This window comes from Psychrobacillus antarcticus (assembly GCF_029533155.1).
Lineage (GTDB): Bacteria > Bacillota > Bacilli > Bacillales_A > Planococcaceae > Psychrobacillus > Psychrobacillus antarcticus.
Genome location: NZ_JAIZDB010000002.1, coordinates 173015 through 221284, shown reverse-complemented (window position 1 = coordinate 221284; position 48270 = coordinate 173015). Strand labels below are relative to the sequence as shown.

Genomic DNA, 48270 nt, shown 5'->3' with positions numbered 1-48270 from the left:
TGTAACCGTCAAGTGAAAACATACAGTTTTTGCTCGTTTGAAATGAACACTTTTGCTTAAAATACATGCTGCCTGTTTTTCATGCGATAGCTATCGCCCTCCATGTGAATAACCTCCACACGGTGTAATAAACGATCTAAAATGGCAGTCGTAATTCCTTCATCTCCCATTAACTCCGTCCATTGATCGGGGCTTTTATTTGATGTTAATATAATGGAACTTTGTTCATAAAGATGATTAATCAATTGAAAGAACAGATTTGCTTCCCGTTGATCCATTGCCATATACATCAAATCATCAATGATTACTAAATCAGATGCTTGAATTCTCTTAATTTGCACTTGTGACTTATGGGTAAACTCCTGCGATTTTAATAGATGTATTAATTCTCCCATTGTCACGAAATACACTTGAAAACCTCTTTGAATCGCCTCTATTCCTAGCCCTATGGCTAGAAATGTTTTACCAACACCAGGTGGCCCTAATAGAATCAAATTATATTGTTGTTCTAACCAACTAAACTCTTGTAATTGGGCTAATTGACGATCTGTTAAGGCTGTCTGTTCCTCTACTTTGAATTCCTGAAGTGTTTTATAGTAAGGAAATCGAGCCCATTTAATACGTCGCTCAATGCTTTTTGTTTCTCGTTTATTTAACTCAAACGATGTAATGGCTTCTAGAAATTCTAAATATGTCCAAGATGATTTTTCAGCTTCTCGAAGGAGCTGGGGAAGCTCCTCAGAAGTTTCTGCTAAACGTAATTGGCGAAAATGATCTTGTAATTCCTTCACCGTTTTATTCATTGGACATTCCCTCGCAAGATACTTGTATATGTACTAACAGAGCGTGGTGTTACTTGAATATTAGTTTTAGATGTAGGTATTTTTTTAACTCCCTTAATTGCTACAACTGATTCTTCACTCGACTTTTTCAAATAAATTACTATATCTCGGAAATCATTTGCACTGTAAAGTTTTTCACTGATGCATTTTTGAAGAGCCTGATCAATCCATACTGGATCGTTCTTAATGACTGTTTGAAGAATCGCTAATTGGTCTCGGCGATAACGAACGTATTTTAGGCAAATTTCATCTAGATACATAGAGATGGCCTCTTTTTCTTCGAAATAAGAAATGACGTTGCCTTTTAACTCTTCAATTCCTTGGGAACGATCACGAGAATGGCTACGATTTTTAATGAGCTTTCCTTTTTCAGAGCTAATTTGATGTTCCGCAATAACCGCATTATCTGGTCGCTTGCAGATGACAAGGGTATTTTGTTGTTCTCCTTGTATTTCCAAGTACACTTGATTATCTTTTTGCGATCCATAAGTTCCTACGGGAACTGAATAACGGTTGGACTTAAAGCGAATCGTATTGTCCTTATTTACATTCCTTGGTATAATTACTGTATGGTTACTTTCTAATGATAGTAATGGAGAGACCGGTTGTAAGTGTTGCTTTTCGACGAGAAACACTTCTACTGGTCTCTTTTTCGTTGTATTGTGTACATTCTTATTTCCAGTACGCTCTAACCACTGTAAAGCACTTATGTTCCAACTTTCAATGTCTTTAAAAACTCGACTGTCTGCGAAATTACCTTTTATGTATTTCACCACATTTTCAATCATTCCTTTAGATTCTGGATCCGCCTTACGACATAAATAAACTCGGAATTTGCGATCCTTCACATATGCTTGAAATTCAGACGTCAAGATTAAGTCGCCGGCATTTTCGCTAACCGTGAGTAAATGATCCTGGTCGTAAACAATTTCCTCCGAACATCCTCCATAAAAACGAAACGCATTTTCATGACATCTAATGGCATCCTTTGTTGTGAAGGGGCGGTCTTGCCACTCCATATATTTATACCGTGAATGAGTTAACACAAAAGCGATGAAATACAACTTCAATTCTTTTTTCTTGGTGGTTTTCTGCTTTGTCTGCCCCCAATCAACCTGTAGCTGTTTACCCATAGGCTGTTCTGGAACGGACTCATACTGTCTAGTGATGGCTTTTTTCTCTATCTGATATATTTCACGAATTTCTTTTACATAAGAGCGTACTGTGCTTTCGCCTATTTCTAAATCATGATGACGCTCTAATAACCAATCTTGAATTTGAGCTGCACTTAAATGTGGAAACTCTTCTAACCAAGCGACAATCCAATCCCGATAGGGATCTAGTTTCTTAGGTTTTCGAAGAGGGTTACCTAAATACTCCTGTGCCTCTTCAAAAGACATTCCCAAATATTTATAGACAGTACCTCTGTTTACTTTTAAATGTTTAGCAATTTGTGCAATCTTCATTTTACGTTTTAATAACTGATGAATTTCAACATATAACACTAACTTTTCCTCCAAGTCTCCTGCCTCCAGTAAACGAATAATACTAGTTTACTAGATGGGCTGTTAGAATGGCGAAAGTGTTCACGGCATCTCAGCGAAAACTGTCTATTTTAGTATAGCGGTTACAAACGCCCGGTCCCCTAGGATCTAAACCTGTTTCTACTGTTTTCGAAGGGCTTTGTACAGATTTATTGCTATATAATTACCATTTGATTTTTTAAAGATGCTATAGAAAAAGACTGTCGACAAGTACCTTCGACAGTCTGAGGGAGGGAATTTACTCTGCCCTTTAATTAGTTAAGTATTAATTAGCCCAATATTGCTGGGCAATACGTTGTCCTTGTTTAATTTTCGCCCACTGTTCATCTTCCGTTAATTCATTGCCGCCATCGCAGGACGCAAAACCGCATTGATGAGAAAGTAATAATCTATCCTTCTCAATAATTTTCGATGCCTCATCAAGCATTCTAACTACACGAGCCTCATCGTCAAGCGTATTGGTTTTAGAAGACAACAATCCAAGTACAATTTCCGTTTCAGGCTTATCTTTAAACACCGCGAGCGCATCGAGTGAGCCTGCACGTTCATCATCCCATTCAAGGAAAAAGCGATCGTATTTAAGCTGCTTCAAAAACAGATTAGCAATTTTGTCATATGAGCCACCGCCCATATTACGGGAATCATAGTTACCACGACAGTTATGAGTCCACATTTTCAAGCCTAAGCTATGACCAAAATCAATTATTTTATTGTTGATGTCAATAAATTCTGTAGCTAGACCCTGTACTTCCTCTTCATTGATACTCTCGCCAGTAAATGGAGAGTTCGGGTTATCATCTGCAAATAGCTCCCATAAGCAATCGTCGAATTGAAGGATTTTCCCTCCAACAGCAGCAAATTCCTCGACAAATTCTTTATACGCCTTAACAAGACCGTTTTTAAGCTCATGTATATCACTATAAACTGCATCTTTGCCACCAATGTTATCTGACCATGATAACTCACCAAAAATATGAGATGGAGAAGGTACGCACAGCTTTGTTTCACGGTCGCCAGCAAGGGTTTGAAGTTTTTTATATACATGAATAAAATGATGGTTTTTCCCACTCAATTCATCTGTAATGCGTAAACCAATATCTTTTCGAGTCTCATATTTTGAAGTTCCATCGGTATCTCTGAAAAAATATCCATGATCCGCTATATAGCGGCTAGCCCCTTGGAAGCCCCAAACAAAATCCAGATGCCACATGGATTTGGAGTATTCTCCATCAGTGAGAATGGACAAATCATTTTTAATTTCTTTGTCGACTACAGCCTGAATCGCATCAGATTCACACTGCTCATACCCCTGGAAATATTGGTAAAATGGATAACTGATATCGTCACGATGTTCAATCTGATGTTTATATTCCAATAAATCTGTCGGACGCAACAGGCTACCTACGATTTGAAATTTATTACTCATGAAAAATCCTCCTCATTTTTACAAATGTCTTTCTGTACTGTTTTAATTCTAGCATGGAGAAATACTATCTACATAATACTTAAAAAGAATAACTAGTTATAGCTAAAAGCTATAGCAAGTATCTAATCTTTAAGAGTGAGCTATATAAACAAAACCCAAACTTAGAAAAGTTCGGGTTTTATGCTTCTTTATAAAGTAACATTTAGACTCTAAACACTAATTTGTTCAGTATGAATAAACCCTTGCTAAAACGCTCCCAATCTCTCACTCTTCCCTTGTTCAGGTGAATGAGATCTTGTTACAAATCCGATTTTATTACATCAATATTTTTGTCCCTGCGTTAGAAACAAACATGAAAGTTCAAACTTCGCACCAATCAAAGCGCTCTCTAGTGCAAAGTTATAAGATTGCTCTTGCAGTTTTGATTCATAATCTGTTTGAGCTTTCCGGTTAGCCTCTTGCAATTTAGTGACTTCAGCTTGATCTACTTCCAAGGCTATAACGTTAAAAAGCGAGTAAGAGAACGACTTATCGTACTCTTACTCGCTATGAAATACCTTTGAGGACTTTTTCGGTGGTCAAGATTTTATTCAAAACACTTTCAAAATTACCTACAAAGAAATTTAGTTTATTGAGGTTTCATCTTGATTATTATTTGTAAAATCATTTACTTTTGAAGTATTAAATGCAATCAAGGTTACTTCAAGTTTTTCTTCTAGTTGATTAATTTCTAATAATTGTTCAGGTTCTAGTTGTGCATATTTTGATTCTCCCATGAAAAACACATCCTTTCACACATTATTTATGAGATAAGTATGTGAGTTTTTAGCCCATTTAAACAATAAATTAATGGTATTGAAAATAGAAATCGATTTTTCGTTCAATTGGGGCTAAATGTTGCTAATAACCTTTTGTTTATACAACGGATTTACGTAGTTATTTCCTATATATCCATTTCTACTTGTGAAAGATCCAGGTTCAAATACAATGCAGAAGCGTTTCAGAACCTGGTACCCTACACTAAAAACCTGATGAATTATCAAAATGCGTATCTTGTCCGTTTAATTGCACATTTATAGTGTCATATTCTGCATCGCCACGAGTAATTTTATATGCAAACTGTTTTAACTCATTATTTTCTTGACTTGTACTTTCTAACTTTATGTTTAATACGTTCTCTATCACTTCTAGCTCGGCTGTAACTGTTCCTGTAGATTGAAAAATAATATAGGCGTTCTTCTTTTCACTATCATTAATTATTTGATGTGTGTAATCAGAGTTAATGCTCTCTTGTACTTTATTAGGGACACTTTGAATTTCCCTAATACTCAATTCTGTTGAATTACATGCTGCTAATATCATTGTGACAAGTATCATTAAATATAATAGTTTTTTCAATTGAATTTTCTCCCTTCTTTTTTGTGATCATACATTATTCCAATAGCATCGTTAGGTACCTATTGACTAACAGTAATGCAATTGAGGCTCATTAGATACACTATACAGATTATTTCTTTGTAAAGCGCAAAAAATTTTCCCATATTAATCATTAACGATAAAAAGATTTTAATAATCAATAAAAATTTATTGTTTCTCGGTAAATAACATGTTAATATCTAATAAGTAATACACTTAATAGAAAGTTAGTTTTTTTTCTTATGTAAATGTGAAGGCAAAAGCGATTCGATTATCAACTTTAGATGGGATTTGTAAGGCTTTAGAAAGTCAGACTGGGGATGTTTTAGAACACAAAAGTGATGAAGTCATTTTAAAAAATTTGATAATTATTAGAGGAGGTATAAACGTGAATAGCAACAATTTTATTATTAAAAATATTTCTAACCCTCAAGAGCTGGAGAGAATGTTTAGAAATGACCCCAAAACCTTTAAAAAGTCATTCTCCGACGCATGGGAACAAAATCCTGATTCGCAGGTCCTTGCTGTTTGGTATGAAAGATTGAATTTCAAGGAGACGGCACATATAGAAAAAGCTTCCCTGCTTCAGAAAGGTTTCTTATTCATGGGCATATTAGCCATTCTGGCCGGGATAAGCACCAGGATCATTTTCCACTTTGTCGAACAACAAGCAATTTCCCCAATTAACCTTGCTTTTGGTATAATTCCCTTCATTGCTGCCTATTTTGTTTACAATAATACTCCGAAAAAAAGTATTATTTATTCCCTTGTAGCGTTGTTCCTAATTTCCGGTATTTATCTTAATATGCTGCCATTAAATTATAAAGACAGCATTATCCTTGCTTATTTACACCTTCCCATATTCTTATGGGTATTGGTAGGGCTTGCATTTACAGGAAATGAATATTCAAAAGGCCTTAAAAGATTAGCCTATATTAAATTTAACTTGGAGTATTGTATTCTCTACGGCAGCATGGCAGTTAGCGGAATGGTACTAGCGGCATTAACTATGCAGTTATTTAGCTTTGTTGGTCTGGATATAGAAGAATTTTATTTTAGTAATGTCGTTTTATTTGGTGCTGCCGCTCTCGCTATTGTGACTGCATACCTGGTATCAATGAACCTTAAAATTGCTAAGAATATTACACCATATATAGCTAAAATTTTTAGTCCTCTTGTTCTGGTCACATTGTTGGTCTATCTTATAACGGTTATATGGGTCGGAAAAAATCCATTCTTGGACAGAAATTTCCTGATAGCCTTCAACGGAATACTCCTTGGTGTATTGGTCGTTACCATATTTTCAATTACTGAAAGCGACTCAGACGAGAAAAAGAACATTTCAGATTATATAAATTTCGTCTTAATTGTTCTTGCGCTTATCATTGACAGTGTGGCTTTGTCGGCCATAGGGTTCAGACTTTCTTCTTATGGGATTACGCCTAATAGACTTGCTGTTTTAGGAGTAAACATACTCATCTGGGGAAATCTTATTTGGATTATGGTCTCCTATTTGCGTTTTCTACAAAACAAGACCGGACCTTCACCCATCCAAGATGCGGTTACTAAGTATTTGCCAGTCTACGGACTTTGGGCGGCTTTCGTTATATTTACTTTTCCTTTCATTTTTAATTAGAAAGGCTTTATTAATGTTACGGATGCTGATTTTCCTTATAAACGCCAAAAATAATCAAGGTTCTATTCATAACTTGTTCATTTTCGGCTTTTTATTTTTCTAAATAATTACATTCTTCCTAGTAGAACAAGATCTTACAATCATAAAGTTTTTTAAAAGCCTAATTGTACAATCTCTTATGTTCTTAATCGTAAAAAGGTAGAGATTTAGTTAAATATTTAATACAAGTGTCTTGTAAAACATCCTCTGCATCTTGCTCATTGCATAGAATAACAAAACATATTCTAAATAGCATATTGCCATATGCATCAATAATTCGCTCTATATCTAGTTCAGTCGACGAACTAATTGTTGCAACATCTATCAACTCCTTTAACTTATAACACACTTAAAGATACCATTTGGTGACTTTCTATATAGAATAATTTCAAGAAAATACTTTATACGTGGGTTATTTTTAAATACTGGGTGTAACTGTGCAACAAAAAAACGTGAATGTTTTGCTCTTCACGTTTTTTCTGTGTTGGGATTTGGTACCCCCTCTAGTTAGCTGTGTTCAGATATTCACTTATTCGCTGTTCTGGGGAATTTTAATGGTTACCGTCGTTCCACTTCCGACAATTGAATCGATAGTTATACCGTACCCTTCACCATAATAGAGCTTGATACGCTCATCAACATTTTTAATACCAACTCCGCCAAGTTTAGCGACATTATTTGTATTATTCACATCTAGATGATAAAAGCCTTCTCCGTTGTCTTTTACGATTAGAAGAATATCCCGATCGCTTTCTTCTGCCCGAATCTCAATATGACCTTGACGTGCCATACCACGTATACCATGATACAAAGCATTTTCAACGATGGGTTGTACTAAAATTTTAGGCATTTGCATCTGTACTAACGCTTCATCACAGATAATATCATAGGTCAACTGATCGCCATAGCGTTCTTTTTGGATAAATAGGTACTGGCGCACATGATCTAGTTCATTCTCTACAGTCGTGAGTTCCTTGCCACCACTAAGTGACAACCGGAAAAACTGTGCGAGTGCCTTCGTGATTTCAATGACCTTCTCACTATTATTAAACTCTGCCATCCATACAATTGTATCAAGCGTGTTGTATAAAAAGTGTGGATTGATTTGGCTATGTAGTACATTGATTTCGGAAGTTCTTAGATGCTTCTCTTTCTCCGTTATTTCCTGCATAAGCTTTTCAATTTTTCGAATCATGAGATTGAAATGTCTTGCTAAACTTTGTGCTTCATAACAACCTTTGTCGTCTATCGGTACTTCTGATAAGCCATACTCGATATCTTGCATTACTTTTTCTAATTTTTGAAAAGGTGCAGTAATTTTCCCTGCAAATAATCCTACACTTATAGCCGCAATGATTTGAAGGACAATCCCTACCAATAAAAAGATTTCGAGAAGTTGTTTTTTAATAGCGAGCAGACCGTCTTGAGAAGACACACCGACGAGGAGCCAATCGGCATTTTTGAGTGAATAGGTATGAGTCAGTGTATTTTGTTTCTTGTCATAACTCTCTTTATTTGCAACAATATTTCGAAGTGTGTTTTGTTTAACAACGTCTCTAAAATAAACAGGATCCTTATGGTAAACGACCTCTGATTTGTCATTGATAATAAAAGAAAAACCGGATTTACCTAATTCCAAATTCGTGAGGTAGTCATCAATTACCTTATATTCAATATCAATAAGCAACACACCAATATTTTCACCTTGCGTGTTCTTCATTTCGCGACTGATGGAAATTACCCAACTGTCTTTGTCCATAGAAAAATTCTGCATTCTTGCAGAAGTGAGTACAGGCTTGCTTCCACTATGAATTGCAGAGGTATACCATTGTTCCTTCATCATATCGCTGGACATGCTCATATTTAAGTTACGTTCATTCGAAAGAATTTGTCCATCCTTACTAACAATAATAATCGACTTGATGAAGGCGTCTGAAGCAATGGTTGTCTCAATAATTTTATATAGGTCTTCCTTCTCTAAGGGATCACGCTCTTCGGTAGATAAATAGCTAACGAGTTGTGGATTTTCAGAAAGTAAGCTTGATACAGCTTTTAAACGATCAATATAAAGGTCAATATACATCCCACTTTTATCGACAGCCATTTCTGTTGTAGTGACCGCTTCTCTTAATACAATAGAGGAAATACTAGAATAGAGGATAAACCCCATCGCTAAGAGGGTGAGTGCACTTGTTATTAAATAATGGAAGGCAATTTGAACTCTAAGTTTTTTCATCATTTTAGATGTAAATAGCTTCATTCTTTCGCCTTTTCTTTGAATTGATTTGGAGATGAATTGAATTTCCGCTTGAAGGTTGCACTGAAATAGTTAGGATCGTCAAAACCTACTGCTCGAGCAATTTCATATACTTTCATCTCTGTACTGAGCAACAAAATTTTAGCGCGATCTAGTCGAATCCTAAGCATATGATCTTGGAATGTAGTGCCATAAAGCGTCTTAAATAGTGTGCTTAGGTAGGAAGTACTTAAAGACATTTGTTTCGCTAAATAGGCTAAAGAGAACTCAGCATTTGAAATGTTCTGAGCTATTTCATGTTGAATTTTAGTTTTATAGCCCGTATCTTCAGAAGTATTCGAGTTACTAATGATGTCTTTTACAAGCCGAGAAATCTCTGAGCTACTTTGATCATTTTTAAGCTTTTCTATGAGTTTTTTTAATGTATCTTGAATGTCTTTTCTTGATACGGGCTTTAGTACATAGTCATCAATACCATTCTTTAAAGCCGTTACCGCATAGTCAAAGTAATCATAACCGGTTACGAGTGCTATTTTCACATCCGGTTTAATGGATTTTGCAGCAATAGCAAAATCCATTCCATTCATTTTGGGCATATTAATATCAGCTAAAACAAGATCAGGTAGATGGGCTTTAAAGCTTTCAAGCGCCATTTCACCATTAAAAGCTTCGTAAACTTCCGAAATCGAAAGTGCATCAAAATCTACAAAGGAGCGAATACCTTTAATAATGATAGGTTCATCATCAACTACTAATAATTTATACATTGGGTTCTCCTTTCAAAAAGGAAATCGTAAGCAATTAATTTATACTGTTTTTAAGATAGCCGTAACCAGTTGCTTCCATTTCTGCTTGTGGGATGAAGTCTATCGCAGCGCTATTAATACAATAGCGTAATCCCCCTTTGTCTTTAGGGCCATCTTCAAAAACATGACCTAAATGGCTATTTCCTGAGCGACTTCTTACTTCTATTCTAATCATATTATAGCTCTTGTCCTCAAGTTCGACTACTACATCAGGGTCAATTGGTTTAGTAAAACTTGGCCATCCACACCCCGAATCATATTTGTCGGATGAAGAAAAAAGAGGTTCTCCAGTAGCGATGTCAACATAAATTCCAGGTTCATAATTGTCCCAAAAATCATTTGAAAAGGCCATTTCTGTTCCATTCCCTTGGGTCACCTTGTACTGAATATCAGTCAACTTTTCTTTAAGTTCGGTATCGCTCGGTTTTGGGTATAACGCAGGATCAGTAAGGCTAGGTATTTCCTGATCTTCCAGCGAGTCAAATTCTATATGACAATAACCGTCTGGATTTTTCTCGAGATAATCTTGGTGATATTCCTCTGCAAGTGTGTAGGACGTTAATGGCTCCACTTCTGTCACAATGGGGTCATTATATTTTTGTTGCTCTTTTGCTACTACTTGATCAATTATATCTTTGTCAGTGGTTTTTTTATAATATACACCCGTCCGGTATTGTTCCCCTCGATCATTCCCTTGTCTATTTAAGACAGTCGGGTCAATCACTTTAAAATAGTGCGTTAACAGTTTTTCCAAGTCAACTCTCTCTGGGTCGTAAAGTACATGAACTGTTTCTGCGTATCCTGTGTCTCCTTTAATGACCTTTTCATAAGTAGGATTTTCCGTATTTCCATTTGCGTAGCCAGAAGTGACATCAGCTACACCATACACCCGCGCCATAAAAGCTTCAACTCCCCAAAAGCACCCACCTGCAAGCCAAATTTCCTCTAATTTATCATCATCATACGTTACATTTACATTTGGATTTGCAGGATATTTGGAAGTCGCTTCAGCTGATTTAAGTGTAGTATCTGCACCGCTTTTTAATGTAGCGTTCGATGTTGCACAACCCGTAAGTAGAATCATTAACCCTATTAATCCGACGATCCATTTAAATTTCATTGTTTCTCAAGCTCCCTTCGTTAGTGGCTTTAATTTAATTGTGTTCTGATCTGTTCATTGCTTAAATGTCCAGCTTGCGTTTTGATCAGTTCTCCATCTGCATTTATGAAGGCAGAAGTAGGATATCCCCTTACCTGGTATTGTTTGGCTATCGAGCCATCCTCATCTAAAAGAACAGGTATAGAAGAGACATCTTCAACGCCTTTGAACCATTTAATAAAGTCATCACTTTTCTTTTCATTGTTATAACCAGGTGAAACTATTGTTAGCACAACAAAATCCTTTTCTTCAACAGCTAATGTATTTATTTCTTCCAGGCCTGATAAACAGATTGAACACCAAGATGCCCAGAACTTAATATATACTTTTTTACCTGCATAATCAGAGAGACTATGAGTATTTCCATCTACATCCATTAAGTCAAACGTTGGTGCTTGATTTTCATTGTTTTTATTCTTAGTCGTTAGATCCTTTTCGCTGGAGCATGCTGTTACTAAAAAGACTAGAGCGAGAAGAATAGAAATTTTTTTCATCACAATTAAACTCCCCTTTACTGTGGAATTAAAGATACGAATAGATTTAAGTTGTTCGTCATCAGAAAAATCCCCATGATGACAATAATTACACCGCCAATAAAGCGTATTGTAATCATATGCTTGTTAATTTTCTTTACTTGTTTTAGTAAAATATCCGAGAAAATAGAAAGTATTAAAAAAGGGATCAATAAACCCAGTGCATAGAATGACATGAGAATAGCACCATAAATTGCTTGACCTCCACTTGCGGATAATCCTAATACTGCGCCAAGGATTGGTCCGATACAAGGGGTCCATCCAAAACTGAATGTAAAGCCTAGTAAATAGGTTCCTATCAAATCTCGCTTGCCACTTCTTTTTAGTTCAACCTTCTTTTCGCGGTTTAATAGAGTAAGGTTAAATAACCCCATTTGGTGTAATCCAAGTATCACCACGATTGCCCCGCAAAAGCCGATAAACCAATCTGTATTAATGAAAGATCCAAGAGTCCCTGCACCAAATCCTAAGATGACAAAGCTTGTAGATAGTCCTAAAACAAAAATGATTGTCTTAAAAATCAACCGCGGATTTACTTGCCATTTGCTCATTTTTTTTAAAGGTTGCTGGTTTTGTTTGCCATTTTCATCCGTTGAAAGGATGGATATATAGACAGGCAGTAGGGGAAGGATGCATGGTGAAAAAAAGGAAAGCATCCCAGCGACGAAAACTGTGCTGATTAAAATTTGTTCGGTAATCATAGAAGTAGAGCACCGCCTTTCGTCTTTATAGGATAATTGTAGAGGAAACGATGGAGGAATTACATAGATTTAGGTTCTATAAATCTTAGATATGATTCGTTCTATTTGCTAAACAAGTATTAAAAAAAGCCAATAAGAAAAGCCCCCCTTAAGGCAGCAGCTTCTTCAATTTTACTTTGCACAATGCAATTGCTCGTTGATTTGTTTAAAAACACCTAACTGTATGAATGGAAAAGGGATTAAGTCATTCTAGTGTTTTTTCTTAACTAAATCGATTAAATAGTAAACAAGAACGATCAAAAATGACAGTAGTATGATAATAATTGTACTAAAAGTAAAAATCCAAGTTTCGAGGTGGTCTCCTCCATCAAACATACCAATTAATAGAAAAAATAAAATAACACAAGCTAGTAATGTTAAGAAAAATTTACTAATATATTTGGACATATATACACCTCCACCATGAAAATTTCCTTGTCTTACACCCCACTTAAGAAAGAAAATGCTCTATTCATTTCGTTTGTATTATCGTAGTTGTGTTCATCGACTTCAAATGTATCTTCAGTGGAAGTTGATGAACGAACAGACTGTAAAAAATCGCCACCTTCTCGAACCGCTTAAAGGGTTTCCAATCATTTATTTACAAAACTAAACCCTTTAAGCTCATTGATGTTATACAATGCACCTTCGATATTGAAGCTTTCTATAAAACGATTTACTGAAAATGGATCAATATTTTGTTCTGTTTTCCCTGATACAATTAAGTCACTTAAAATCTGTCCAACGACACTGCTAAATTTAAATCCATGTCCTGAGAACCCTGATGCAATCGCAACGTTTGAATATTTAGGATGCAAATCGATAATAAAATCTTCATCAGGAGTAAGTGTATACATACATGTTTTCCCATATTTCAATTGTCTTTGAAAAGGCATATAGTTATTCACGAATTGCTTTAAGTCTGCTTCATCTTCCTCTATTTCTCCAAACCCAAGTATAGATTCTTCTGGATTTACTTTTTCCCCTCCGTCATGTCGGCCTACTTTCAATCCAGCACCATTGATGCTTGGAAAACCATAATAATGGCCTGCTTGTGTTTCAAATGAGAAACCCGGAAAAATTTTATGATTATATAAATTTTCGTTCGTATCAAACCAAGCAAATGTTTTTCTTACCGGTTCAAGAGGAAGGTTCAAATCTAGCATAGAAAGAAGATTCCCTGACCATGCCCCTGCTGAAACAACTAACGCATCAGAGTAGAAAGTCTGTTCCTCGGTCTTTATTGTTACTCTTTTGTTATGTACTATTATTTCTTTCACTTTACTGTTTGTTAAGATGGAAGCTCCGTTCAGCTCTGCAAGTTCCCGATATGCCTCTATACATTCCTCACATTTTAATATGCCAGATGTAGATTCAAAGCATCCAATGTAGTCGTTAGGTAATGTGATGCCAGACCAACGCTTTTTAATTTCACTTGCATCCATAATCTTAAGAGGCAATGAGTATTTCGTTGAACTTGATATTATGTTCTCGATAAAACCCGATTTTTCTTCACCAACGTTGAGAAACCCTGTTTGGTAGAACAATTGCCTTCCGGTAGCTTTTTCTAGATCATTCCATAATTCTTGAGCTTTAAGAACTAATGGAACATATTTTTCCCCTTCTCCATAAGCATGTCTAATAATCCTAGTATCCCCGTGGTGACTCCCCTTGTTATGTGGTGGGTTAAAGGAGTCTAATAATAAAACTTTTTTTCCACTCTTTGATAAGAAGTATCCTGCTGCCATTCCCATTGAACCTGCTCCAACTACGACTACATCATAATGCATTTTAGTTGACCCCCTTATATAAATACCTCTGCTGAAGTATTATTTTTTTCTCTAATACCCCAACACTGCTACGAAACGAGGTTTTTAGGAGCAAAGTACATGTATGCCAAAAACTATCCGATTAGCTATTGACTGTTAGAGTGCTTTGAATTTAGTTAGCTTGAAATAGTAGAACCGTAAGGGAAACTGTTTTATTATTAAACCCAAACCAAATTTCCTAGCATCTCTTTACTATATATGAAAATCGTAATGAATAAGATGAATATTAATAAATAATTCATAATTAACAGTAATTAAACTTTTTTTGAATAGAGAAATTCCCTTGTAAAGAATAAGAATACGAGACTAATCAATCCTCGCAAATTTTATTTTCTTTTTTAAAAGAAATGGATGTTGATTGTAGGTCAGCCATTCTGTTATATAGCACTTGAACGTTTTGATTTATAAATTTTTTTAGAGTAAGTAGTTCCCTTTTCTCAAATCCATAGTGCTCTTTTTCATCCTTACATTTCATTACTTTTATAATTGTAAATCTAAACTCTTCTGGTAAAGATGATAGGCCCCAGTTAGCAGCTTCTTGCTTGGATGAAATAACCCCTTCTTTAAGGTACCAATACACTCTTATTAAATTTATTACACAATAAACGGTATCCTCTTCAATATTCTCCAAACAATCCTGGTAATCACCCATAATAGATGCTATAAAATGCGATTGTGGAACATAAGGAAATACTTCAGCTATTGGAGGTCCTTCTAATCTAAGCCCTCGATGATTTATTATAGTAATATGTGCTGCTAAATCTGCATCATTTCGTACATCTCCATTTAAATAGTGATAGGAATTTTTTGACAAGTCTTCTTGATACCTTCCTCTCCAAATTTCACTAAAATGAAAATCGAAAAGGCCAGGATGTGTCCAATTATTCAATGGTTCCATATTCATAAAACTTATTTCTATGGGGAAAGGCTCATTGGAGCGTCTTAATAATAACTCAGCTAGCTTTCTTTTAGTTCCAACAGTCATTGTTTTATTCGTTATAACCAAAACATCTATATCACTACTTTTAGAGTTAAATCCCCCCATAGCCAAAGAACCATGTATATAAAATCCAACAAAATCTTCATTTAAAATTTCTTTCATTTTGTATAAGAGACTAATAACAAAATCCTTTATTTCCATGGAATATGCTCCCCAACTGTTAACCATATATAGAAATCCTCCATTATATTTCGGATTTTTAGTGAATTGTAAAAGAAGCTCTACTCCACCCTAGAAGTAAAGCACCACATAATCATTTTTAGTACTAAATATTGTTGATAATCTAGTAGCCGATTTAGTCGAAGAAGAAAGACCTCCATCCATTATAAAATAATGTTTTAATAACCTTTCTTTGCTAGCTTTATATAATCTTGTATATCTTTTAAGAATTTCTTAATTGACCCTTGCCAAAAATTTGGTTTGGCTAAATCTATATCAAAATGTTTTTTTACTAATTGATCAAGTGGAATAACTCCAGTTTCACTTAAAAACTCTTGGAATCTTTCAGCGAATAGTTCATCTTTTTTTGCAATTTCGATGATCCCTATACTAAACAAGAATCCAAAAACGTAGGGATAGTTATAAAAGGGAGTATCAGCTTGATAAAAATGATCATATTTAATCCATACAAAAGGTTCATATTCACTTAAACTATTTCCGTAAGCCTGTTCTTGGCATTTCAAGGATAGTTGTTCCATTTGAACAGGATCTACATCTCCATTCTTCCTAAGCTCGTAAAATTTCTCTTCAAATAAAAAAGCACCTCTGATGTTCATTAGGTAATTTAAACAACGCTGAATGTTTGATTCGAGATATATTTTCTTAGCTGCTAAATCATTTGTACTTTGAGCTATGTAATCTAGGTAAACTGTTTCAAAGAAAATCGAGGCTGTTTCCGCCATAGTCAATTCAAATGAGTCATCCGTAAAACAAAGTGAAGGAGCATCCTTCATCTGTTGGTAATGCCAAGCATGCCCTAATTCGTGAGCAAGTCTTCTGGCACTGTCAATCGTATTATCAAAACTTAAAGAAATTCGCGACTCCCCTTCATCCAAAAAAGGAGCACAAAATCCTCCTGGTTGTTTTGTATTACGGGGTTCGGCATCTACCCAACCATTTCTAATGCACTTGTTTATGAATTCAATCATATTACTATCTATGTTTTCAAGAGACTTAGTGAGACCTTTTACAGCTTCTGAGAAGTGAAATGGAGGATATTCTTCAACAGTAGAAGACATTAATTCATACCAAGATAGTTTTTCCTTCCCTAATTCTTCTGATTTAATACGTAAGTAACTTGAAATTTCAGTTATATTAGCATCTAACACTCCCCAAATAGCATTTAATATTTGTTTCGAAATACCATTTAATTTTAAAGATTCATCAAGTACACTTACATTTTTTTTACCATCTTTTAGCCTGATACCTACCATCTGATTGTAAATGGAGGCAAAACTATTAGCTTCTTTTTCTAATGATCGATTTAGTTCTTCAAATACTCTCCTTCTTTTATTATGATCGGGATCATTAAATGATAAATAATTGGCTTCTGAATACGAAATTTCCTTATCCTCGCTCTCGTAAACATTTTTTACTTTTAAATCTCTCTTCATTTGCCTATAAGTAGCTGCCAATGAATGTAAAGACTCATTTAATCTATTTTTTTCTACTCGACTCCCTTTTTCCTTATTTTTTTTAATTTCATTCAGAAGGTTTATTTGCGTAATATCTTTAGACCAGTTAGTAAATTGCTCTTCACTCATGTTGTTTAAGTTCACTTGTGCGATAGACAGTATCACTCGAATTTTAGATTTTAAAGCCGAAATATTTCCAATTAAAGGAGATAAGATATTTTGATCTACATCTTCTGTAGTTAGGCAATAGTATAGTGATTCTGCTGATTCAATCTGTTTTATTACCTTTGAAAGAGTAATTAATTCATTTTCGGAAATCTTAAATTTTGTTATATCTGTTTGAATTTTTGTTAATTGCTCGTTTATAATCATCAACTTATCCTTGAAGCTTTCTAAGTCAAGACCACCCTGAAGGTTATCCAATTTCCAACGCACTGTATTAATCTGTTCCATTTCCTTCACCCCTTTTCTATTAAGATATCTGTTCCCTCATAAAATAACAATATTTTACTTTCAAGAGTGAAAAGAAATACTCTATAGTACTTTGCAGGGTAGCAATTCAAAAATGTCACTACTTTTGGCTATTTTATAACGTTTAATCACTAAACCTCCCGTAATAAAAAAAGCCGCCCTTACAGGCAGCCATTGGTTAATATATCCTTTTCGTGATTCTTCTCTAGTCGATGAATAATTACTATTTCCCTGAACTTTGCGACAGCCAAATCATATTTGGGTCCTTAGTAAAATTAGCAACATTGTACAAAAATAACACTTCCGAAATCTTCTGATCATGTAAATACGTCAGTACATCCTCATGGTAATAGCGAAGATCAACTATATGGATTTCCTCAAAGTGATTTGCTAAAAAAGGAACGAAAGCATGCGCAAAAGAATCTTTAATTACCGCTATCTTACGGTCATTCTTAACTCCTGTTTTAATCGTGACAAGTGTATGATTCCCATCCAGGAATAATGAATACTTATCTTTCTTATCGAGATAGTCCCATTCATACAGAGAGTCTGACTGCCTGCCATCTTCATATGTCACCGTTTGAGTAGCCTCAAATTTTGGTAAATAAACTTCAATTTTGTCCGCCTCAACGTCCATTGTATTTGCCTTGGCGTGAAGTGTACCGTAAAATTGGGCAGATACCGTTTTAATGAGAAAATCTTCCTCCGCATACGGTTTGATGCCCATCGCTTTGGATGCTTCTTTATAAGCTAAATAGGCACCACGCATCGTCCAGTGGTGATCCGTTTTAAAGTAAATATGCTCATCACTATGTGATTTTAGTGCATCGTGTACATCAATTACTTCTGCGAAGGAAGCTAATTTTTCTTTTGCGGTTTCATAAGCATCTGCTTCGCTTGCAGTTTGTGCAAAAAGCGGCAATTTCTCCTCGTATATAGCAACAGAAGTTGGAGCTAACAATACATACGAATGAATCCCTTTCGCAATGGTCGCAAAATTTTTCACATAGTCTATGTTTTTAACAAACTGATCGCCAGGTTTATCAAACGACTCAATAAGAAATCCATCTTTGCCCAAAAATACACCGTTGTTTTCTTTTTTTAATGAAGCTCTTTCCGCCATCGCCTTTAGTTTCACCCAGCTATCCTTCCAAACAAACTGATCAGCAAGATATGTATCAAAACGCGTCGTGAACTTACCAGATATAAAGTTATCCACTGTCCATTCAGGCATTTGTGCTAATGGACGGTTTTCTCTCTCTGAAAAAGAACGGTCTCTCGATACTATATTGAAAAACCCAATTCCAAAAATAAACAGAAGGAATACACCTATAAATATTTTTTTATGTATCTTCAATGCGTTACCCCCTAGAATCGAAAATAAAGAAATGGGTTGTATGAATCATCCACTAAATAAGCAGTAGATAATACAAGAATAACTAAATAAAATATAGGTAGCACAATATCGTCAATTATTGGATGCCAACGAGTTAGTCTAGACCTTAACAATTTCCAAATTGGAATCATTCCCAAAAAAGCCGAGAGGAACAAAATTGCATTGGTATATATGTCGTACATGAATCGCTCATTTATCAGTGCTTGTCCTGAAAAACCAAACATCATTTTCAAATAGACCAGGCTCTTGGAAATGTCTTCAAAAACAAAAAATGTCCAACTTATCATGACAATGACGAACGTATAGATATGTTGAAAAATTGGATGCACTTTTTCAAGAAGCATCAGCAGTCCCGCTTTTTCAATCGAAATTACTACACCAAAGTACAGACCCCAAACTACGAAATTCCAAGAGGCACCATGCCATAGCCCCGTCAGACCCCAAACGATGAGTAAGTTTAGATAGAGCCTGTATTTCCCTCTTCTACTGCCACCGAGCGGAATATATACATAGTCTCGGAACCAGGCACCAAGTGTCATATGCCATCTCCGCCAGAACTCCGTTATACTACGCGAAACAAACGGATAATGGAAGTTTTGTGGAAAACTGAAGCCAAACATTTTCCCCAAACCAATCGCCATATCGGAATAACCACTAAAGTCGAAATAGAGCTGTAATCCAAACGCCGCTATCCCCATCCAAGCTGACAGTACTGATAATTCGGCAGGACTTTGTTGCTGTATTTCACTCCATAGAAATCCAATATTATTTGCAAGTAATACCTTCTTTCCAAGACCAATTAAAAATAATCTAACACCATCTGAAAACTGATCGAGTGTGACACATCTATTTTTCAACTCGTGTTCAATAATTTCGTAGCGGACAATAGGCCCAGCAATAAGCTGTGGAAATAAACAGATATATAGCGCAAGCGTAAACGGATTTTGTTGTGCCTTCACTTTTCCACGGTACACATCAATGGCATACGACATTGTTTGAAATGTGTAAAAAGATAAGCCAATAGGTAATGGAAGATCAAGTGTATTTACCTGCGTACCCAATAGGTAATTTATATTTTCAATAAGAAAATCTGCATATTTGAAAAAAGATAATATTCCTAGATTGATAACGATCGACGACAAGAGACCAAGCTTTGCCTTGATCGGCGACGTCAAACGATACTTTTGAATTATCAACCCATGAAGATAATCTACTATAGCCGAAAAAATCATTAAGAAAATATAAATAGGTTCTCCCCAGGCATAAAAAAAAAGACTCACAACAAGAAGAATGCCATTTTTCATCTTTCTTGAACCACAAAAATAAAGGAGCAAAGTAGCTGGTAAAAAGAAAAACAGAAATAATAAGCTACTGAATACCACACAACCACTCCTTACTTTCTGCTATATTATGTATAAAGGCTCTTAGCGCCTTTAAATTTATTTTACTTCTTCATCAAAGATTTTCTCAACTGCATCTACATTGTCATATGTCACATATAAAATATAATTCCCTTTGGTTTTTAACACATTTTTCTTCACTTTTTCATATTGCTCAGGTAGATAACGTTCCCATGTTTGAATCTGTGCATCTAACTCTTTTTGTAACGATGCCTTTAGGGTATCCACACTCTTAGCATCCTTTGCTTTTAAAACGATGATTTCATCTGCATTTACATTAAACGCAGAGATAATCATTGAACCTTCTGCAAGTAACTCTTTGTCAAGCCCAGTTCGTTCGAAAAACATTTGACCAAGTACATCGTCAGTTGTAATATCCACTAAATTTGTTTCCATGTATCCTTGAAGGATGTCTTCATCTGATTGTCCATCGTCAAAACCTGCATCTTTTATATCTTGTACAATTTGTGCCTTAATACTAACCATTATGTCCTTAACAGTGACGTCAGACGCAGTCGTTCCACCCTCGTTTTCCCTTGTACTTGAACAGCCTACCATTGCAAAAACAACTAGTGCACCTATCATTATTCCAAGCATTTTTTTCATTATAAAATTCCTCCTCTATATTTCAACTAACCACTATGTGGCCTGTCGGCTAATTTGACGAATGAACACTTTTTTTGTTTCACACTTTTCTCGATTTATTTATAGACACCTGATAATCATAAGAAGGTAAAGAAATAAGGTATTATTTCTTAAAAATATATCTACAGAATTATTTTGCAAATTATAAAAGAGCTGTTTGAGTTGGATATACAAGATTGTTTTGCTGCGTTAGAATAAAAAGTTCAACAAAAAGAACGTTAATGCCTTCATTCCAGAATCAAACTCCTACTTATTTTATCCCTACTCTACAAACTCTCTTCTTCAGGTTCCACTCGTTCAAAAAACAGCTTTTCTTCTATTTATTCTTCTACTTCGCTCCGAATTTAGTCGTTTTTGCGTTAATCAGATCAAAGCCGCTTACCATTCCAAAAGTATAAAGCAAATTCTTTAAAACTGACAATAGATTTAATGTTTTGGATTAATATTTTCTTGCTTAGTCCAATATTTTGAATATGTAACGGCATCGAATTACTTGTTTGCCAGGAGCAGTAGTAAGTATTAACGCACCTTTATACATATTATTGGATAGACTATTCAGATGATATATCACGATTCTCATAAGATAGCGGTGGATTTTAATATTGATAACACTCTGTCGATATCCGCTTGAATTGGGGTTGGAGTGGAGCAATGACGTCGTATTTTTCATAAGTAAACAAAATAAGGCAACTTCTCTCCATATTGAAGGGGAAGTTGCCTTTTTGTTCATTCACTTATTTGTTTTTAATATAGTCCATACCTTGCGCTGTTATTGCTAAAACCAGGTTATCTGAACCTTGCCCACTATCTATGGCATATTCCTTTTCGATAAGGTATTCAATAGCTTGTTTGCTATTGACGTCAGCATTTACCATTGCTTTAGGTAATGTGTAACTACCGCCATTATTAGCAAAATGATAATCATAGAGACTTTGTAACAAAATATCTGATAGTTTATTTATTTCTTCGTTAATCATGAATAATCCCTCCTAGTAATCAATATACAACACAGGAAGGATAAATTCTTTAATTTTGCTTTTACACCTAATGTTCCGAATACGAAAAACAACATCTAACGCTTCTTTTCTCCATTATAAAATACAATAACGATATGCATTATTCCATTTTTCAAATGTGTTTGGAACTTGGCCCTAAATTATTCTACAAAATAAAAGAACAACTATATCGAGTTGTTCTTTTGTTAATATTCACTGTTATTACTTAGTCTGTTAACATTTCTACTTCAATAGAATATAAAAAGTTCACTTTGCTTCCATGTCCGATGTGAAGATAATCCCATCTTCGTCTGGTACTAAGTCAATAGTTGACTCGACTCCTAAAATGTTTGCTATCGTTTTAGGAACGTGTAGCGTACAACTTGATCTCTTTAAATGATCAAATTTTAACTCATGTTCTGGTTTAAATGAAATATCTTCAGGTTCTTTAACAATTTGTCCTTCTGAAAATAGAATTTGTACATCGCCCTTTGTTAAATGTGGATATTTTTCTAAAATGTGTTTTTCAGTTGTTTTTGAAACCTCTATATCCATATTGACTTCCACTTCCTCTTCTATAACAACTTTAGTTTAACACATCTCACACGCAATAATTTCTTTCGAGAGATATTTAATTTCTCCGCTATGTCTTCCCATTCAAAAAAGTCTTCATCTTTATCCCAGTAACCCATGTCGACAAAGCCTTAGACAGCAATATGAAGTTAAGTTTCCAACTGTCTTCAAATGCGATATTGGTCGTAGCACCTTTTATAATAAGTGGAAAAAGTCCTAAAATGTTCAAAAGTGAATATGATAAGAAGGTTATATGATGGAAATTTGCTAATGAAATAGGTTATATTAGTTCAAGTGGGTAAATAAGGAGCAATCAAATTCAATGAATATACAAACACAAAAGACATTATGGGCACAAGTAGTTAAAACAGGAATTATCAAGTCCAATCTGATTCCAATGGTCGCAGGATTAATGCTGGCTTTATATACATATCAATACAGTTTTGTAGATAATATTTGGAATATAGTTTTTGCACTTTTAGGAACAGCGGCCGTTATCGCAGCGGCTGGTTCGTTTAATAACATTTATGACCGCGATATTGATGCCGTTATGGCCCGTACAAAGATTCGCCCAACTGTTACCGGTGCTATATCAATTAAAAAAGTTTTAAAAGTCGCCACTTTATTATTATTGGTTGGCTTAATTTTATTATATTTTGCCTCTCCTTTAGCATCTTTACTTGGGATTTTAGGGGTGTTTTTCTATGTAGTTCCATATACAATGTGGACTAAACGCTATACCATTTGGAATACGGAAGTTGGAAGTATTTCAGGAGCAATTCCTCCTTTAATCGGTTGGGCGGCAGTTGCCCCAAATATTTGGCATCCAGCGTGTTGGGCTTTATTTTTAATAATGATCATATGGCAAATGCCTCACTTTTACGCTATAGCTATTCGTAAGAAAGAAGATTATGCTGCGGCACACATCCCTATGCTTCCCGTTGTCAAGGGGAGAAAACGTACGTATATCCAAACAAATTTCTATTTAATTTTGTTAGTGTTCTCTAGCTTTTTATTTTTACCACTAAGCTTAGGTCTAACTTTAGTTTCACTTGTTTTAGGCTTATTTTGGTTGGGGTTAAGCTTATTTGGCTCACGCAAAATGGATATCAAAGACTGGGCAAATAAAATGTTTAAATTCTCATTGGTGTACATGATAGTTATTTACTTTACAGTCATTATCTATGCTGCAATTGGCCTTATTTTACAAGCCTTATAACCTTTATTGTTATTTGGCATACCTATTTAATAAAACAAAAAGAAACGGTTTCCTATTTGATTTCTAAGAAAGATTCAATCAGGAGACCGCTTTTGATTTATGAAGTTATATAGAAAAGGAAAGGATATTAAACATTCAAAAGTTAGTTCGCTACTCTTGTTATTTATCTTAATCCTCCCAAACACTATCCATAAGTGACTTTATCTCTTTTTTTCGTTTATCTGTTTGTTCTTTCTTCGATACCCATTTTCCGTTCACCAATTCCACAACATCACTAACTTTCACATCTGTATTCACCATGTCTTTCGAAATATCTTGTGTGTGCCCATTAATCTCAATGACAACGATATTGCCCTCAAAGCGGTCAACAATTCCTTTCATGTCTACACATCCTTTATCTTGGTGTAAAGTCTATTTTGGCAGTAATAGTGGAACCATTATGAGTAATAGTAATATCACCATTTACTGTGAATCCTTCAGCTGCTCGTCCAATTTTAAAGGACATGGAGGCTACTCCATTTGCATTGGTTACACTCTCATAAGGAGTATCTTTTGACTTGAATGCAAGGTTCAAATGAACATTTGCTCCATTTACAGGTATACCATTTTGATCTTTTACCGTAACCGTCACCGTTACTTCTTCATTTTGATTTGGACTTGGATTATCAATAGTTGCAGTTGCTTTTAAACTACCCGGTGATTTTGATTCAGTAGCTGGTGGCGTAACTGGTGCGACAACTGGTGTAGCTGCTTGTGTTTTTGCCACAGGTGTATGAGCAAAAGCATTTTTATTTACTTCCATCTCTTTACCATCTGTTTTAAAAACAATCGTTCCATCTGTATCATTACGATAAATGCTAACTTTATGATTCGCTAGTCGATCTAATACTTCGCTAGTCGGATGACCATACCCATTTTTCCCTACTTGTATAACTGCATACTTTGGTTGAATTGCTTGTATGAACGCTTCACTTGAGGAATGATCACTTCCATGATGACTTGTTAATAGAACAGTAGATTGTAGTTTTTCACCTGATTGAATTAACTTATCTTCCGTCGGTATCCCTATATCTCCTGTTAAAAGGAAAGATTGTTCGCCGAATTGCAGTCGTACAACTGCACTCAGTTCATTTGCATCACTATTGGTTTCTTCGATAGGAGAAATCATTTTTACTTGTACCGTAGGATCCAAATCAAGGTCTAGCCCTGCTTTAGCAGTTGTTACTTTCAATCCTTTATTTTGAATTGATTGTAATACAGATTCAAATGTTATTGTATCCCTTTGAACTTTTGGCATATAGATTTTTCCAATGTCAAAAGAATTAATCACTGCATCAATCCCGCCGATATGATCCGCATCTGGATGTGTTCCGATTAAGATATCCACTTTAGAAACACCTAATTGTCTTAAATAAGCAACCATTTCTTCCTCATCGTCGTTATTCCCACCGTCTATAACCATTACCTTTTTGTTCGGCATAATAATGACTTGTGCTGCTCCTTGACCTACATCTACGAAATGTACTTCTAACTCACCTTTTAATGTCTCCTTATTAGAAGCATCACTCTCTGAAGTAGGAACAACCTCTACACTCGGTGTTTTTTTCTCTCCTATTCCTTTAGACGTTTCTTCTTTCTTCGTTTCTTTCTTTTTTTCTACATTTGAAGCTACTTCTTCGTCTGCTGGTACGGTGATGGAAGAATCACTCCCTAACATAATTGCACCTACAATAAATACTACGAAAGAAGCACCGAGAAATAATCCACTTGCCTTCCTAGAACCTAATTTTAGGAATTTTACACTTCCCTTAACAACACCAATAAGACCTATAATAAAGCTAACAAAAGCTAATAACATTAAAAGCAATCCAAAGTTCCCCATTATTTTCCACCTTATATTCTCTATCTATCTTGTATACTTAGTGTATCAAACAACTAAATTTATAGTAACCCGTTGACATAAAAGGACCTCCCGTTTAGAAAGTCCTCTGATTACTATGCCATTGCGTTTAAGAATGTCTTTACTGAATTCTAATTTCTTTTTTTGGGAGCCATGATCTTCGTCATCAATTGTATTTTTCACCCTCTCATTTTCTAACTCTCTGCCAGCAATAGGTCCTGCAGCAGAACAAAATGGATCAAGAGCAGTAGCATGGTACCCCCAGGAAAAGCACCAACACTAAGTTCCTCATCATTATTATTGGCACGTTTTCGTTTGATGTTATCGCCCATCTATTTCACTCCCTCGTTTTTTCTAGAGAAGTGCTTTTGAATAGCAGCACTGTCCATTACATATTTTGTCCAATAGCGAAAAATTTATGAGGAAGGGCTAATAATTATCTGCAAATTTTTCTATCACCCTCCGTGATTCTAGTGTTGTATCACCCTAATAAATTCTTTCGAATTTTCACAATCGCCATATTTTCACTACGGTTTAGTCGGAATCCAAAACTACATGGTAAAACATTCGCTATCTCTTAATAAAAATTCATACTATTGGAATGGATTTTGCATTGGCCTTAGGGATGATACTTATTAAGTAATACATCTAGTTCTTTGCTACATTTGACAACATCGGGATGTGTGAGTCCTAAACGCTTCGCTTTTGTATACATAACTTTTCTTTTGATCTCAATTACAAACTTCAATTTCCTTTTACCTAATAAACTTTTCAAAAAATTCCTCCAATAGATGGTGATTTTCGAATGTTTGATTCCTATGTCTCCCAATCAAATGAGTAGCCACTTATCTTTATGGCTTTTCCGATAAGAATATTCGCTACTATCCCCTGCTCTGACTTCTTTCCACCCGTAGGAATATACTCGTCTATAACGATTTTGGGACTTCCCCGTATTTTACAAGGCTATCCCGCACTAGCAGTAGCTATACATTTCTGTCACTACAGCATGTTAGGTACTTTCACCCGTTAGAGAAAAGTGTTGCCAAATAAGAAAAACCAGGCAATTAAAACGCCCGGTCCTTTTGGATCTAAACCTGTTTCTATTGTTTTCAAAGAACTTTGGACAGACTTATTGCTATATAATTACCTTTTGATTTTTTAAAGATGCTGGTCGTGACTTCAGTCACGACCAGCATCTTTTTTCTCGGTAATCTTATGGCTTTTGACTGTCCGTCGCCCTTCTACAACTTCTAGAAACAGGTTAGTACATTTTTGGTTAACTAGAGAAAAGATACTACCTAATAATAGAGGAGAGATGATAACAGTCTAAGTACGCAACATCGTGGTGCTCCTGCTCAATATCAAAAAACATTTCGCAACGACTGCCTGACCAGCATCGTGCGGGCCTGAAGATGCAATTTCATTCGCTATTCCGCTTCTTTATGGGTAGAAGGTATTTTTATATACTTTCCTATCTTTGCAAAAAATCCTAGAATCTAAAGCAGATTCTAGGACATCAATAACTCATTCAGTTTGGATTCTTACTTTCGCTTATACTAGAGAGTTAATCACCTGACTACCAATTAATGTTAAATTTTCAACTCAATCTTGGCATCTTCTTTTAGTTCTTCCATGTGGGTAGCAAATATTTCTTGCTGTTTTTGTTGTATAAGAATTCCTTTTATTTCTTCACTTGCTTCTTCAAGTGGTGGGAGTTCCTGTTCAGCTTCTTTTGATTGCACTGCAGCTTGATCGTAGTATTCTTGAATCTCTTTATCCGTAACTTTTACTCCATCTGCTGGCACAACTTTACCTTGATATTTTTCAATAAGGAGAGACTCAGCAATTCCCTCTTTTACTGTTTTAACGTCCATACCTTCTGCTTTCAATACTTTTTTCATTTCTTTTTCTCCACCAAATTGTTCTTCTAATGTTGCATATCTTTCATCAATTTCGGCTTCAGATGCAGTTATGGCCTCTTCTTTTGCTTTTTGAAGTATCAATGTGTGGTTAACTAGCGCATCAAGTGCTTGTTCTTTAACCTGTGCAGCTGCTTCTTCGCTTGTTGGATCTTGTCCAGTTTGTTGCATCTGACCTTGGATTGACGTCAATGAAGCATTATATTCTACCCCAGTAAGTTCTTCTTTATTTACAACAGCTACGATTTTGTTCTTGTCTACTTGCTGCTCAGCTAACTTGACTTGCATATCTTGAGCGGTTGCTGCTTCTTCTTTCGTACCTTTTTCATTTTCTTCTACTTGTGGTGTTTCCTCATTTGCCGCTTTATCTTCTTCACTGCAAGCTGCTAAACTTAAAGCTAGTGCACCTGCTGCAAATGGAAGTAGTACTTTTCTTAATGTCATTTCATATAATCCCCTTTCGAATCTAAATAAACTATTTTTAACATTCGTTTTCATTTTGTAGTACCTTTTTCAAACAGCTAAAACACAGCGTTATACTTTGCAAAATTCGTTAAATAGATGCTCGATAGCGTAGTGCTGTTGTTAATGAAATTGCCTCTATTGTTTATTAGTGTAATTTCATTCATAGTCTCATGCACCACCTTCATTTTTTTGTGCGCTTTAATCACAGGCTAAAAGATGAAGGTTCTATTGTAAGTGAATGTTTACTACTTATCCACAAGAGTTAGTATATCATGTGAGCATTTGTTTACAATGCATCAAACTAACTATTGTAAGTGATTGTATACATTTGATTAGTCTGATAATATAATTAGTGAAGTTAATACTTAATTAAGGAAGTGGAAACAATCGCTACTAAAAAGACAAAAGTGGTATCTGTTAGGTTGTCGGAAGATACACATACACGGTTTGAATATATTAGAAATCAATTATCAGAAATCAATTCTATAGAGATATCACAAGGTAACTTAATGTCCAACATGATTGATTTTTACTTTAAGTACATGGAGAATGTTGATACAGAAGCCATTGCTGAAATACAACGTGTGGCATTAGTGAAAGCTCTAACTGATAAGTTGCCACCTATTGACGAAATACAAGATTCACCTTTACCAGCATTAATTGAAGATGTTCAAGTTGAACTAAATAAATAGACAAAAAAGACACTTGCAATACACATGTCACTTCTGAACGTAAGGATATCCCCTTGGCTCGGTAATAAATTTATATCCTTGACCCCTGCTTTGAATAGTCCTTCTATATCCCTCAGCCACTACTGTTCAGAAAACAACTGAAAAAAGTGAAGAAACGGTAAAGGGAGAAGCTATAATATTTACAAAAATAAACCATACCAATTAATAAACAAAAAATAGACCATGACTCTTTCAATACCAAGAAAAGAAAATAGTAGTAAAATAGATAGTAATGAATTTGGAATTTGATTTTATCTTTAATGAGAGAATTTGCTAATATAAAATTTTAAAACCCCACTCAATTGAGCAGGGCTAAGTTTGTTTCGATTTTATTTCACTCTCAACACTTGTCCAACATAAATGGTGTAATTGGCATCAAGTCCATTCCAATCTTTAATCTGTTGTGCTGTACTATCATATTTTTGACTTAATGAATAGACAGTATCGCCACTCACTACCGTATGGTATATGGCTGTGCTTTTCTTAGGAAGATTAAAACACATAACAATTCCATTCACATGACCTCGGGCTAGAGATTCAATGAAGGAAGCTGATTTTAATTTTGTTGCATCAGTTAAATTATCGATAAATCCATTTTCCGTCAATAGAGCCGACATATTGGATTCACGTAACATGTGAAAGTTCTCCTGTTTTTTCCCACGATCTGCATAATTAACAAGCTTTAAGATTTCCGCATGAATATTATTTTGATAAGTAGTAGTAGGCGTACCTGATCCTGGATAAATATAATCCTCATAGCCTGTCCCACCTCCTGCATTAATATGGACCGAAAGGAGAAAGTCAGCACCCCAAGAGTTAGCTGCATTAGTACGCTGCGTTAAAGTTAGTGTTTGATCTCCGGTTCTACTCATTAATATACTTACATTGTTGTACTCGGCAATCAGAATATCTTTAATTCTAGTGCCAATTTGTAATGTTAGATTTTTCTCCTGTAACCCATTCCCTATTGCACCTGGATCTGTCCCGCCATGACCTGCATCAATGAATACTTTTACCATAAAAAATCACCTCTTCTTAGTTTTGTATTGCTATAATCTTTCTACCTTAGTGGCCAAGTGTATGTTTCATATTTGTTCGAGGACTTCTCTCTTGAGCATCCCTATCACCTTCAACTTATTTGTGAATTGCACTAAGTTTCTACATGCTGTTTGTAATGTTCCACACCTCTAAATTAAACATTGTAAATTTTTTCAAAATCCATATTTATTCCTCCTTTATAATGTATTCATTTATAAAAGGGAAAGAAAAGAGGATAAATACAACCTCTGATAAAATCTTAATTGAGTCGCTTTCTTTTACAGAATTTCTATTTTCTACACGTTTTCACTATTATGATATAATCCCTAAGTGTTCTGTGGTTTATTACCCTCTATTTTTGTTTGATTGATAAAATCGAAGAAACCAGGTACATCTTCTATTTCATTACTACGAATCTTTTTTATTATTAGCTCCAGTAAGTCCTGCTCTAGGTCATCTCGATTATGAATGTTCGTTTGCAAAAGAACTTTTTTTATTTTTGGCTCCAGTAGTTCGATTATTTTTATCATTTCTTTATCAGACATAGCTACCCCACTTTTATGATTTATTTTTATCGAAAACATCAGCTAAAGAACTAATTGCACTTTCTAATGCCTCAATCTTCCTTTCAAATCTGTGTAATAAGTAGATGGATAAGACAATTGGAAAACCAAAGTTTCCGATCAATTGAACAAGAGCTTCTCCTTCAAACATTCTGAATTCACCCCATTTCGCAACTTCTTAATAGCTGTTTTTCTAGTTTTATAAACTGATTGTTGCGATATACCTAATGATTTAGCGATTTCTGTATCTGTCATTTGATGAAGGTATGCGAGCGTTACAATATACTTTTGCTTTTCCGTTAGCTGGGTAAAGCTTTTAAAAAGTTCTTCACTTGTAAGATGATCCTGAAAACTTAACGAAGGTGAGTGGTATTCATAGTATTCATTAAAATTCTGCTCGCAAATCAACTCTGCTCCTCCTGTTTGCGCTGTAGCTAATTGATACCTTTTATTGTGTAAGTGGATTTTCTTATCAAAATGTATACTTTCAAAGTGTAATACTTTAATAAAATAGGAAATTAATCTATACCTATGGTAAAAAACTCTGAAGCGCTCGTCTAATTCCATTTTAATGACATCTGAATTCTTCTTTTGGTAGTTCTCGAACAACTCTCGATTATTTGTATCATTTAAAAATGATACGATTAATTCATTTTCTATTATTTCCATTAAATCATCCTCCTTTAATTAACTAAGGAACGTATGTTCTATTCTCAACAAAAAAATATAAGAACATAATGCTCTTAATATGTTCTTGTATTAAGTAAAAGGGAAATTTCTTAGATGAATAACAACCTTAGAGTGATTTTACTAAATATTTATTTTTTACAGTAATATTATACCACTTTTAAATCACTCCCCTTATACAATATTGTTTCTCGCCACTTATTACTATTGTAACAAATACAAGTATATTCTCTATAACTCTCCAAAAACAATAAGCTAGGAAATATGCTTATATTACTAGTCTAACCATTGCGAATTCAGTTTTTATGGATATTTTTTTATCTCCTATTATTGAATAAAAATTTAATATGTCTATCGAGTACTAAGTCATAAAATAACAAAACGCTTCATTCTCACTATCAGTTTCTATGATTATATAGCGTTACATTTTATCCAACTCCACCTTACATTAACACTTTACCTTTAGAACTATTAACCCATGGCGAATCGGTACCTTTTACCTCATATATTGCATCCCGGATTAGAATGTTACATATTTAACTTGCTCCATCATTTACATTGGCAGTTTATCAAATAAATATGGAAAATCTATGGATTCATTTGTTTATACTAAATGCACGTACCAATGTAGATAATATTAGTCGTAAATTTAAGTGCACATTAAGCAATTTAAAGTATTAAATATTTTCTTGTTTTTCCCTAAACTTTCAACAGAATATCTAAAGGCGTCCTCGGTAATAAAGGAGACCACGTGGACAGTATTTATAATCAAGATCTTGCAAACAATATGGTGTTAATAGAACTTGGTGGAATCGATAATACACAGGAAGAAATTAATCGTACAATTTCAGTTCTAGCAAAAGCTGTTTCCGACCTATTACAAGGTCAATCTAACAATCTAGTATCACATGCAGGAATTTAAATTTTAAAAATAAAATGCACCTTGAAGCTAACGGCTTTTAGGTGCATTTCTATTAACGTAAAAAAACCAATTAATTGAAAAGTAATTGGTTATCGACATAAGTAATGTCTTGGTTCTAATCAAAAGATTGCCTTTACTTTTCTTCATGAAAATAATATTCACTTAAAACATCCGCAAATATTTCTGTAGTTCGGTGAAGCTCTTCTACTGTATTATCTACACCTCCAATTTCCACGATAATGGATTTTGGAGAAATATCTTGATTATAAATTCCATTGCCTTGGTTACTGCTTTTTTGCATTATACCTTTTGACAGTCCAGGATATTGATTATCTAAAATAGTTTGTAACCCTTCCGCAAACGTAAGATTCTTTTCAAAACCTTCATGGCCCGTACCCACGACAAATAACAATTTGGCATAATTTACACCATTCATCACAGTAGTAGTTGAATCACTTCGTAAAGAATCACGATGCAAATCTATAAAGACCTCTAAATCTTTATTATCTTTTAACGCAGCACGTACTTGCTCTCCTGAGACATTGTAAGAACTGTTGTAGTTTAAACCTCTTGTTGCTAGTTCTTGAACGATGTCGGTTGAATCAACTGTCGTTCCTACTCCTCTTCTTTCCAGTGCCCTTCCAAGCAGTTCTCCTACTAATGTAATATTTGCATTCGAGTGATAAGCTTCTTCAGGTTTATCTGCTTCTTCTAAATATGGTAAAAAAGATTCCCTGCTATGAGTATGGTAAATATACAGAACTTCATTTCCTAAAGTTGAATGCGCCCCTGAAATTTCCTTAGTAGACTTCATATTTTCAAAAAGAGCATCAATATTCTTTACAGTAAGTTCGCTTTCGTTAAAGAAAGTATCCATAGTTGGCTCAAATTCATCTCTATCCTCTAGATTCAAGTTAGATTTCACTCCCGTATCTAGATTAGATGTTTCAGTAGGTATCCCATTTAATTCTACAGTTAAATTATTAATTGGTTCAACATGAAAAAAAGGGTAGATTCTATCGTCAAATGTATTTTTTTCCTCTGCTTTAGGATTATAAAAATATGTCATCCAGAAGGCAAAGAGCAAGAGAATAAATAGCAAAATTGTTAAGTATAATAAAACTCTTAGTAAAGTATTTTTCTTTTTCTTTATTGTATTCTTTTCTTTTCTTTGTTTAAGGAGCATGAAGACATTCGGTCCCTCCTATAGTTTCTTTTTCAATATGTAAATTAAAACAATACCATAAAAAAGGATAACAAATAATTATGGATAATATATGGACAAGAAAGGTTTTCTTACCTATTAAAACATAAAAAAGCACAATCATCTATACATTGGATGATTGTACTCTTAAGAAAGTCTCTAAAACTTAGTTATTAGGATTTTTTCCTGTTTCCATAGCTACGATAACCGTTTCGCTCCTGCATATTTAGGTCCCCAATAAGGATCTGTTTTTAAGTTAACTTTTAAAATACCCTTACTTTTTGCAGAGATGAACTCCCCGTTACCCAAATAGATTCCAGTATGAGAAATACCTTTTTTTTATGTATTTGCAAAAAACACTAGGTCACCAGGTTGTAAATTTTCTTTTGCTACTGTTTCCCCGACATTATACTGTTCGGCAGATGTTCTCGGTAAACTAATGTTGAACTTATTAAAAACATTTCTAATATATCCAGAACAATCAAATCCCTCGGGAGTTGTTCCACCAAATTTATATGGAGTACCGTAAAACTTTGAAGCAAATGCTCCTAGTTCAGTTGATGTTGCAGCATTGACTTTATCTGCAGAAAATATTTGTACGGAAAAAATTAAAGACATCACAATTAATAATTGCATTATTCTACTTCTCATTTTACACCGCAGTTAATGTTATTTATTGTAACTTTATCACAAATGATGAAACATTTTCGTTACGGTTTGATCACAAAATCATTACGAATTCCTAGTTCACCTATATTATCCGACAAAATTAAGGACTATAGTTTTATTGTCTCAAACTAATCTGACCTATTAAGTATCTTAATAAAGAAATAAACCCTTTGATTCAACTTAGGTTTACCAATGTCAGTAGTTGCAACTTTAATAATTCAAATTTTAGAAGTAATATAGAGATAAGAATAGATAGGTGGTTTATACTCTTGTACGAATTTTTACAATTTATTCAATCACAAAACATAGCTATAAAATTTATTTTATTGCTACTACTAAACTTGGGCATTGGGGCCGTTGGTTTTGTTCCTAGTTTCTTTATTACTGCAATTAACATTAATTCACTTGGACTGGTTGTAGGGTCCATACTTACATTTACAGGAGAAATCCTCGGGGCACTTATCGGATTTTACCTATACCGCTGGGGCTTTTCTAAAGTACAATCTAAATGGTTTAATCATACTTTTTTAAGGGTTACAAAAAATGGTTCCTCAAAGGATGTTTTTAGACTAATTATTCTATTTAGATTACTCCCATTTGTTCCTTCAGGTTTAATTACCGCAGGAGCTTCTTTGACTTCTATTAAAGCCGGACTCTTTATGATTGCAAGTACTATAGGTAAAATACCAGCAGTAATCCTCGAAGTAGCACTAGTATTTGGAGTTCTTCAAAAAGTTTCAATGAATTACATCTATATATCTATAATTTTAATATGTATTGTGGGTTTATCTATTTGGATTAATAATAAAAGGAAAGAGACTATGTAAGAAAAGTATGCCAACAGATTGCTTTTTGGATAAATCCACATTTTACCTACTTATGCAGAAATTTGTGAATCATTTGTATCAAATTGTGAAAATTTTCAATATACACATTGCCAAGAATTTGCAAAAATTTGCCGTGAAGTGCGGAAATGAGTAGAAAAATGGCTTAATAATTGATAAAAGCACTTCTTATTGAGAAGGGTTTTTATCAATTATTAAGCCTTCTGCCAATCAGCGGAATATTACCGAATTATTTTGCTGACAATTCACTTTCTACTAACCACTTATGATTTGTAACTTTTTCTCCTGTAGTAGAAATATAATTTACCATATACACAGTTGTATCATAAGCACCTACAATTGTAGCTTCAGCACCCTTCATATTAGGCATATGGTCAGCATTTATAATAGCTTTACTTCCAACTGGGAAAGTGGGATTTTCAGCTGCTTTTAAACCTTCTGGAAGTTCTCCTGAACTTGAATGATTCATTTTCATATTGTCCATCATCAATATATTCTGTAACCAAGTTGCATGCCGTTGTTCATCATGTGAGGCATGCATAAAGTGCATTTGAACATGATGAGTTGTTGCTCTTGATGCAATATCTTGATAAAAAGAAGAAGCTTCTAATTCATTTTGAATTGCTTTTTGGACACCTTCGTTAAAATCTCTTGGTATTTCCCCAAATGTAATTTGTGGTTGTTGTCCACCCATCATCCTTAAAATCATTGTGAACCAATGATAATGCTTCATTTCATCGTGCTGTATTCTTAAAATAATCTGTCTGAACTGTTCATTAGGCGTTAATTGAATTAATCTTTGATAAAAATTATAAGCTTGAACTTCTAAAATAATAGCTCTTGAAACGTCTTCTATTAGATGAGCATCACTAGTTAAATCCATTCCCATTCCCATAGGATTGCTACCAACACCATTATGCATATTAAAAATCAAGAAGTTTCCTCCATTTCATTTCCTATGCTAGTATATGGTTCTTTAGTCAAAATGTTTATTTTTTAGCCTAACAATGTATAAAGTGTTCATCACTTTCAAGACTTTCTTATTTTAAAACAAAAAAGACTGTATGCAAACTCGTTTTTTCGAGTTTGTCTACAGTCTGACCTATCCATAAAATGGATAGGTTTTTTGCATGAATATAAAAATATAATTTATTTTGTTGGTGACAATTCACTTTCAGTTACCCATTTGTGATTAGTCACTTTGTCTCCTGTAGTAGAAGTAAAATCAACCATATACACAGTTGTTTCTTCAGCCGAATCAATCTCAGCGGTTGCTCCTTCCATCCCCTCCATATGTCCAGCTATTAGGACCACTTCTGAACCAGGTTCTAATGGTGCATATTGTGGTTCTCCTAATTCTTCATGAATGACCCATTTATGATTTTCTACACGTTCTCCACCAGTTGTAGGAGTATACGAGACAGTATAAACAGTTGTATCATAAGCACCGACAATCGTTGCTTCGGCACCTTTCATACCTTCCATATGATCTGTTTCAATAATTGCTTGACTTCCTACCTCAAAAGTTGGATTTTCAGCTACTTTTAAGCTGGTAGGAACTTCACCTGATCCAGACATATCCATATTAGAATGGTCCATACCCTTATTTTCTTCCGTTTTCATATCCATGTTCTCATGTGTGGTAGTTTTCGTGGTAGTTTCCTCTTCATCACCAGCACAAGCAGACAACGTAATAACAATAACCAACGAACCTAGTCCTATCATTAATTTTTTTCTCATTGTTATCCTCCTCAAAATGCTTCTAAATTTATAAACAGATACACTTCGTTGATTTAACAATCTTACACTGAAATTATGAATAAATTATGCAGACCCACTATATAAAATTATAATGTCCTATGTACCTGTCTTACATTTAATATTCCCTATTTTATTGAATAAAAACTGGGAATTTTAATTTACTCTTAATAGCTATGATAAATTTTTGAATTATATACCGTAGCCCATCGTATAAATAATTTTAACCCAAAAAAAGCATTGACTTTCACTTAAATCAATGCTCTCGTAGTATAAAAAATATCTATAAAATTGATTACTGTTAGTGTTCGCTCGAGGGCATTAAAGTCTAGAAACACTTATATAAAAAACCAACTGATAGAAGCCCAGGAAATCAATAGAAAAACGCTTGATATTGCAAAAAAATACCCAATAAACTGTCTATTCTCTTGGCTTTGCAGTTTTTTATATCCTTTATAAGAGATTTCCCCCATAGCGTACTTTAACCCATTTTCATTTGGTTCGACACTAATTTGTAATCCTTCATTGTTTTCTAAATTGATCCTTGTAATTAGTGATATTTTTTCTCTATTACTTTGCTTAATAATATCTTGTATTCCAACACTTTTCTCTCCAATAAAATCCAAACTTACTGGTTTGTATATAGAATATTTTATTATCTTATCACTTATGGTAAGAGCTTGTTGTTCGATTACATTAGTTGAAAAGCACATAGTTTTCACCTCATAATCATTATATTCAAATCATATTCCGAAAGTACTTAATACGTAAGGTTTCTTGATATGAAGAAACGGAATACTTGTATTTACCTTACAATAAACATTTTAATCGTGCAAACTTGAGGAATTATTCATTAGTAAAAAGTATAGAAGTTTTAACCGCAAGTCTAGATATACAAATTGTAGGTTATCCAGTCCACTTCTAATGTAAGCAGCTTCTTATTGATTTTTTTACACTACCTCAGAAAAATAAAATTAACCCACCGAAGTGGGCAGATATTAACATCTACTTTTCTAGTTTTACTCTTTGAAGTCGCAATGCATTTAACACAACTGATACAGAGCTAAATGCCATAGCCGCTCCTGCTACCCAAGGGGCTAGTAATCCAACTGCGGCAATCGGTATACCTAACATGTTATAGGCGAATGCCCAAAATAGATTTTGCTTAATATTTCTCATCGTTTTGTGGCTCATAATAATTGCATCCGCTATGCTATTTAAGTCTCCTCGAATCAATGTAATATCTGCCGCTTCCATCGCCACGTCTGTTCCTGTTCCAATGGCCATTCCTATATCTGCGACTGCCAGAGCCGGAGCGTCATTAATACCATCTCCAACCATTGCAACCTTCTTACCATTTGCCTGAAGTTTTTTCACTTCTGCAGCTTTCCCTTCAGGAAGTACCTCAGCAATAACATGGTCTATGCCAACCTCTTTACCGATTGCTTTGGCTGTACGTTGGTTATCGCCAGTCATCATAATGACTTCAATGTTCATCTCACGTAAACGCTGGATGGCTTTCTTAGACGTTTCTTTAATTGTATCTGCAACCGCAATAAGACCTGCATATTGACCATCTATACTCGCTAACATCGCTGTTTTCCCATTTGCCTCTAGTTCTTCCATTACTGGCAGGATAGCTAAAATATCTACATTATACTTATTCATTAACTTTCTAGTTCCGACTAGAATTTCTTTTTGATTAACAATTGTTTTCACTCCATATCCAGGAATTGCTTCAAACTCCTGAACTACCTCGAGCAAAATATCTCTATCTTGAATTCCTCTTACGATTGCTTCCGCAAGTGGATGTTCCGATTGTTTCTCTGCTGAACCAACTAAAGAAAGAAACTCCTCTTCATTTACTCCATCTGCTACAATTACATCGGTTAACTCTGGTTTACCATTTGTAACAGTTCCAGTTTTATCCACAATCACTGTATCAATATGGTGCGTAGTTTCGAGATGTTCTCCACCTTTAAACAGAATCCCAAACTCAGCAGCGCGTCCTGAACCTGCCATAATGGAGGTAGGCGTTGCAAGACCAAGTGCACATGGACAAGCAATAACCAGAACGGCAATCAGAGCTTCCAGTGCCGGAGTAATTTCTCCTGGGCTCACCCATATAATCCATATGAAGAAAGTAATAATCGCGATACCAATTACAATTGGTACAAACACACCAGAGATTTTGTCTGCAAGTCTTTGAATAGGAGCTTTCGAGCCTTGCGCATCTTCTACAACTTTAATTATTTGAGAAAGTGCTGTGTCTCTTCCTATTTTCGTTGCTTTCATTTTAATAAAACCATTTTTATTAATTGTTGAGCCAAACAAAGAATCTCCAATTGTTTTATCGATTGGAATACTTTCACCGGTTAACATGGACTCGTCAACAGCTGAGTTTCCCTCCATAACCTCTCCATCAACTGGTATTTTTTCTCCAGGTTTTACTAGAATGGTATCCCCGATTACCACTTCTTCAAGAGGAATTTCCATTTCCTTTTCATCTCTAAGTACTAAGGCTGTTTTAGCTTGAAGTCCCATAAGCTTTTTAATAGCCTCAGATGAACGCCCTTTTGCTTTTGCTTCAAAAAGTTTACCTAATATGATTAGCGTAATTAGCACGGAGCTCGTTTCAAAGTACAATTGAGCAGTATGATGCTCACCAATGGTTATGATGGCCTGATACACACTATAAAAATAAGCCGCGGATGTACCCATAACAACTAGCACATCCATATTGGCACTCCCGTTTCGCAATGCCTTATAAGCACTTACATAAAACTGTTTCCCAATGATAAATTGGACGGGTGTTGCAAGAGCCATTTGCACCCATGGATTCATGAGAAACTCGGGCATGTAAATAAATGATGTAAAGGAAAAATGACCGACCATCGTCCACAATAATGGTAGAGACAAAATTGCGGATATAATAAATTTTTTCTGTTGTTTTTGAATAGCTTGCTCTCGGTAATCTATTGCTTCTTTGTCATCTTCTTTATTAATAGCGCCGTATCCTAATTTCTCCACTTTCGCAATAATATCCGAGACGTTAATCTGAGAAGGGTTATATTCTATAGTTGCATTTTCAAGCGCCAAATTAATGTTTGCAAATGATATTCCCTCTAACTTATTAAGACCTTTTTCAATTCTCGTAGCACATGCCGCACAGGTCATTCCTGTTATAGCAAACTCTTTTTTCTCCTTCGCAACGCCATACCCTAAATCCTGAATCTTCTTTTCAAGATCTTTATTCGACAATTTCTCTGGGTTATATTTAATCATAGACCTTTCAAGAGCCAAGTTGACGTTGGCATGTTCTACGCCATCCATTTTATTTAGACCTTTTTCTATTCTTGTTGCACAGGCCGCACAGGTCATTCCTGTAATTTGTAGGCTAGTTTCTTTTACTTCACTACTCATTTTATTTTCACCTCTCCTTTAAATACTACCGGGGGGTATATACAGATGTAAGAAAGAGAGTGCCTAAATAGCACTCTAACTTTTTTATTTCACGTCATAACCTTGGTCATCAATTGCTGCCTTAATTTTATCTACATTTACCTTTTCTTGATCAAAAGCTACTTCCACTTTACCTAAATCTAAATGAACCTTCACTTCTTGAACACCATCTAATTTACCTACACTACCTTCAACAGCACTCACACAATGACCACATGTCATTCCACTTACATTCAATGTTACGTTTTCCATCTTTTTCACTTCTCCTTTTAGTCTATACTTATTTTTTCATTAATTTTTGAATCGTAATTAATAATTCATCCAGTACTTCATCATCACCTTCAGCTAACCTGTCCACTACACAGCCTTTTAAATGTCCTTGTAAGAGCACTTTAGCAACACTATTTAGAGCGGACTGAGTTGCAGAAAGTTGCGTGATAATATCATCACAATAGACGTCTTTATCTACCATGCCTTTTATTCCTCGGATCTGCCCTTCAATACGGTTTAATCTATTTGTTAGATCTTTTTTCACATGTTCAGGATGATGACTTTTTCTACAAGATAAATCAGATGTGATTATATTCTCTTCCATAATATTATCCAACTAAGCAACCTCCTATCCTTATTTCTATTATACAGTACCTGCAGGGGGTATGCAAAGAGTTATGTTTATTAAAAAAACAGATTGAATAACAATTTTTCCCGTTTGGCTCCAGCTATATCCCAATAACCCTTTTCTGTCCTGAATAGAATTACAAGTGCTAATCACTTTGAATAATGCCACTTATACTGAGCACATTAACTCAAGGAGGTGACGATACGATGTCAAATAAAAGAAAACCAAACTTTAAGAAGAAAGAACCAAATTCAAGAAATGACAATCAAGAAGAGTTTGCCCAAGACTTAGATTCCAATAAAACGAAACATAAAAAAACGCAACAAAATAACCAACAAAATCGATAATACAACTACAAAAAGAATGGTTTTCAACAACTTGAAAACCATTCTTTCTTATTAATCAGATTCCAGGAGTTCCTCATACAATTGGAGATATTGATCTGAAGATGAAGACCAGCTAAAATCTAGTTCCATCGCTTGCTCTACTAAGTTTCTCCATTTAGTAGGATGGGAGCGAAAAAGTGCAACTGCACGCTCAATTGTAGACAGCATTTCATGGGCATTATAATTAGCAAAGCTAAATCCATTTCCTTCTTCGGTTATTTCATTATAAGGAATTACCGTATCCTTCAAACCACCTGTTTCACGGACGAGTGGCAAGGTTCCATAGCGAAGTGCGAGCAATTGTCCAATGCCACATGGTTCAAATTGAGAAGGCATCAGAAACAGATCAGAACCGGCATAAATTTTCCGTGCCAATGCTTCATCAAAATACATATTGGCTGACACTTTATCGGGATAAACTTCTTGAAAATATCTGAATGCCTCTTCATACTGCTGATCACCTGTACCTAATAACACAAACTGAACATTCAAACCGAGAATTTCATGGAAGACATGTAGAACCAAATCTATCCCCTTTTGATCAACTAATCTTGTAACCATTGAAATTATTGGGATATCCGCGTTTATAGTGAGACCAAGTGTTTCCTGTAGATACTCTTTATTGACCATCTTGCCTTTATAATCGTCGTAAGGAAGAAATAAATTTTCATCACTAATAGGATTATAGGAGTTATTGTCAATCCCATTGACGATTCCTAGAAGATTTGCCCCTCTTTTCCGTAAAAACCCATCCAGTTTTTCCCCATAATAGGCAGACTGTATTTCTTTTGCATACGTTGAACTTACAGTGGTCAGGCAATCGGCAAAGGCCAGTCCTCCTTTAAGGTAACTGACATCCCCATAAAACTCTAAGGCGTCCATATGAAAATAACTTTCGCTTAAATCGAGTAAATCAGAAAGCACCGATTTTGGATATACACCTTGGTAGCGTAAATTATGAATGGTAAACACCGTTTTGATGCCCTGATAAAATGGATTGTCTTTATAATTGGCTTTCAATTGAACAGGTAGCAATCCTGTTTGCCAATCATGGCAATGAATAATATCAGGCCGTTCCTCTAGATATGGTAAAACTTCCAGGACGGCTCGAGAAAAGAAAGCGAAACGTTCACCATCATCGCCAAAGCCATAACTGCCATGTCTGTTAAAATAATATTCATTATCGAGAAAGTATATTGTTATCCCTTGAAAATGCAATTTCTCTATCCCGCAAAATTGACGTCTCCAGCCTACAGACACTTCAATGCTTTTGATCCATTGCATTTGTTCTTTATAATGCATTGGAAGATCACCATATTTGGGTAATATTACGCTGACATTTGCACCCTTTTCTTGTAAAGATTGAGGCAATGCGCCAATAACATCACCCAGTCCCCCGGTCTTTATAAACGGGGCGCATTCTGAAGCTGCAAATAAAATATTCATGCCGATGGACCTCCAGTTTAAACTACTTCTTCTTTTTTAATCACAATCGGTTTATTTCTCCCCGAAATGATTTGATCCTTCGTAATGATTACTTGTTTATCCGTTATCACATTTTCGATATGTGCTCCCTGATCAATATCTCCCTTTTGCATAATGATACTGTTCTTAACTACTGCACCCTTTCTAACTTTTACTCCTCGAAAAATAACACTATTCTCGACGGTGCCTTCAATAATACATCCATTGGCGATTAAAGAATTAGACACCCTGGAGGAATTTGCAAATTCGGCAGGTGCTTCATGTTTAATCTTCGTGAAAACTTCCCATGAATCATAAAAGAAGTTGCGAAGTATTTCTGGATTAAGAAAGTCCATATTACTAGCATGGTACGTTTCGAGGGAATGAATAAAAGGCATATAACCCGTGAATTGATACCCTTGCACTTTTAGATTCATCAAATTAGCCTTAACAATATCTTTCAAAAAATCATACTCATCATATTCTATACAATTCTTGATTAAATCTATTAGTAATTGTTTTTTAATGACATATGTTTCCAAACAAATATGGTCGCCTATTTTTGGTGCCGTATAAAAATGTATATCACGGATTTCACCGTTTGCGCCAAGTGAACATTGATGATAAAGTGGTCTTTTCACTGGTACACCGTCATATTCCTTATACAAAACAGTAATATCAGTCCCATTACTTTCATGCTCTTTTATCACATCGTTAAAGTCAATTTTACAAATATGATGACCTGGAGCAATAATTACTGTATCCGCAGTTGCCCGTTGGAAAAATTCTAAATGATCATAGAACTGCTGTAGATCGCCTTTAATTTTTTCATCCGGATGAATGGAAGGAAGAATGAATAAACCTTGTGAACGGTGATCGAGATCCCATTCCTTTCCAGAGCCAAGATGATCCATCAACGAACGATATTTATCTTTTGTGAAAATGGCAACTTTACTTAAAGGTACATTCATAAAGTTTGACATGGTGAAATCAATCATCCGGTAACGCCCACCAAATGGTATGGAGGCAAGACATCGGTGATGAGTCAATTCTTTTAAAATAGGTCTTTCATTTACAAGATTTATCACACCTAATACATTCCTCATTTAAGCTGCCTCCTATTATAAAGCTTGCAGTAATGTACTTTCCGAAGTAACCCGCTGATTTTCACCAATTAATGTAAGCCCTTGTTTAGTGTCAGAGATAACAACGCCATCCTCGATAATTGTACCGCTACCGATTATAGCCTTTTCAATTATTACATTCTTGCCGATTTTTACATTAGGCATGATAACAGAATTCTTGACGAGAGAACCACTACCAACCTGGACATTATAGGAAAGAACAGAATGGTCAACCTTCCCAAATACCAAACAACCTTCATTGACTAGAGATTGTGTTACATCAGCATCTTCCGATATATATTGTGGAGGGTGGTTGGCATTCCCTGCGTATATTTGCCAGTTTGGATCTCCAAGCTTGAAATCGGAGGACTCTTCCAATAAATCCATATGTGCTTCCCACAGGCTCTCAATCGTACCTACGTCTTTCCAGTACCCTTTAAATCGAAACGCTTGTAATTTTGCTTCATCCTTTAGCATCTTTGGAATGATGTCTTTTCCAAAGTCATTAGTGGAACTGCTATCCTGTTCGTCTTCTGTTAAATACTTTTTGAGATGTTTCCAGTTAAAGATATACACACCCATCGAAGCCAAATTACTTTTTGGATGTTTTGGTTTTTCATCAAATTCAATAATTCGGTCCGCTTCGTTGGTATTCATAATACCAAAGCGACTTGTTTCTTCCCATGGTACCTCTATAACCGCAATTGTCGCATGTGCCGCCTTATCAATATGATCTTCTAGCATTTTATTGTAATCCATCTTGTAAATATGATCTCCTGAAATGACAAGCACATATTCTGGGTCATTGTGATCGATAAAGTGAAAATTTTGGTAAACGGCATTTGCCGTACCCTTGTACCATTCACCACCATTTTTCCCCTGATAAGGTGGAAGCATAGAAACTCCACCATTATTGCGGTCGAGATCCCACGGGCGACCATTGCCAATATATGAATTTAAAAGATGCGGCCGATATTGAGTAAGAATGCCAACTGTATCAATACCTGAATGTGTGCAGTTGCTTAAGGTAAAATCGATAATCCGGTATTTTCCACCAAATGGTACTGCGGGTTTAGCTAAGTCACTTGTCAATTCCCCAAGCCTTGAACCTTGACCACCTGCTAAAAGCATTGCAACCCATTTCTTAGATGTCATTTGTACTGAATCCCCTTTTCCTTGTTTTTGTTTCTTTCATGAATATAGCAATTCCTAGCGGCGGCACAGTTATCTTTAGACTAAAAGGTTGGTTATTGTGCGGAATCTGAGTGGCATTGACTTCAGCAGAATTCAACTGTCCCGATCCACCAAATGATGTATCATCACTATTAAATGCTTCAAAATATTTCCCATTGGATGGAACCCCTATTTGATAGTTATGGAAAACATCTGATGAAAAATTACAAACAATGATGCAATAATCGCCCTTCCGTTTTCCTTTTCTCATAAAAGTAATTACGCTTTGTGCCGCATTGTCTGCATCAATCCATTGAAAACCGGCTTGTTCGTGATCTAGGCGCCACAGCGAATTGGTTTCCTGGTAAAACTTGTTTAATTGTTTATAGTAACGAAAAAAAGTGAAGTGAGCTTCAAATTCTAGTAGCATCCAATCCATTTCTTGCGAGTATTTCCATTCGTCAAACTGCCCAAATTCACTGCCCATAAATAAAAGTTTTTTCCCTGGGTGCACAAATAAATAGCCGAATAAAAGGCGTAAATTCGCAAATTTTTGCCAGTAATCACCAGGCATCTTATTTACTAATGATCTTTTTCCATGGACTATTTCATCATGCGAAAATGGAAGTACAAAGTTTTCCGAAAATGCATATAAAAAGGAAAAAGTCAGTAGGTGGTGATGCTGAGGTCGTTCGTTAACATCAAGCTTCATATATTTAAGGAGGTCATTTGACCAACCCATATTCCACTTATAATTGAATCCGAGACCACCTAAGCTAGTAGGACTTGTTACGAGCGGCCATTCAGTTGCTTCCTCTGCCATCATGAGGACACCAGGGTATTTTCGGAAAATGGTTTCATTTAACTTTTTCAGAAAATCAATTGCATCCAGATTTTCTTCACCACCATACTCATTCTTCAATTTTACTGGAAGTGGATTATCATGATTTAGATAAATCATAGATGAAACTGCATCAATTCGAAATCCATCTACATGATAGAGATCCATCCAAAACATTACGTTTGAAATAAGAAAGCTAACGACCTCTGGCTTACTATAGTCAAAGCTATATGTTCCCCAGATTGGTCTCTCGGCACGCATGGGATCTGTAGACTCGAAGAGAGACGTTCCATCGAACCGTCCAAGGCCGTGGACATCCTTACAAAAATGAGCAGGAACCCAATCAAGAATTACACCAAGACCCTTTTGATGGCATTGATCTATAAAATACATTAACTGCTCAGGTGTACCGTATCTGCTAGTGGCAGAAAAATATCCAGTTATTTGGTAACCCCATGAACCATCGTATGGATGCTCCATAACAGGCATCAACTCAATATGTGTAAAGCCATTATCAATTGCATAATCGATTAATTCGTCGGCAAGTTCTTCATAACTATAAAACGCACCATCTTCTTTTTGTTTCCAGGAAGCCAAGTGAACTTCGTAAATTACCATCGGTTTATGGTATATATCTTTCTTTTCTCGCTGTGCCATCCATTTTTGATCGTGCCATTTAAATGTGTTTAAATTGTAGACAATAGAAGCTGTGGCCGGCCTCAACTCGGAATAAAAGGCATAAGGATCAGCTTTTAATTGCTTCTGCCCATCTGGTCCAGTAACCTCGTATTTATAAATGTCACCATGTGCAAGCTCGGGAACAAATAATACCCAGATCCCTGAATGAGGCAAGCGTTCCATTTGATGATGGGACCCAATCCAATTATTAAAATTACCCACAACAGATACCTGTTTTGCATTCGGCGCCCAAACTGCAAAACGCACACCTTGCATATGCTGCTCAGAAAAGATATGCGCACCGAGCATTTTATAACTTTCAAACAGTGTTCCTTCATGAAAAAGATATACATCAAAATCACTCGGGTATTGCCGGTCATTGAACTTCATAATACCTACCATTTCAACACCTCTTCCAATCTATGATTATTACACCTTAATTACTAGTTCTTCTCCTAAATTATTCGTCATCAATCTTAAAACACCTTTAAATTATTTAAATCTTTAAAAAACTTTACAATTCCATAGAAAATAAAAAAATCCTCCAAGAAATGAAGGATTTTGTAACATTCTGTTTGATTGTGAAATGTGAAACTTTTATAAATTCTATTTTCAATTATCCGTAGACTTGTTATCAGCTGTCCTCCCTCACATCATACTTTACATGTTTTTTAGCTTACTCATTTCCTGTTAATTGGGAAACTGGTGTATTAATCATACGGTTTAAAAATATATAGGACAAGGAAACGGACCAAGCTAGTGGCGTGTTGCCATTTGGCACATTTTTTCCGCCGATATATAATTCAGGAACCTCCCAATTATCTGGTACGATTCGTTCCGTTTTATTTACATATTCATAAGCTTTATCATGCAAGCCCAGTTCAAAATAGCACAATCCTAGCCAAGGTAATCCGAAGCACCATTCTGCTTCGCTGCCTTCGTTATAATACTGATCGTTCTGATAACGAATGCAGCCGTTTGTTCGCTCAAGCTTTTCAGAAACCATCTCCACTATCTTTAGCGCCGTTTTCCTTTCTACGATACGATACGGATAGATAAGTGAAAGCAGGGATAAGTCTGTTTCTTTCGTTTCACTTTCCCTAGGTAACAGAAAACGCAGTGTCTCTTCCCCTTTTTGAATCAGTTCCTGCTTAACATTTACGAGCATTTTCACTGCGCGCAAACCTGCCACACATGCACCGACACTGGAAGCATGCAGTTCCATATTCTCTTCCCACATTCCATTATCCACTGCCTGCCAGTATTGAAGGCACTCTAGATAGTCGACTAGCTTCTCAACAATTGCGAGATCTTGCTCATCACGTATAACCTTATGTCCATGATTCACTCCCACCCCTACTCCCCATAAGAAAGCTCCAATTGCATCATTCTGAGCATGACCCCACTCTTGGCTCATTTCCTTTAAATCTGTGGAATACCGCGAGTGGATATATTCAAAAAGAAAAACCGGTTTTTTTTCACGGTGAATGTCGATTTTCCACTCATATGTTTTAAATAGGTCGAATAAGGCATGATAGGCTTTTTCATACCGATCAGATTTACTTTGCAAAAATGGCAAAACGGTATATACGACATCACGTATCCAAACAAAGTGGTAGTCTTTTGAAATACTGGCAGTGTATGCACCATTCGGTAAACGCATACCATCTAAAACGTCTATTGCATTGCTGATTTTCATATTCGAGACCTCCATTAATTAGTTACAACTATATAGTGATTGTTAACCATTTGTATTTATTCTAGACAAACTATTCTTTGATAACGCTTTCTAAATAGAGAAATGTAAATACTTCTATTTTATGTATGAATTACTTGTTTGGAAAAGCAACCTGACCTAGTGCTCATAAATTGTTTATTTGCCAGGTACATGATACCGATTCAGTTTCTATTAAGTGTTCAGTAAACAATATTACTAATACCCAAAATTTTTATTGGTTAATTCGCGCTTAACATTACTTTTCGACATTTTTCTACCAAATCCTGCTAACTAATCTTTATTATGCTATGGAAAGTTTTAAAAAAAACGGGCAAAAAACGTCCAGTCCTCTAGGATCTAAACCTATTTCTACTGTTTTCGAAGTGCTTTGGACAGACTTATCGCGCTGTATAATTACCGTTTGATTTTTTAAAAGATGCTGGTCGTGACTGAAGTCACGACCAGCATCTTTTCTTCTCGGTAATCTTATGGCGATTGACTGTCCGTCGCCCTTATACAACTTCTAGAAACAGGTTAGTGCATCT

The 48270-nt window shown here is 35.2% G+C and carries 46 protein-coding genes and 3 pseudogenes; 8 read left to right on the top strand and 41 right to left on the bottom strand.

Annotated elements, in window-relative coordinates; all coding sequences use genetic code 11:
* Positions 1-56 precede the first annotated feature (56 nt).
* From istB to LDK52_RS02090, 5 genes are all read right to left on the bottom strand, one after another.
* Positions 57-803, bottom strand: a complete 747-nt coding sequence (istB, locus tag LDK52_RS02110) for an IS21-like element helper ATPase IstB (protein WP_277584294.1) — start codon at positions 801-803, stop codon at positions 57-59.
* Complete coding sequence (gene istA / locus LDK52_RS02105) at positions 800-2347, bottom strand: IS21 family transposase (protein ID WP_277584306.1); 1548 nt, start codon at positions 2345-2347, stop codon at positions 800-802. The genes istB and istA overlap by 4 nt, the downstream gene beginning before the upstream one ends.
* Before the next feature lie 304 nt (positions 2348-2651).
* Positions 2652-3812, bottom strand: a complete 1161-nt coding sequence (locus LDK52_RS02100) for a cobalamin-independent methionine synthase II family protein (protein ID WP_277584293.1) — start codon at positions 3810-3812, stop codon at positions 2652-2654.
* A gap of 623 nt (positions 3813-4435) precedes the next feature.
* Positions 4436-4588: a hypothetical protein gene (locus tag LDK52_RS02095; RefSeq protein ID WP_277584292.1), complete on the bottom strand. Its 153-nt coding sequence runs from the start codon at positions 4586-4588 to the stop codon at positions 4436-4438.
* A gap of 244 nt (positions 4589-4832) precedes the next feature.
* Entirely contained in the window at positions 4833-5210 is a 378-nt protein-coding gene (locus tag LDK52_RS02090; protein ID WP_277584291.1) for a peptidylprolyl isomerase, read from the bottom strand.
* A gap of 265 nt (positions 5211-5475) precedes the next feature.
* Between LDK52_RS02090 and LDK52_RS02085 the strand changes: the two are divergent.
* A pseudogene (locus LDK52_RS02085) lies at positions 5476-5574 on the top strand (helix-turn-helix domain-containing protein); the annotation flags it as partial.
* Between the two features lie 42 nt (positions 5575-5616).
* The gene (locus LDK52_RS02080) at positions 5617-6864 is read left to right on the top strand and encodes a DUF4153 domain-containing protein (RefSeq protein ID WP_277584290.1); all 1248 of its coding nucleotides are present in this window, start codon (positions 5617-5619) and stop codon (positions 6862-6864) included.
* Between the two features lie 184 nt (positions 6865-7048).
* Here LDK52_RS02080 and LDK52_RS20055 read toward each other — a convergent pair whose 3' ends face one another.
* The 15 genes from LDK52_RS20055 to LDK52_RS02005 form a co-directional block, all read right to left on the bottom strand.
* The gene (locus LDK52_RS20055; protein ID WP_277584305.1) at positions 7049-7159 is read right to left on the bottom strand and encodes a hypothetical protein; all 111 of its coding nucleotides are present in this window, start codon (positions 7157-7159) and stop codon (positions 7049-7051) included.
* 273 nt (positions 7160-7432) lie between these two features.
* A complete protein-coding gene (locus LDK52_RS02070; RefSeq protein ID WP_277584289.1) occupies positions 7433-9163 on the bottom strand; it encodes a cache domain-containing sensor histidine kinase in 1731 nt (576 codons plus the stop codon).
* Positions 9160-9927: a response regulator transcription factor gene (locus LDK52_RS02065; RefSeq protein ID WP_277584288.1), complete on the bottom strand. Its 768-nt coding sequence runs from the start codon at positions 9925-9927 to the stop codon at positions 9160-9162. The genes LDK52_RS02070 and LDK52_RS02065 overlap by 4 nt, the downstream gene beginning before the upstream one ends.
* Positions 9928-9961: 34 nt before the next feature.
* The gene (msrB, locus tag LDK52_RS02060; RefSeq protein ID WP_277584287.1) at positions 9962-11086 is read right to left on the bottom strand and encodes a peptide-methionine (R)-S-oxide reductase MsrB; all 1125 of its coding nucleotides are present in this window, start codon (positions 11084-11086) and stop codon (positions 9962-9964) included.
* Between the two features lie 29 nt (positions 11087-11115).
* Entirely contained in the window at positions 11116-11619 is a 504-nt protein-coding gene (locus LDK52_RS02055; RefSeq protein WP_277584304.1) for a TlpA family protein disulfide reductase, read from the bottom strand.
* Between the two features lie 17 nt (positions 11620-11636).
* Entirely contained in the window at positions 11637-12359 is a 723-nt protein-coding gene (locus tag LDK52_RS02050) for a cytochrome c biogenesis CcdA family protein (RefSeq protein WP_277584286.1), read from the bottom strand.
* A 249-nt stretch (positions 12360-12608) separates the two neighbouring features.
* Positions 12609-12806, bottom strand: coding sequence for a hypothetical protein (locus LDK52_RS02045; protein ID WP_277584285.1), 198 nt, complete (start codon positions 12804-12806; stop codon positions 12609-12611).
* Between the two features lie 185 nt (positions 12807-12991).
* Positions 12992-14188: an N-methyl-L-tryptophan oxidase gene (solA, locus tag LDK52_RS02040; RefSeq protein ID WP_277584284.1), complete on the bottom strand. Its 1197-nt coding sequence runs from the start codon at positions 14186-14188 to the stop codon at positions 12992-12994.
* Between the two features lie 349 nt (positions 14189-14537).
* Positions 14538-15368: an aminoglycoside adenylyltransferase domain-containing protein gene (locus LDK52_RS02035; RefSeq protein WP_277584283.1), complete on the bottom strand. Its 831-nt coding sequence runs from the start codon at positions 15366-15368 to the stop codon at positions 14538-14540.
* A 197-nt stretch (positions 15369-15565) separates the two neighbouring features.
* Positions 15566-17314: a M3 family metallopeptidase gene (locus tag LDK52_RS02030; protein ID WP_277584282.1), complete on the bottom strand. Its 1749-nt coding sequence runs from the start codon at positions 17312-17314 to the stop codon at positions 15566-15568.
* A 241-nt stretch (positions 17315-17555) separates the two neighbouring features.
* Positions 17556-18689: a DHHW family protein gene (locus tag LDK52_RS02025; RefSeq protein ID WP_277584281.1), complete on the bottom strand. Its 1134-nt coding sequence runs from the start codon at positions 18687-18689 to the stop codon at positions 17556-17558.
* An 11-nt stretch (positions 18690-18700) separates the two neighbouring features.
* Entirely contained in the window at positions 18701-20110 is a 1410-nt protein-coding gene (locus LDK52_RS02020; protein ID WP_277584280.1) for an MBOAT family O-acyltransferase, read from the bottom strand.
* Between the two features lie 57 nt (positions 20111-20167).
* Positions 20168-20734 (bottom strand): DUF4358 domain-containing protein, encoded by a 567-nt coding sequence (locus LDK52_RS02015; RefSeq protein WP_277584279.1) that lies wholly within the window; start codon positions 20732-20734, stop codon positions 20168-20170.
* Positions 20735-21507: 773 nt separating this feature from the next.
* Entirely contained in the window at positions 21508-21750 is a 243-nt protein-coding gene (locus LDK52_RS02010; RefSeq protein WP_277584278.1) for a hypothetical protein, read from the bottom strand.
* Between the two features lie 285 nt (positions 21751-22035).
* Positions 22036-22323 (bottom strand): hypothetical protein, encoded by a 288-nt coding sequence (locus LDK52_RS02005; RefSeq protein WP_277584277.1) that lies wholly within the window; start codon positions 22321-22323, stop codon positions 22036-22038.
* A gap of 340 nt (positions 22324-22663) precedes the next feature.
* Here LDK52_RS02005 and cyoE point away from each other — a divergent pair, with 340 nt between their 5' ends.
* Positions 22664-23560: a heme o synthase gene (gene cyoE, locus LDK52_RS02000; protein WP_277584276.1), complete on the top strand. Its 897-nt coding sequence runs from the start codon at positions 22664-22666 to the stop codon at positions 23558-23560.
* Between the two features lie 168 nt (positions 23561-23728).
* Here the strand turns inward: cyoE and LDK52_RS01995 are convergent, their stop codons facing one another.
* From LDK52_RS01995 to LDK52_RS01980, 4 genes are all read right to left on the bottom strand, one after another.
* Positions 23729-23941, bottom strand: coding sequence for a DUF3006 domain-containing protein (locus LDK52_RS01995; protein ID WP_277584275.1), 213 nt, complete (start codon positions 23939-23941; stop codon positions 23729-23731).
* Between the two features lie 13 nt (positions 23942-23954).
* The gene (locus LDK52_RS01990; protein ID WP_277584274.1) at positions 23955-25442 is read right to left on the bottom strand and encodes an MBL fold metallo-hydrolase; all 1488 of its coding nucleotides are present in this window, start codon (positions 25440-25442) and stop codon (positions 23955-23957) included.
* 637 nt (positions 25443-26079) lie between these two features.
* Positions 26080-26235, bottom strand: coding sequence for an aspartyl-phosphate phosphatase Spo0E family protein (locus LDK52_RS01985; protein WP_277584273.1), 156 nt, complete (start codon positions 26233-26235; stop codon positions 26080-26082).
* An 814-nt stretch (positions 26236-27049) separates the two neighbouring features.
* Positions 27050-27823, bottom strand: a complete 774-nt coding sequence (locus LDK52_RS01980) for a SurA N-terminal domain-containing protein (RefSeq protein WP_277584272.1) — start codon at positions 27821-27823, stop codon at positions 27050-27052.
* A gap of 530 nt (positions 27824-28353) precedes the next feature.
* Between LDK52_RS01980 and LDK52_RS01975 the strand changes: the two genes are divergently transcribed.
* Entirely contained in the window at positions 28354-28536 is a 183-nt protein-coding gene (locus LDK52_RS01975) for a hypothetical protein (protein ID WP_277584271.1), read from the top strand.
* 368 nt (positions 28537-28904) lie between these two features.
* On the opposite strand, the gene LDK52_RS01970 is transcribed toward LDK52_RS01975, so the two are convergent.
* From LDK52_RS01970 to LDK52_RS01955, 4 genes are all read right to left on the bottom strand, one after another.
* Positions 28905-29594, bottom strand: coding sequence for an N-acetylmuramoyl-L-alanine amidase family protein (locus tag LDK52_RS01970; protein ID WP_277584270.1), 690 nt, complete (start codon positions 29592-29594; stop codon positions 28905-28907).
* 345 nt (positions 29595-29939) lie between these two features.
* Positions 29940-30158, bottom strand: a complete 219-nt coding sequence (locus tag LDK52_RS01965; protein ID WP_277584269.1) for a hypothetical protein — start codon at positions 30156-30158, stop codon at positions 29940-29942.
* A 13-nt stretch (positions 30159-30171) separates the two neighbouring features.
* Positions 30172-30327 carry a YvrJ family protein gene (locus LDK52_RS01960; RefSeq protein WP_277584268.1) on the bottom strand — a complete coding sequence of 52 codons (156 nt, stop codon included), beginning with the start codon at positions 30325-30327 and terminating at the stop codon, positions 30172-30174.
* Positions 30297-30845 carry a sigma-70 family RNA polymerase sigma factor gene (locus tag LDK52_RS01955; protein ID WP_277584267.1) on the bottom strand — a complete coding sequence of 183 codons (549 nt, stop codon included), beginning with the start codon at positions 30843-30845 and terminating at the stop codon, positions 30297-30299. Before LDK52_RS01955 ends, LDK52_RS01960 begins: the two co-directional genes overlap by 31 nt.
* 733 nt (positions 30846-31578) lie before the next feature.
* Here LDK52_RS01955 and LDK52_RS01950 point away from each other — a divergent pair.
* Positions 31579-31785 (top strand): stage II sporulation protein P, encoded by a 207-nt coding sequence (locus tag LDK52_RS01950; RefSeq protein WP_407081775.1) that lies wholly within the window; start codon positions 31579-31581, stop codon positions 31783-31785.
* A gap of 133 nt (positions 31786-31918) precedes the next feature.
* Here the strand turns inward: LDK52_RS01950 and spoIIP are convergent, their stop codons facing one another.
* Positions 31919-32971: a stage II sporulation protein P gene (gene spoIIP / locus LDK52_RS01945; protein ID WP_277584266.1), complete on the bottom strand. Its 1053-nt coding sequence runs from the start codon at positions 32969-32971 to the stop codon at positions 31919-31921.
* Between the two features lie 216 nt (positions 32972-33187).
* Positions 33188-33607: pseudogene (locus LDK52_RS01940) on the bottom strand (C40 family peptidase).
* Between the two features lie 320 nt (positions 33608-33927).
* Between LDK52_RS01940 and LDK52_RS01935 the strand changes: the two are divergent.
* Entirely contained in the window at positions 33928-34485 is a 558-nt protein-coding gene (locus LDK52_RS01935; protein WP_277584265.1) for a TVP38/TMEM64 family protein, read from the top strand.
* Between the two features lie 33 nt (positions 34486-34518).
* Positions 34519-34635, top strand: a complete 117-nt coding sequence (locus LDK52_RS20190) for a four-helix bundle copper-binding protein (RefSeq protein ID WP_479687883.1) — start codon at positions 34519-34521, stop codon at positions 34633-34635.
* A 109-nt stretch (positions 34636-34744) separates the two neighbouring features.
* Here the strand turns inward: LDK52_RS20190 and LDK52_RS01930 are convergent.
* The 6 genes and pseudogenes from LDK52_RS01930 to LDK52_RS01905 form a co-directional block, all read right to left on the bottom strand.
* A pseudogene (locus tag LDK52_RS01930) lies at positions 34745-35197 on the bottom strand (DUF1541 domain-containing protein); the annotation flags it as partial.
* A gap of 455 nt (positions 35198-35652) precedes the next feature.
* Positions 35653-36243 carry a YdhK family protein gene (locus tag LDK52_RS01925; RefSeq protein WP_277584264.1) on the bottom strand — a complete coding sequence of 197 codons (591 nt, stop codon included), beginning with the start codon at positions 36241-36243 and terminating at the stop codon, positions 35653-35655.
* 356 nt (positions 36244-36599) lie between these two features.
* The gene (locus tag LDK52_RS01920; protein ID WP_277584263.1) at positions 36600-36974 is read right to left on the bottom strand and encodes a hypothetical protein; all 375 of its coding nucleotides are present in this window, start codon (positions 36972-36974) and stop codon (positions 36600-36602) included.
* 292 nt (positions 36975-37266) lie between these two features.
* Entirely contained in the window at positions 37267-39684 is a 2418-nt protein-coding gene (locus LDK52_RS01915; RefSeq protein ID WP_277584262.1) for a heavy metal translocating P-type ATPase, read from the bottom strand.
* Positions 39685-39768: 84 nt separating this feature from the next.
* Positions 39769-39975: a copper chaperone CopZ gene (gene copZ, locus LDK52_RS01910; RefSeq protein ID WP_277584261.1), complete on the bottom strand. Its 207-nt coding sequence runs from the start codon at positions 39973-39975 to the stop codon at positions 39769-39771.
* A gap of 28 nt (positions 39976-40003) precedes the next feature.
* Positions 40004-40318 carry a metal-sensing transcriptional repressor gene (locus LDK52_RS01905; RefSeq protein ID WP_277584303.1) on the bottom strand — a complete coding sequence of 105 codons (315 nt, stop codon included), beginning with the start codon at positions 40316-40318 and terminating at the stop codon, positions 40004-40006.
* A gap of 230 nt (positions 40319-40548) precedes the next feature.
* Between LDK52_RS01905 and LDK52_RS01900 the strand changes: the two genes are divergently transcribed.
* Entirely contained in the window at positions 40549-40689 is a 141-nt protein-coding gene (locus LDK52_RS01900) for a hypothetical protein (protein ID WP_277584260.1), read from the top strand.
* A gap of 51 nt (positions 40690-40740) precedes the next feature.
* Here the strand turns inward: LDK52_RS01900 and glgA are convergent, their stop codons facing one another.
* The 5 genes from glgA to LDK52_RS01875 all read right to left on the bottom strand — a co-directional run bounded on the left by glgA (position 40741) and on the right by LDK52_RS01875 (position 47707).
* On the bottom strand, positions 40741-42174 hold the full coding sequence (gene glgA, locus LDK52_RS01895; RefSeq protein ID WP_277584259.1) for a glycogen synthase GlgA: 1434 nt from the start codon (positions 42172-42174) through the stop codon (positions 40741-40743).
* A 17-nt stretch (positions 42175-42191) separates the two neighbouring features.
* Positions 42192-43298, bottom strand: coding sequence for a glucose-1-phosphate adenylyltransferase subunit GlgD (gene glgD / locus LDK52_RS01890; RefSeq protein ID WP_277584258.1), 1107 nt, complete (start codon positions 43296-43298; stop codon positions 42192-42194).
* Positions 43299-43313: 15 nt separating this feature from the next.
* Positions 43314-44471 (bottom strand): glucose-1-phosphate adenylyltransferase, encoded by a 1158-nt coding sequence (locus tag LDK52_RS01885; RefSeq protein ID WP_277584257.1) that lies wholly within the window; start codon positions 44469-44471, stop codon positions 43314-43316.
* Positions 44461-46410: a 1,4-alpha-glucan branching protein GlgB gene (gene glgB, locus LDK52_RS01880; RefSeq protein WP_277584256.1), complete on the bottom strand. Its 1950-nt coding sequence runs from the start codon at positions 46408-46410 to the stop codon at positions 44461-44463. Before glgB ends, LDK52_RS01885 begins: the two co-directional genes overlap by 11 nt.
* A 274-nt stretch (positions 46411-46684) precedes the next feature.
* Positions 46685-47707 carry a glycoside hydrolase family 15 protein gene (locus LDK52_RS01875; RefSeq protein ID WP_277584255.1) on the bottom strand — a complete coding sequence of 341 codons (1023 nt, stop codon included), beginning with the start codon at positions 47705-47707 and terminating at the stop codon, positions 46685-46687.
* Positions 47708-48270: the final 563 nt, after the last annotated feature.

Excerpts from the sequence above, each read along its gene's own strand:
- istB (WP_277584294.1), bottom strand. The coding sequence starts at position 803 with ATGAATAAAACGGTGAAGGAATTACAAGATCATTTTCGCCAATTACGT.
- LDK52_RS02100 (WP_277584293.1), bottom strand. The coding sequence starts at position 3,812 with ATGAGTAATAAATTTCAAATCGTAGGTAGCCTGTTGCGTCCGACAGAT.
- LDK52_RS02095 (WP_277584292.1), bottom strand. The coding sequence starts at position 4,588 with ATGGGAGAATCAAAATATGCACAACTAGAACCTGAACAATTATTAGAA.
- LDK52_RS20055 (WP_277584305.1), bottom strand. The coding sequence starts at position 7,159 with ATGCTATTTAGAATATGTTTTGTTATTCTATGCAATGAGCAAGATGCA.
- LDK52_RS02070 (WP_277584289.1), bottom strand. The coding sequence starts at position 9,163 with ATGAAGCTATTTACATCTAAAATGATGAAAAAACTTAGAGTTCAAATT.
- LDK52_RS02065 (WP_277584288.1), bottom strand. The coding sequence starts at position 9,927 with ATGTATAAATTATTAGTAGTTGATGATGAACCTATCATTATTAAAGGT.
- msrB (WP_277584287.1), bottom strand. The coding sequence starts at position 11,086 with ATGAAATTTAAATGGATCGTCGGATTAATAGGGTTAATGATTCTACTT.
- LDK52_RS02055 (WP_277584304.1), bottom strand. The coding sequence starts at position 11,619 with ATGAAAAAAATTTCTATTCTTCTCGCTCTAGTCTTTTTAGTAACAGCA.
- LDK52_RS02050 (WP_277584286.1), bottom strand. The coding sequence starts at position 12,359 with ATGATTACCGAACAAATTTTAATCAGCACAGTTTTCGTCGCTGGGATG.
- LDK52_RS02045 (WP_277584285.1), bottom strand. The coding sequence starts at position 12,806 with ATGTCCAAATATATTAGTAAATTTTTCTTAACATTACTAGCTTGTGTT.
- solA (WP_277584284.1), bottom strand. The coding sequence starts at position 14,188 with ATGCATTATGATGTAGTCGTAGTTGGAGCAGGTTCAATGGGAATGGCA.
- LDK52_RS02035 (WP_277584283.1), bottom strand. The coding sequence starts at position 15,368 with ATGGAAATAAAGGATTTTGTTATTAGTCTCTTATACAAAATGAAAGAA.
- LDK52_RS02030 (WP_277584282.1), bottom strand. The coding sequence starts at position 17,314 with ATGGAACAGATTAATACAGTGCGTTGGAAATTGGATAACCTTCAGGGT.
- LDK52_RS02015 (WP_277584279.1), bottom strand. The coding sequence starts at position 20,734 with ATGAAAAAAATGCTTGGAATAATGATAGGTGCACTAGTTGTTTTTGCA.
- LDK52_RS02010 (WP_277584278.1), bottom strand. The coding sequence starts at position 21,750 with ATGATTAACGAAGAAATAAATAAACTATCAGATATTTTGTTACAAAGT.
- LDK52_RS02005 (WP_277584277.1), bottom strand. The coding sequence starts at position 22,323 with ATGGATATAGAGGTTTCAAAAACAACTGAAAAACACATTTTAGAAAAA.
- cyoE (WP_277584276.1), top strand. The coding sequence starts at position 22,664 with ATGAATATACAAACACAAAAGACATTATGGGCACAAGTAGTTAAAACA.
- LDK52_RS01995 (WP_277584275.1), bottom strand. The coding sequence starts at position 23,941 with ATGAAAGGAATTGTTGACCGCTTTGAGGGCAATATCGTTGTCATTGAG.
- LDK52_RS01990 (WP_277584274.1), bottom strand. The coding sequence starts at position 25,442 with ATGGGGAACTTTGGATTGCTTTTAATGTTATTAGCTTTTGTTAGCTTT.
- LDK52_RS01980 (WP_277584272.1), bottom strand. The coding sequence starts at position 27,823 with ATGACATTAAGAAAAGTACTACTTCCATTTGCAGCAGGTGCACTAGCT.
- LDK52_RS01975 (WP_277584271.1), top strand. The coding sequence starts at position 28,354 with ATGTCCAACATGATTGATTTTTACTTTAAGTACATGGAGAATGTTGAT.
- LDK52_RS01970 (WP_277584270.1), bottom strand. The coding sequence starts at position 29,594 with ATGGTAAAAGTATTCATTGATGCAGGTCATGGCGGGACAGATCCAGGT.
- LDK52_RS01965 (WP_277584269.1), bottom strand. The coding sequence starts at position 30,158 with ATGTCTGATAAAGAAATGATAAAAATAATCGAACTACTGGAGCCAAAA.
- LDK52_RS01960 (WP_277584268.1), bottom strand. The coding sequence starts at position 30,327 with ATGTTTGAAGGAGAAGCTCTTGTTCAATTGATCGGAAACTTTGGTTTT.
- LDK52_RS01955 (WP_277584267.1), bottom strand. The coding sequence starts at position 30,845 with ATGGAAATAATAGAAAATGAATTAATCGTATCATTTTTAAATGATACA.
- spoIIP (WP_277584266.1), bottom strand. The coding sequence starts at position 32,971 with ATGCTCCTTAAACAAAGAAAAGAAAAGAATACAATAAAGAAAAAGAAA.
- LDK52_RS01925 (WP_277584264.1), bottom strand. The coding sequence starts at position 36,243 with ATGAGAAAAAAATTAATGATAGGACTAGGTTCGTTGGTTATTGTTATT.
- LDK52_RS01920 (WP_277584263.1), bottom strand. The coding sequence starts at position 36,974 with ATGTGCTTTTCAACTAATGTAATCGAACAACAAGCTCTTACCATAAGT.
- LDK52_RS01915 (WP_277584262.1), bottom strand. The coding sequence starts at position 39,684 with ATGAGTAGTGAAGTAAAAGAAACTAGCCTACAAATTACAGGAATGACC.
- copZ (WP_277584261.1), bottom strand. The coding sequence starts at position 39,975 with ATGGAAAACGTAACATTGAATGTAAGTGGAATGACATGTGGTCATTGT.
- LDK52_RS01905 (WP_277584303.1), bottom strand. The coding sequence starts at position 40,318 with ATGGAAGAGAATATAATCACATCTGATTTATCTTGTAGAAAAAGTCAT.
- LDK52_RS01900 (WP_277584260.1), top strand. The coding sequence starts at position 40,549 with ATGTCAAATAAAAGAAAACCAAACTTTAAGAAGAAAGAACCAAATTCA.
- glgA (WP_277584259.1), bottom strand. The coding sequence starts at position 42,174 with ATGAATATTTTATTTGCAGCTTCAGAATGCGCCCCGTTTATAAAGACC.
- glgD (WP_277584258.1), bottom strand. The coding sequence starts at position 43,298 with ATGAGGAATGTATTAGGTGTGATAAATCTTGTAAATGAAAGACCTATT.
- LDK52_RS01885 (WP_277584257.1), bottom strand. The coding sequence starts at position 44,471 with ATGACATCTAAGAAATGGGTTGCAATGCTTTTAGCAGGTGGTCAAGGT.
- glgB (WP_277584256.1), bottom strand. The coding sequence starts at position 46,410 with ATGGTAGGTATTATGAAGTTCAATGACCGGCAATACCCGAGTGATTTT.
- LDK52_RS01875 (WP_277584255.1), bottom strand. The coding sequence starts at position 47,707 with ATGAAAATCAGCAATGCAATAGACGTTTTAGATGGTATGCGTTTACCG.